This is a genomic window from Alteromonas sp. 38 (assembly GCF_902506055.1).
Lineage (GTDB): Bacteria > Pseudomonadota > Gammaproteobacteria > Enterobacterales > Alteromonadaceae > Alteromonas > Alteromonas lipotrueae.
In genome coordinates this window covers 3,286,722-3,344,392 of the sequence record NZ_LR733300.1, presented here as the reverse complement: position 1 = coordinate 3,344,392, position 57,671 = coordinate 3,286,722, and the positions used below count along the sequence as shown (strand labels likewise).

At 43.6% G+C, this 57,671-nt stretch carries 47 protein-coding genes and 1 pseudogene (2 of these 48 cut by a window edge); 32 read left to right on the top strand and 16 right to left on the bottom strand.

The window, feature by feature from the left end:
• The 9 genes from gtfA to FLAVO9R_RS14510 form a co-directional block, all read left to right on the top strand.
• Positions 1-936, top strand: the 3' portion of a protein-coding gene (gene gtfA / locus FLAVO9R_RS14550; RefSeq protein WP_159532439.1) for a sucrose phosphorylase. The gene continues 546 nt to the left of window position 1, outside the view; 936 of the gene's 1,482 nt are visible here — the last part of the coding sequence; its start codon lies off the left edge, out of view; it ends in the stop codon at positions 934-936.
• A gap of 284 nt (positions 937-1,220) precedes the next feature.
• Positions 1,221-2,036 (top strand): hypothetical protein, encoded by an 816-nt coding sequence (locus FLAVO9R_RS14545; protein ID WP_159532437.1) that lies wholly within the window; start codon positions 1,221-1,223, stop codon positions 2,034-2,036.
• On the top strand, positions 2,036-2,326 hold the full coding sequence (locus FLAVO9R_RS14540) for a hypothetical protein (RefSeq protein WP_159532435.1): 291 nt from the start codon (positions 2,036-2,038) through the stop codon (positions 2,324-2,326). Before FLAVO9R_RS14545 ends, FLAVO9R_RS14540 begins: the two co-directional genes overlap by 1 nt.
• A gap of 17 nt (positions 2,327-2,343) precedes the next feature.
• Complete coding sequence (locus tag FLAVO9R_RS14535) at positions 2,344-2,694, top strand: hypothetical protein (RefSeq protein ID WP_159532433.1); 351 nt, start codon at positions 2,344-2,346, stop codon at positions 2,692-2,694.
• Positions 2,695-2,696: 2 nt separating this feature from the next.
• Positions 2,697-4,349 carry a peptidoglycan-binding domain-containing protein gene (locus tag FLAVO9R_RS14530; RefSeq protein ID WP_159532431.1) on the top strand — a complete coding sequence of 551 codons (1,653 nt, stop codon included), beginning with the start codon at positions 2,697-2,699 and terminating at the stop codon, positions 4,347-4,349.
• A 212-nt stretch (positions 4,350-4,561) separates the two neighbouring features.
• Positions 4,562-5,620: a YHYH protein gene (locus tag FLAVO9R_RS14525; RefSeq protein ID WP_159532429.1), complete on the top strand. Its 1,059-nt coding sequence runs from the start codon at positions 4,562-4,564 to the stop codon at positions 5,618-5,620.
• A 15-nt stretch (positions 5,621-5,635) separates the two neighbouring features.
• The gene (locus FLAVO9R_RS14520; RefSeq protein ID WP_159532427.1) at positions 5,636-6,130 is read left to right on the top strand and encodes a hypothetical protein; all 495 of its coding nucleotides are present in this window, start codon (positions 5,636-5,638) and stop codon (positions 6,128-6,130) included.
• Positions 6,131-6,343: 213 nt separating this feature from the next.
• Positions 6,344-7,237, top strand: coding sequence for a hypothetical protein (locus FLAVO9R_RS14515; protein ID WP_159532425.1), 894 nt, complete (start codon positions 6,344-6,346; stop codon positions 7,235-7,237).
• Positions 7,238-7,606: 369 nt separating this feature from the next.
• The gene (locus tag FLAVO9R_RS14510) at positions 7,607-9,406 is read left to right on the top strand and encodes a vanadium-dependent haloperoxidase (RefSeq protein ID WP_159532423.1); all 1,800 of its coding nucleotides are present in this window, start codon (positions 7,607-7,609) and stop codon (positions 9,404-9,406) included.
• A 79-nt stretch (positions 9,407-9,485) separates the two neighbouring features.
• Here FLAVO9R_RS14510 and FLAVO9R_RS14505 read toward each other — a convergent pair whose 3' ends face one another.
• Positions 9,486-10,244, bottom strand: a complete 759-nt coding sequence (locus FLAVO9R_RS14505; protein WP_159532421.1) for a glutathione S-transferase — start codon at positions 10,242-10,244, stop codon at positions 9,486-9,488.
• A 123-nt stretch (positions 10,245-10,367) separates the two neighbouring features.
• Between FLAVO9R_RS14505 and FLAVO9R_RS14500 the strand changes: the two genes are divergently transcribed.
• On the top strand, positions 10,368-12,728 hold the full coding sequence (locus FLAVO9R_RS14500) for a peptidase U32 family protein (RefSeq protein WP_159532419.1): 2,361 nt from the start codon (positions 10,368-10,370) through the stop codon (positions 12,726-12,728).
• Between the two features lie 72 nt (positions 12,729-12,800).
• Here the strand turns inward: FLAVO9R_RS14500 and FLAVO9R_RS14495 are convergent, their stop codons facing one another.
• The 3 genes and pseudogenes from FLAVO9R_RS14495 to FLAVO9R_RS14485 form a co-directional block, all read right to left on the bottom strand.
• On the bottom strand, positions 12,801-13,373 hold the full coding sequence (locus FLAVO9R_RS14495; RefSeq protein ID WP_159532417.1) for an acyl-CoA thioesterase: 573 nt from the start codon (positions 13,371-13,373) through the stop codon (positions 12,801-12,803).
• Positions 13,374-13,509: 136 nt separating this feature from the next.
• A pseudogene (locus FLAVO9R_RS14490) lies at positions 13,510-14,013 on the bottom strand (cupin domain-containing protein); the annotation flags it as partial.
• 291 nt (positions 14,014-14,304) lie between these two features.
• Complete coding sequence (locus FLAVO9R_RS14485) at positions 14,305-16,278, bottom strand: class I adenylate cyclase (protein ID WP_159532413.1); 1,974 nt, start codon at positions 16,276-16,278, stop codon at positions 14,305-14,307.
• A gap of 221 nt (positions 16,279-16,499) precedes the next feature.
• Between FLAVO9R_RS14485 and FLAVO9R_RS14480 the strand changes: the two genes are divergently transcribed.
• Positions 16,500-17,156 carry an NAD(P)H-dependent oxidoreductase gene (locus tag FLAVO9R_RS14480; RefSeq protein ID WP_159532411.1) on the top strand — a complete coding sequence of 219 codons (657 nt, stop codon included), beginning with the start codon at positions 16,500-16,502 and terminating at the stop codon, positions 17,154-17,156.
• A 5-nt stretch (positions 17,157-17,161) separates the two neighbouring features.
• Here FLAVO9R_RS14480 and FLAVO9R_RS14475 read toward each other — a convergent pair whose 3' ends face one another.
• Positions 17,162-19,420 (bottom strand): tetratricopeptide repeat-containing diguanylate cyclase, encoded by a 2,259-nt coding sequence (locus FLAVO9R_RS14475; protein WP_232370660.1) that lies wholly within the window; start codon positions 19,418-19,420, stop codon positions 17,162-17,164.
• Between the two features lie 278 nt (positions 19,421-19,698).
• Here FLAVO9R_RS14475 and gloA point away from each other — a divergent pair, with 278 nt between their 5' ends.
• Positions 19,699-20,247: a lactoylglutathione lyase gene (gloA, locus tag FLAVO9R_RS14470; RefSeq protein ID WP_159532407.1), complete on the top strand. Its 549-nt coding sequence runs from the start codon at positions 19,699-19,701 to the stop codon at positions 20,245-20,247.
• Positions 20,248-20,279: 32 nt separating this feature from the next.
• On the opposite strand, the gene FLAVO9R_RS14465 is transcribed toward gloA, so the two are convergent.
• The 3 genes from FLAVO9R_RS14465 to FLAVO9R_RS14455 all read right to left on the bottom strand — a co-directional run bounded on the left by FLAVO9R_RS14465 (position 20,280) and on the right by FLAVO9R_RS14455 (position 22,224).
• Complete coding sequence (locus tag FLAVO9R_RS14465; protein WP_159534647.1) at positions 20,280-20,867, bottom strand: hypothetical protein; 588 nt, start codon at positions 20,865-20,867, stop codon at positions 20,280-20,282.
• 115 nt (positions 20,868-20,982) lie between these two features.
• A complete protein-coding gene (locus FLAVO9R_RS14460; protein WP_159532405.1) occupies positions 20,983-21,546 on the bottom strand; it encodes a DUF1439 domain-containing protein in 564 nt (187 codons plus the stop codon).
• A 108-nt stretch (positions 21,547-21,654) separates the two neighbouring features.
• Positions 21,655-22,224: a DUF4136 domain-containing protein gene (locus tag FLAVO9R_RS14455; RefSeq protein WP_159532403.1), complete on the bottom strand. Its 570-nt coding sequence runs from the start codon at positions 22,222-22,224 to the stop codon at positions 21,655-21,657.
• Between the two features lie 202 nt (positions 22,225-22,426).
• Here FLAVO9R_RS14455 and FLAVO9R_RS14450 point away from each other — a divergent pair, with 202 nt between their 5' ends.
• The 3 genes from FLAVO9R_RS14450 (at position 22,427) to FLAVO9R_RS14440 (ending at position 24,954) form a co-directional block, all read left to right on the top strand.
• Positions 22,427-23,038, top strand: a complete 612-nt coding sequence (locus FLAVO9R_RS14450; protein WP_159532401.1) for a DUF1456 family protein — start codon at positions 22,427-22,429, stop codon at positions 23,036-23,038.
• 117 nt (positions 23,039-23,155) lie between these two features.
• Entirely contained in the window at positions 23,156-24,364 is a 1,209-nt protein-coding gene (gene zapE / locus FLAVO9R_RS14445; RefSeq protein WP_159532399.1) for a cell division protein ZapE, read from the top strand.
• Positions 24,365-24,609: 245 nt separating this feature from the next.
• Positions 24,610-24,954 (top strand): DUF3718 domain-containing protein, encoded by a 345-nt coding sequence (locus FLAVO9R_RS14440; RefSeq protein WP_159532397.1) that lies wholly within the window; start codon positions 24,610-24,612, stop codon positions 24,952-24,954.
• Positions 24,955-25,158: 204 nt separating this feature from the next.
• Here FLAVO9R_RS14440 and FLAVO9R_RS14435 read toward each other — a convergent pair whose 3' ends face one another.
• On the bottom strand, positions 25,159-25,806 hold the full coding sequence (locus FLAVO9R_RS14435) for a peroxiredoxin-like family protein (RefSeq protein WP_159532395.1): 648 nt from the start codon (positions 25,804-25,806) through the stop codon (positions 25,159-25,161).
• A 288-nt stretch (positions 25,807-26,094) separates the two neighbouring features.
• Here FLAVO9R_RS14435 and FLAVO9R_RS14430 point away from each other — a divergent pair, with 288 nt between their 5' ends.
• The gene (locus FLAVO9R_RS14430) at positions 26,095-27,060 is read left to right on the top strand and encodes a dienelactone hydrolase family protein (protein WP_159532393.1); all 966 of its coding nucleotides are present in this window, start codon (positions 26,095-26,097) and stop codon (positions 27,058-27,060) included.
• 116 nt (positions 27,061-27,176) lie between these two features.
• Here FLAVO9R_RS14430 and FLAVO9R_RS14425 read toward each other — a convergent pair whose 3' ends face one another.
• Positions 27,177-27,788 (bottom strand): hypothetical protein, encoded by a 612-nt coding sequence (locus FLAVO9R_RS14425; protein WP_159532391.1) that lies wholly within the window; start codon positions 27,786-27,788, stop codon positions 27,177-27,179.
• Between the two features lie 463 nt (positions 27,789-28,251).
• On the opposite strand from FLAVO9R_RS14425, the gene FLAVO9R_RS14420 reads away from it, so the two are divergent.
• The 3 genes from FLAVO9R_RS14420 to FLAVO9R_RS14410 all read left to right on the top strand — a co-directional run bounded on the left by FLAVO9R_RS14420 (position 28,252) and on the right by FLAVO9R_RS14410 (position 32,508).
• Positions 28,252-30,603, top strand: coding sequence for a TonB-dependent receptor (locus tag FLAVO9R_RS14420; protein ID WP_159532389.1), 2,352 nt, complete (start codon positions 28,252-28,254; stop codon positions 30,601-30,603).
• Position 30,604: 1 nt separating this feature from the next.
• On the top strand, positions 30,605-31,876 hold the full coding sequence (locus FLAVO9R_RS14415; protein WP_159532387.1) for a dipeptidase: 1,272 nt from the start codon (positions 30,605-30,607) through the stop codon (positions 31,874-31,876).
• Positions 31,877-31,956: 80 nt separating this feature from the next.
• A complete protein-coding gene (locus FLAVO9R_RS14410) occupies positions 31,957-32,508 on the top strand; it encodes a DsrE family protein (RefSeq protein ID WP_232370659.1) in 552 nt (183 codons plus the stop codon).
• Here the strand turns inward: FLAVO9R_RS14410 and FLAVO9R_RS14405 are convergent.
• Positions 32,505-34,193 (bottom strand): isovaleryl-CoA dehydrogenase, encoded by a 1,689-nt coding sequence (locus FLAVO9R_RS14405; protein WP_159532385.1) that lies wholly within the window; start codon positions 34,191-34,193, stop codon positions 32,505-32,507. The two genes, FLAVO9R_RS14410 and FLAVO9R_RS14405, sit on opposite strands and share 4 nt — an antisense overlap.
• Before the next feature lie 256 nt (positions 34,194-34,449).
• On the opposite strand from FLAVO9R_RS14405, the gene FLAVO9R_RS14400 reads away from it, so the two are divergent.
• From FLAVO9R_RS14400 to FLAVO9R_RS14375, 6 genes are all read left to right on the top strand, one after another.
• The gene (locus tag FLAVO9R_RS14400; RefSeq protein ID WP_159532383.1) at positions 34,450-35,256 is read left to right on the top strand and encodes a PaaX family transcriptional regulator; all 807 of its coding nucleotides are present in this window, start codon (positions 34,450-34,452) and stop codon (positions 35,254-35,256) included.
• A 133-nt stretch (positions 35,257-35,389) separates the two neighbouring features.
• Positions 35,390-36,502 carry a hypothetical protein gene (locus tag FLAVO9R_RS14395; protein ID WP_159532381.1) on the top strand — a complete coding sequence of 371 codons (1,113 nt, stop codon included), beginning with the start codon at positions 35,390-35,392 and terminating at the stop codon, positions 36,500-36,502.
• Between the two features lie 444 nt (positions 36,503-36,946).
• Positions 36,947-37,411, top strand: coding sequence for a DUF3718 domain-containing protein (locus tag FLAVO9R_RS14390; protein ID WP_159532379.1), 465 nt, complete (start codon positions 36,947-36,949; stop codon positions 37,409-37,411).
• Positions 37,412-37,800: 389 nt separating this feature from the next.
• Positions 37,801-38,679, top strand: coding sequence for a YHYH protein (locus FLAVO9R_RS14385; protein WP_159532377.1), 879 nt, complete (start codon positions 37,801-37,803; stop codon positions 38,677-38,679).
• Entirely contained in the window at positions 38,666-39,286 is a 621-nt protein-coding gene (locus tag FLAVO9R_RS14380) for a toxin-antitoxin system YwqK family antitoxin (protein WP_159532375.1), read from the top strand. The genes FLAVO9R_RS14385 and FLAVO9R_RS14380 overlap by 14 nt, the downstream gene beginning before the upstream one ends.
• Complete coding sequence (locus FLAVO9R_RS14375; RefSeq protein ID WP_159532373.1) at positions 39,234-39,929, top strand: SCO family protein; 696 nt, start codon at positions 39,234-39,236, stop codon at positions 39,927-39,929. The genes FLAVO9R_RS14380 and FLAVO9R_RS14375 overlap by 53 nt, the downstream gene beginning before the upstream one ends.
• A 76-nt stretch (positions 39,930-40,005) precedes the next feature.
• Here the strand turns inward: FLAVO9R_RS14375 and FLAVO9R_RS14370 are convergent, their stop codons facing one another.
• Positions 40,006-41,331 (bottom strand): M24 family metallopeptidase, encoded by a 1,326-nt coding sequence (locus FLAVO9R_RS14370; RefSeq protein ID WP_159532371.1) that lies wholly within the window; start codon positions 41,329-41,331, stop codon positions 40,006-40,008.
• Positions 41,332-41,709: 378 nt separating this feature from the next.
• Here FLAVO9R_RS14370 and glgC point away from each other — a divergent pair, with 378 nt between their 5' ends.
• Entirely contained in the window at positions 41,710-43,086 is a 1,377-nt protein-coding gene (gene glgC, locus FLAVO9R_RS14365; RefSeq protein WP_159532369.1) for a glucose-1-phosphate adenylyltransferase, read from the top strand.
• A gap of 138 nt (positions 43,087-43,224) precedes the next feature.
• On the opposite strand, the gene FLAVO9R_RS14360 is transcribed toward glgC, so the two are convergent.
• From FLAVO9R_RS14360 to FLAVO9R_RS14350, 3 genes are read right to left on the bottom strand one after another with little or no spacing between them, the layout of a single operon-like run.
• On the bottom strand, positions 43,225-45,879 hold the full coding sequence (locus FLAVO9R_RS14360; protein WP_159532367.1) for a M14 family metallopeptidase: 2,655 nt from the start codon (positions 45,877-45,879) through the stop codon (positions 43,225-43,227).
• A 13-nt stretch (positions 45,880-45,892) separates the two neighbouring features.
• Entirely contained in the window at positions 45,893-47,359 is a 1,467-nt protein-coding gene (locus FLAVO9R_RS14355) for an ATP-grasp domain-containing protein (protein WP_159532365.1), read from the bottom strand.
• 13 nt (positions 47,360-47,372) lie between these two features.
• Positions 47,373-48,317, bottom strand: coding sequence for an ATP-grasp domain-containing protein (locus tag FLAVO9R_RS14350; RefSeq protein ID WP_159532363.1), 945 nt, complete (start codon positions 48,315-48,317; stop codon positions 47,373-47,375).
• Positions 48,318-48,668: 351 nt separating this feature from the next.
• On the opposite strand from FLAVO9R_RS14350, the gene FLAVO9R_RS14345 reads away from it, so the two are divergent.
• From FLAVO9R_RS14345 to FLAVO9R_RS14330, 4 genes are all read left to right on the top strand, one after another.
• Positions 48,669-49,772 (top strand): M20 family metallopeptidase, encoded by a 1,104-nt coding sequence (locus FLAVO9R_RS14345; RefSeq protein WP_159532361.1) that lies wholly within the window; start codon positions 48,669-48,671, stop codon positions 49,770-49,772.
• A 313-nt stretch (positions 49,773-50,085) separates the two neighbouring features.
• The gene (locus FLAVO9R_RS14340) at positions 50,086-51,279 is read left to right on the top strand and encodes an efflux RND transporter periplasmic adaptor subunit (protein ID WP_159532359.1); all 1,194 of its coding nucleotides are present in this window, start codon (positions 50,086-50,088) and stop codon (positions 51,277-51,279) included.
• Positions 51,280-51,282: 3 nt separating this feature from the next.
• The gene (locus tag FLAVO9R_RS14335) at positions 51,283-54,513 is read left to right on the top strand and encodes an efflux RND transporter permease subunit (RefSeq protein WP_232370658.1); all 3,231 of its coding nucleotides are present in this window, start codon (positions 51,283-51,285) and stop codon (positions 54,511-54,513) included.
• Positions 54,506-55,951 carry an efflux transporter outer membrane subunit gene (locus FLAVO9R_RS14330; protein ID WP_159532357.1) on the top strand — a complete coding sequence of 482 codons (1,446 nt, stop codon included), beginning with the start codon at positions 54,506-54,508 and terminating at the stop codon, positions 55,949-55,951. The genes FLAVO9R_RS14335 and FLAVO9R_RS14330 overlap by 8 nt, the downstream gene beginning before the upstream one ends.
• A 65-nt stretch (positions 55,952-56,016) precedes the next feature.
• On the opposite strand, the gene FLAVO9R_RS14325 is transcribed toward FLAVO9R_RS14330, so the two are convergent.
• The gene (locus FLAVO9R_RS14325; protein WP_159532355.1) at positions 56,017-56,430 is read right to left on the bottom strand and encodes a VOC family protein; all 414 of its coding nucleotides are present in this window, start codon (positions 56,428-56,430) and stop codon (positions 56,017-56,019) included.
• Positions 56,431-56,532: 102 nt separating this feature from the next.
• Here FLAVO9R_RS14325 and soxR point away from each other — a divergent pair, with 102 nt between their 5' ends.
• Together soxR and rlmF are read left to right on the top strand one after the other, a co-directional pair.
• The gene (soxR, locus tag FLAVO9R_RS14320; protein ID WP_041452735.1) at positions 56,533-56,985 is read left to right on the top strand and encodes a redox-sensitive transcriptional activator SoxR; all 453 of its coding nucleotides are present in this window, start codon (positions 56,533-56,535) and stop codon (positions 56,983-56,985) included.
• A 70-nt stretch (positions 56,986-57,055) separates the two neighbouring features.
• Positions 57,056-57,671 carry the 5' portion of a 23S rRNA (adenine(1618)-N(6))-methyltransferase RlmF gene (gene rlmF / locus FLAVO9R_RS14315; RefSeq protein WP_159534643.1) on the top strand. Its footprint extends 350 nt past the window's final position, so 616 of the gene's 966 nt are visible here — the first part of the coding sequence; its start codon is at positions 57,056-57,058; its stop codon lies off the right edge, out of view.

Below are 57,671 nucleotides of genomic sequence, written 5' to 3'. Positions count from 1 at the left end.
CTAGAAGCTTTTACACAAAGTAATGTCGATTTAATTCGTTTAGATGCCGCAGGTTATGCCATTAAACGCGCTGGCACCAACTGTTTCATGTTAGAAGAAACCTTTGAATTTATTGAAGCATTAAGCAAGCGGGCACACACTATGGGCATTCAAAGCTTGGTTGAAATTCACAGCCATTTTGAAACTCAAATTGCTATTGCGTCTCGTTGTGACAGTGTTTACGACTTTGCGCTTCCACCATTGGTATTGCACACCCTATTTAGCAAAGACGCATCCGCCTTGGCGCATTGGTTGTCTATTTCCCCTCGCAACTGCTTCACCGTACTAGATACCCATGATGGAATCGGTATTGTTGATGTGGGAGCAAGCGGTGACAAGCCTGGGCTTTTGACTAACTCGCAAATCGACAATTTGGTAGAAACCATTCATGTTAACTCGAATGGCGAGTCGAGAAAGGCCACTGGCGAAGCTGCGAGTAATGTCGACCTGTATCAAATTAACTGCACTTATTATGATGCGTTAGGAAAGGACGATTATAATTACTTGCTCGCGCGTGCGATACAGTTCTTCAGCCCAGGAGTACCACAAGTGTATTATGCTGGGATGTTAGGGGCGACTAACGACATGGAGCTGCTAGCGAAAACTAATGTGGGTCGTGATATCAATCGCCCTTATTTAAGCGAACGCGATATTGATGAAGCTCTCGCTAAGCCAGTGGTAAAAGGCCTAATTGAATTAATTCATATTCGTAACGATACGAATGCGTTTAACGGCGATTTCTCTGTTACTGAAGATGCAGGTACTTTGTTATTAGTCTGGACATTAGGTGAAGAACGCGCCGAATTACGGATAGAAATGAGCACGCTTGATGCAAATATCACATTGCTAGAAGGGGGGCTAAAATCAACCCTTTCTTTAGCGAAACTCACGGCATAGTCTCTGTTCTAGCCCGAACAAAAACAAAAAAACGCGGTAGTGGCTTCATTTATTCAGTCGGGGTCACTACCGATTATTCATCATTAAATTCAGCCTGTTACCCTCATAAAAAAGCGCAAAGCCTTGCTCTTTGATTGATACGTTTACCATTTCCTCCAGATAACACGCAAAGCTGAAACTGAATTGGTTGTATTTTGTGCAAATAGTGTTAAGTTAATATTCAATAAGTTTAAATAATAACCATCGAAATGAAGTATGTTTCAAGGTTGCATGGACACAGCCCAATGCACTTCACCACTTCAGAGCGACTAAAACGAATTCAACAACACTTGGGTGTTTCACCTGATGGTGTGCTTGGCGGAGAAACGCTTTCAGCCCTTGAAAAGCGGTTACTTCCCATCGAAGAGCGCCTGACCCAAGTTACCTCAACAATAACGCCTGCCAACTCAAATGAAATAAGCCTTACGCTTTCACAAAAGGGGATAAACCTTATTGTGCAGCATGAGATCAGTTCAAAGCAATATTATGAAAAACGGCTTACCCATCCCACGTGGCCTAAAGGTGAATCGGGGATCACTATCGGTATCGGTTACGATTTAGGTTACGCGAGTAAAAGCCAATTTCAATCAGACTGGCAGTCGCTCCTTAGTACCTTTGATATGGTGAAGCTTACCCGGGTTTGTGGCCTGAAGGGGCAAGCCGCTAAAATACATGTCTCTTCTTTACGTTCTGTTACGGTGCCCTTCGATGCCGCGAAACATGTATTTGTTCACTCATCACTGCCTAAATATGCACAAAAAACAACATCTACGTACCCAGGTGTCGAGTACTTGAATGCTGATGCTCAGACTGCATTGGTCTCGTTAGTGTATAACCGTGGAGGTAGCCTGAAAGGGGATTCACGACGAGAAATGGCTGCCATAAAACCTTTGGTTTTAAGCAAAGATTACGTTGGCATTGCGCTGCAAATTACCAAGATGAAACGATTGTGGCAGGGCAGAGGGCTCGATGGATTGTTACACCGGCGAGACGATGAAGCTAATTTAGTCAGGCATTCAGATAGAAGGTATTTAGCTGGCGACTTAGTGAGGGTGGCGTAATGAAAACGATTCAGCACGATTTACATTTACGATACGAAGCTTACACCCGAGCACATCAGCGCTTCGCCGAAAGGGGGGAGTTCCGGGTTGAAATATACCAAGGCAGATTGGAAATCGACAATCAGCACGACATCAAGCATTTGGCTACCTCTTCATTTTCTCAGGAAATGGTAGAAGAAAGTGCAGTTATACCAGCATCTATACCAGCAGTTCAGGACACCGCTTTGCCCTTGTTTAAAGCGCTGTTTAATACAAACTTTGTTAAGGCAATAAAGCTGCTTTTTTATTAATTTATAGAAGGAATTTTATGATGGGAAAGTTCAAAGACGCAATGCAAACTATGGCAGACGGTATTGGCGATTTGTCTAAACTTGATGTCGTGACATTTCAAGGCTCAGTCACACTGAACGCAACGGATACCGCGCCGTTAAAATTTGATGACGTGATGTCCTCTGCCATGGGTAATACCACGGTGGCAGTTAAGGTGCTGGCCAGCACTCAAACCAGTATCGATGGCGACATTGTTGCTTTTTACGATAAGGATATCACCGAAGAACAGCGACTTGCTCATGCTGACTTGGTGCTCGCAGGCGCTGAATCTCGAGCAGCATCTATCGAGTTTGTGAGATCTATTGTTGGGGAAATTGCGGATTTGTAGTGATGGACGACAAATTTGGCACAGTCGATAAGTTGGGGAGGGGGCTTGATGCTTCGGTATCTAAGCATTATTTGCCCAACGCAACGTTAGCTTCAGATAACCCAAATGAAATAGATTCTTCTGCCTATATTCGCGCCATTAGATCCCGTTTAATTGAGCTAGGTTACTTAGGTGAAGGGCATAAATTCACGAATCGTCATAACCCTCAGATTGACCGCATACTGATTAAAAAAATAAAGCAGTTTCAACATGATGCTGGTATTACCCAAGACGGTTGGGCCGGAAAGCTAACATGGCAGGCATTGGAGTGCTTAGTAAGCTTTGAAAACCAGCAAAGTCCTGCATTCTGGGGCAATGTTTGGCGAAATGCTTCTAGCGAGGAATGGAGAAGTTCATGGCAGCAATCAACGCCAGAAAATCAACCCCAATTATGGCTATTTAAAGATGGGGTTTTACAAAACAAAGCAGTGATGCGAGCGGTGTATTGTCGTTTGTATACACTCGGCTTTTTTACCGATTGGGATAAACATCGCATTCACACCAAAACTATCATCAACCCTAGCGAAAATGCCGACTTTCAAAATGCGATTGACCAGTTTTGTGTGTTTGCCAAGCAGCTGAGACTAGTGAGAAATTCGTGCTCTGGATTGAATATGGATTTACTCAACGCCATATTTGAATACGACAATATCGTTTCTAGGTTAAGCGACAATGCACACTTTGAACCCGCAATTACGACGTACCCTAAAACTATAGAAGCGATCGCCAGAGTAGAGCTTTGGTTGCTCGGTTATGATATTTCACCGGGGAAAGATCAAACGATTAGAAGAGCTACAAGAAGATTCAAAAAAAGAACGTTTATCAGCGTATCCAAAACTCAACTCGCGATTAAAAAATTTTATTCTGACTACCCCGTGGCGCTCGAACGTGATGAAATAAGTGATAAGGGACACCCAATAAACGCAGCTTTAATGGCGGCATTCTCTGCGCTATCCACCGACATAGAAGTGGACGAAAGTGACAGTGAAAAATTGAACGCTTCGGTAAGTCAACTATGGCAAAGTAAAAGTAAGCAAAGTGCGTTAAGAGCACAATTTAACAGGCTAGCCAATGGTATTTTCGACGGATTAAAGCGAATGGTAAGTTGGCTATTTGGCGCAGTAAAACGCGTGCTTGAAAAAACAAAGGAAGTGATTGCGAATATCGCACGTTACATTAGCAAAAAAGCACGCAAGAATTATTTGAGTGTCGTGAAAGCGTTCGATATTGTTTATTCAGGCATGTCGTATTTAAAAGGTAATGCGTTTCACTATGGTACGCCCTCTAAAGCTTGTTTCGCCCATGACAATGATTTTGATCAGTTTTGCTGCATAGACCCAAAAGCGCTAAACGAGCAGCTTAGTTTTGATAGAACCCAGTATGCTTTTCAAGCCAAACTTTATGTAGCAGGATTAACTATTGTTGGTCATTTATTGCGTATAGCGCAACGAGTCGTACGAACAGTTTCTTCACCTGTAGGTTGGCTTTTAGCTCTACTTTCGTTGGCAAATCTTGCTAACTCTATAAAGGCAATAAGCAAGCAAATCACCCTTGTTCAGAAGTATGAACTTGACGTTACACATCAAAAGTCGTTGTTTAAAACACGAATTTCTTAATGTCAGACTGTGTCTTTACCGCGTATTTTTAACTTCCACTTTTTCTCCACATTGTTTCCCGTACTTATTTAGTAAGGTCGTTGTTCGGTAATTATTTTTTTCCTGAGTATGGCTGTGTGCTGGCTAAGTACTTGTTTACCCAGCTTTGCTCGGGGTTATAGATAGGCGGCGGTAAATTGAATCTGTGCCTTATATTTTACAAAGGAAACAACGTGAATAACGATCTGCTCAAAATTGCTTTTATTTCACTATTTTTGTTTTTAACTGCCTGTGGCGGTTCAAGTGATTCAAGTACTGAAGTAACCGACAGTAGTGCAATCGATGGCTCTGACGATACTTCTGATAATGATGATACCAATGATAGTTCTGATGACGACGCGCAAAATGATGAGGCGGGAATAGATGTCGATGCGACTTTGTTTCTTACCGGAGAAAACGTCAGCATTGATACTGTATCCTGTACCTTGATGAATGGTACGCAAACATTGTGCTACGAAATAACATCAAAACACACCGCAGAAGAGCACGATATGGGCCCTTGGTGCCCCGAAACAATTTACGATACTGCCGAAGAGGGGGGGCTTTGGTTTGACAAAGGTGAAATAAATGATCTAGATGGCGCTTTCATTGAAAACTTGGCCACCTATTATGATGACCCCGGCTTTAAGATGTACGAGGACGACGGTACCGTTCGCAGAATGGAAACCGCAGAGGAGTGCGCAGAGGGTGCAGATCCCAATATTGAAGACAAATACACAAACATGTGTGCTCAATGCTTGCCCGAGTGGGTAAGTACACAAGTGACCTATCTCATCCCTATTACACCCATTAAGCAAGACGAACCGGTTGAGCTGAGCGATGGCCCCACGTTAGAAGTAGCAGGGGTAGATTATGGACCTTCAGTAAGAGGCTTGGCATTCAATGGTGTTAGGTTCGATCATCCAGCCGACATCGATATTATTCTAGCTGGGTATCAAATTGCGCCGGTAGATGATGCAGGTGGGCACGTAAACAACAGCTTAGGTTATCACTATCATGGCGACACCGGCATGACAACTCGTATTGAGCAATCGGATAGTCATGCGGCAATGATTGGCTATGCCCTTGATGGTTTTGGTTTGTACGCAAAGTTAGATGACAACGGTAACGAAGCAGAAGATTTGGATGAATGTAGAGGGCACAGCGACGACACTCGTGGCTACCATTATCATGTACTGTCGTTAGAGAGCAACGAGTTCTTAGATTGCTTTTATGGCGCGTGGGCAGAGTAATCCAGCGGGTATATTATGAATGTAGTTAAACAGTCGGTGTTAATTGTGACCTTGTTATGGTGGTCTATTAGCGTTCATGCCCACGGATTCGATTATTCTGTTGTCAGGTTAACGGAAACAGAAAACCATATGTGGCGCTTAGCCGTAACCTCATCATTAGATGCTTTTAGAAAAGAAGTGCGTTTGCACTTCTCCAAGACCCCTTATACTACTCCTGAGGAATTTAACGAGCAGCTTCTTAACCATATTAGCGCAACGTTGAGTATCAACGCAGAAAATGAATCTGTTTCACTTGGTGAAGGTACGGTATCTCTTGGGCATGAAACATCGGTTGTTTATACCCAAATCAAGCTTCCCAAAAGCGCGCAAAAAATGGTGCTTACTAACGGCGCAGTAAAAGACATCTACCGTCACACCACTAAGCTAATCGTTACGCCGTGGGCAGCAGATAAACAGTCATTTATTTTAAATAAGTCGAACAACTTTACTGCAACTATTTTGCTTCTCTAACTTGACGGTAGCGACGCTACCATTCTTCGGCATACCTTTTTGTTAAAATTCGTTACCATGGCCTTATAGCATTAGTTTTAGCAATCTGTTTGTTGCACTGTTTATATTGCACCTTCCATATTGCACCTTGCAGATTCCGTTTCTGCGGGTTGTAAAAAGTAGTGATATTTGATTGTGTGAAATTCGGGATTGTTTAAAAGAAAGGATACTTAAATGAGTAAAAACACAAAGCTTGCTGTGGGCGTTTTGGTTGCACTTGGCGTTTGTTATGTAGGAGGAAACGTTTATGCTTCCTCAAAAGCCAAAGACGCAGTAGATGAAATGATCGCTGAACTCCCTGCTACCACTCAGGTTTCTTACCGCGATGTAAGTGCGACTATTTTTGGTGATGTATCTATCGACGACATTCGCATTGGTGATGACAGACAAGGGCATATCGTGGTTAAAAACATTGCCCTTTCAGGTTTCGAAGAAGCATTAGAGAATTCTACTGAAGGAGAGGTGCACTTTTCTGGTGTCTCGTTTTCTGAATATAAAGGTCAAGGTGTTGATGATACGCCAGATGATATTCAAGAAATTTTGGTTCACATGCTGATGAACGAAGGGAAAACCCTCGATCAACGTTTTGCTTTTGAAGTAAATGAAGATGACAACGAATACCGTATTAAAGAGCTGACTTTCGATGTGGAAGACGCTGGCCGTATTTCACTTTCAACAGACCTTTTCACAAAAGCCCCAATTTCAACGGCCCCTGAGCTTATTGCGCAGCACTTAATGGCTGCGATAGAAATTGGTGAGTTTACCCTTTCGTTAGAAGAAGATGGGCTGGTTGATAGGTTATTTGCTTCACAAGTTACCGCCGAGAAAAGCCTTGATGATTTACGCGATGAAGCAATCGATGGTTTGAAAAACGCAATGAAGCAGGCTGAGCCGCAAAGAAAAATGCTTTTAGAAGGAACAATTGCGTTACTTGAAGGAGGGGAAGTTACGCTTTACCGTGAAAGCGATGAACCTTTTTCGATAGTGCCTATGACGATAATGTCAGGCCCTAATGGCGCGCTGGCGACTTTCATACGAGATGGCAAGTTTCAAATAGAGGTAGATTAGGCGTATTCAATTTACCACCTGATTTGGCTGCTCATCACTGGAAGAGCAGCCCTGTTGTCCCCAGTACCTGAATGGTATGCAGTTATTTTTATTCACGCTTGCATTCACCTTAATTTCAGGCAAATCCTTGCGCTTATTCCGCCTTCCTATCTATGCATTACTAGTTCTGCAAAAACCATCTAGCGCTTCACTCATTTGCGTTCGAAGCACATACCTTCCTATAAAATCTTAAAATGAACAAAAAACCTCAATGTTTGCTGCGAGCTTTTCGAGCTTCACCGCACATAAACCTATGGTTGCCTAGATGTCGAAGGCTGTAGACGGGGCACCCATTCATTTGACTTAAAAAATACTTAAGGAAAAAGCACCATGGCCCTTCCAGAAAGACGTTCAGAACAAGAGCAACGCATCATTGATAGCGAGAAAGTTCGAAAAGAAGCTGCCCAAGTGGCTCGGCAAAGAATAGAGTCCGAATACGAAGCGCTCTCGCCTACCGAGACTATCCATAAAACGAACAATGATGAGATGCTTACTTCAAAATCCATGAGTTTTACCAAAGGATTACAGCACAATGAAATCACTGGTTTATTGTATAACGAAGACGACTTTGTGAAATTTGTGAAAGGCATTAATACTGGTGATCCACAAGATATCTTAGACACCCCTATTGGTACGACTGTTAACTATAAATGGCGGGGCTGGGAAAGTTCTGCAGCTGGCCTTACTTATGATTTACAGGGGCCAGATAGTCACTCGGTCACTATGCCAGCCCCTCCAGGTTTGGAAAACAAAGATGAACTTAGTGCTGAGATTGGTGAAGTTTATGCGCAGGCATTGCTTAGAGACGCACATTTTGCTGCTTTCTCAATGAATGAAAATGTTTATAAGGAGTTTGTTGGGCAAGAATGGGGGAGTAAGCGGGTTAGCACAAAATACGCTCACGTTGAATCGGTGGTCGAATGCCTTAACAGAATACCTTTTTTTTCATCTGACAATGTTCGCGGCCCCTTTACGCCAGTGAATGCATTTCGTGGTATTTCAAAGGGGGATTTAGATGGCCCTTATCTATCACAATTCCTACTGACGGGTGATAATGGCCTAAACAATAAGAACGATGGATCACCTGAACATGATGCTAGTGATGGCATAATTTCTTACGGGGCTCAAACCATCAATCAAAAGGTGAGGTTTGCACGTTCAGATGACTACTTGACTGACTGGAGTGAGTGGTTAGATATTCAAAATGGCGGCGATGCTCGCGGTTGTGAAAAATACGTTGGTGACCAAAGACGCTTTATAACCACCCCTAGAGATTTAGCGACATACGTACACTATGATGCGCTATATCAAGCGTATTTGAATGCGTGTTTATTGCTGTTAAATGTAGGAGCCCCCCTTGGAGAAAGGATCCCCTACGCTAAAAAAGAGGGGGAAACAGATACAACTTATAAACAACAGGGCTTCGCGCTGTATGGTGGGCCACATATTCTGTCATTGGTGACAGAGGTTGCCACTAGAGCTCTTAAAGCGGTGCGCTATCAAAAATTTAACCTGCACCGACGTCTGCGCCCAGAAGCACTGGCTGCGAGATTAGACAAATGCCAAGCGTATCCTGCTAGCTTCGAGCCTCAATTTGCAGAGATACGCGAAGTGATAGAAACATCGGGTTTGGCAGATAAGCTTGATAACAATCTGCTATTGCCAATGGCGTTTGCCGAGGGGTCGCCAATGCACCCATCTTATGGCGCTGGACACGCAACGGTTGCAGGTGCATGCGTGACCATTTTAAAAGCGTTTTTTGATGCGAGTTGTTTTTTACATATCACCAATGATGGTGAAAACTTTTCGGTAGATAGGCACTGTCGCCAGCATGATAACGCATTTATTCCTTCGTCGGATGGCCGCCGTCTACGAGTAGTCAAAGTAAGTCAGTCATTGAGTCTTGAGGGGGAGTTGAATAAGCTGGCGGCTAACATTTCTATCGGGCGAGATTGGGCTGGTGTACATTACTATTCCGACTATGAGCAATCTCTCTTAATGGGGGAGAAAATAGCTATTTCTATGTTGCAAGAGCAAACAATAGGACACAATCCGTTAGAAAGTCTCGCGTTTACGCTTCACCGGTTTGACGGCAGTGAAGTGGTTATTACAGAGGGGCAAGTGCGTTAGCACTGCTTTTTAGGGGGAGATCAAAAGGGGGATTAAGGGAGAGATGACATCTCCCTATGATTCCCTCCCTAAGGGCAATCTATGTAGGCTTCCACAGTTCATACTGCGTCATCACTTTATTAAACATAACGCTTTGTATGTAACCGTTTAGCCACTGCTTTAGGTTAGGGTAGGGCGATTCTCGATACCATTTTCGTTCAACTTTAGAAAATTGGCGAATAAAGGGCAGCAAGGCGATATCTGCTAGGCTTTCTTTTGTGCCAAAGATAAATCGGTCCGCTTGCTCATCTTCCATGCCTCCTCTAGTGCTATCAGCACCTAAACGCGCTTCTAAATCTTGCAAGTAAACTTCACAGGCTTGCCTGCACTCGGTGATGTTATTTTCGTGATAGCGTTTGGCTGCCTTGTAAGCATTTAATTGGGTTTTGAATTCATCATCGAATGTTTTAATTAACGCCAGCATGGCAGGCAGTGCATTGGGGTCTTGCTGATGCAATAGGTCTTCTGGATCGTTTTGATGCAGTGCCCACAACATCACATCCAAACTTTCATCTATCACGGTATTAGTGCCGTCTTGATTGAGCAATACGAGGGTGGGCACCGTACCTTTGGCAGACGCTTTAATCATGGCGTCTGGCTTATTGCTTAATACCACTTCACGCACTTCAACGTCCTGCGCCGCTTTAAACAAACCAATTCTTCCACGCATGGCATAAGGGCAATTGCGCAACGAATAGAGTATGGGGCACTGACCACGCTGAGGTTCATATTTTGGGGTAATTGCGGGTGCGCTTTTTTGCTCTTGTTGTGGCTTAGCATGTGGTTTTGAAGGTGGCATTGGGGGTTTTATCTCCATTTACCGCGATTAATCTGCCGTTATGATATTCATTGAGCAAATATGCAGGTAAAATCCTCGGCATAAAATTTCCCACAATATAGCATCTACATGAACAGTACTCACATGAATCCGAAAATTGAATTATTAGCCCCAGGTGGCGATGTTGATGCGATTAAAGCCGCCATTATCGCGGGAGCCAATGCGGTGTACTGTGGGTTAGACAATTTTAACGCACGAAATCGTGCGTCTAATATTTCATTTGATGCGCTGGTGGGCGTTATTCGCTTGGCGCACCAATACGACTGCGAAATCTTTTTAACGTTGAATATCGTTATTCTTGAAAAAGAATTTCCCACCCTTGCAAAGCTATTAAGTAAGTTGGTGAATACCACACTTGATGGCGTGATTGTGCAAGATATTGGCATGTTCAATCTTATCAAAAAGCATTTTCCTACGCTTGATATTCATGCTTCTACCCAAATGACCACGCACAACATCGGTCAAATCCCTTTCCTTAAAAAACTCGGGGCATCACGGGTTAATTTGTCGAGAGAATTAAACCTGCGGGAAATTACTGCCATTACCAAAGTGAGCCGCGAACACGACGTGCTAACCGAGGTGTTTGTGCATGGGTCTTTATGTGTGGCGTTCTCAGGGTTATGTTATTCAACCTCTGCGAGTGCCGGAAACTCGGGTAACCGAGGGCGCTGCAGTCAGGCTTGCCGCGAGGAATATGAAACCACCGAATCGGGGCATAACTTTCCGCTAAATATTAAAGATAACTCAGCCTTTTTCGACCTGCCGGCATTGATAGAAGCTGGCGTGTATTCGTTTAAAGTAGAAGGACGGATAAAAGGCGCAAGTTACGTTCATACGGTCATCGACAGTTTTAGAAAGCAGATAGATGGCTTTTTAGAAACTGGCGAATTGTTAGAAGACGGCGAACGCCTTTATAAGGTTTTCAACCGAGATTTTTCTAACGCGTTTTTACGTGGCGATTTGAACCAATCGATGTTTATTGATAACCCACGAGATAACTCAAAAAACCATGCTATCGAAAAAGCGGCACAAACAGAAAGCGTAAGCGATGCGTCTGCGAAAGACGTCAACCGTATTTCAGTGGTGCAGATACAAGAAGTGAAGCAAACCCTTTATCAAGAAAAGAACGAACTACACGACTTAGTAAGAGAGAAAATTCAGTATTTATCTATTGATAAAATACCTACTACGCTGGCTTTTTCAGGTGAAGAGGGAAGTTGTTTAACCCTAACTATTAAAACACATGGCTTAGCCGCGGGTCAGTCGTCTATAACTGAAGATGGCTCTGTTAAAGACAATATCAATTCAATCGCCCCTAAAACTATTATATTACGTTCTGAAGGCGTGTTATCGAAAAGCGAGAAAAATGCACTAGACGAAGTCTTGTTAGAGAAGCGTTTTAGGAATTTAGGCACCGGCGAATACTGCATTGCCGATCTTGATGTTACACAACTAGGTAAGGGCCTTAGTTTGCCGTTTCGCGATGTTACTGCGCTTAAAAATGAAGCCATGAAACAGCTTAATGGTGAACAGTCGCTAATTCCTGAAGTGGTATTACCAAAGCTGACAAGTTACCCCAAAAGCGAAGCCGATAAGCAGCCAGCGCTTTCGTTGTTAATTTGTGATGAAGCAGACGTGCAGTTAGTCGATGAAACGGATGCTGACATTTACTTTAAGTTGCCAGATGCCTATAAGCGCAATTGCACTAAGTATGTGGGTTTCTTAAAAGATAACCCGCGTTTAATTCCGTGGTTCCCCGCGGTGCTGATTGGCAAAGATTACGATGTGGCAGTGAATATACTTGAACAAGTCATGCCGCCATTAATTGTAACCAATAATACCGGTATTGCTTATAAGGCAAATGAATTAGGCATAAAGTGGATTGCAGGGCCGTTCTTAAATACCACCAACTCGTATGCTTTAATGGCGATGAAAGAAGACTTCGATTGTTACGGTGCGTTTATTTCAAACGAGCTTAATCGAATGCAAATGAAGAATATTGCACGGCCTCAAAACTTCAAACTGTTTTACAGTATTTATCATCCTATATTATTGATGACCAGCAGGCAGTGCTTCTTCCAACAAAGTGTGGGTTGCGAGAAACCGCGTATCGATAACGGGTGTATGCTTTCGTGCGACAAATCAACCAGCATTACCAATGTGAAAGGCATGTCGTTCGCCATCGATAAACAAAAGGCCGGATATCCGAGTATTTACAACGAAGATCAGTTTTTAAATATGGAAGTGATGAACGATTTGTCTGACTTGTTCGATGGCTTCATGATCGACTTAACCAACATTGGCGCGGGAGGTAAAGTATCACCCGACAAGGTAGCGCTAATTCGCCAATTCGAACAGCTATTAGCCGGTGATAAACACGTAGAAGGCACACTAAATAATATGGTGCCAGCTTCAACGGTAAGCCAGTACCACGCTGGTTTATAAGCTAACGCACACAAGTGTAAGCATCAATAAAAGCCCTTGGTTGTTGAATAACACCAAGGGCTTTTTTGCATTCTACTCTTGGGTATAAGAGGCATCTTTATCGAAAGTAATGGTGCAGCGTTGGTTATCAAGCAATACAAAATCTGCTTTTGGGATAAAGTCATCGTGCTCTTTTTGTATTCTTGCCTGAGCTTCACGTTTCACTTTGTTACGCTTAATCGTCGTGACAAAATGGCGCATTTCGTGAGGGTTACTGAGTTCAAGCTCGGGCACTTTTACTGGCACACCGTTGTCGTCTTTAGCCACCATCGTGAAAAAGCTGTTATTGGTATGCTTCACTTTATTGGTCTTGATGTTCTCAGACGTGACTTTAATACCCACCACCAATGAAGTGTTTCCGACATAATGCACAGTAGCGTCTAGCGATAATAGCTCGCCCACTTCCACAGGCTGTAAAAACTCAACGCCATCAACCGTAACCGTTACGCAATAGGCGCCGGCATGTTTACTGGCACAGGCGTAGGCAACTTTATCCATTAAAGACAAGATAATACCGCCATGGACTTTTCCGCCAAAGTTGGCAAAAGAAGGAACCATTAGTTCAGTTAAGCGTGTTCTTGAAAATGCGACAGTACGTGGGCTCATAGTTAACCTTTATATTGTTATAGTCGATGTAGTTGTAGGGTAGATAGCTTTTTTAAGGTACAAGTGCCAAAGGATACAAGTGTTTTTAACATAAGTGCGCTTAGTTTTTATCTTTGAGCAATGCGAGCGACTTCTTTTATCGCGTTAATGATGTAATGATTCCACTGTGCTGAGGGAATTGGTGAACTAGCTCGGCTCGTTCGCCCAACTTCATATCAATATATTCGAAACCTGGGGCTACCGCTTCTCCTATTAGGCCGTAGCCATACGGGCCTGTAGTCAGTATTTTTGATGCCTTCCATGTACCGCCTTTTACCACCATTTGCATCTTATGACCTTGCGTAGGGTCGGGCCCTAATATATGAGTTTCAAGGCTGCCATCTTGGTTAATTAGATAATACGTGATGGGGTCGCCCATATGGAAGTAATGCATGATGTCAGAACGGTTCATATGAAAATGCCCGATAGGGGATTTGGCACTTAGCAGGTAATAAATAGAGGTCATATTTACTCTATCGCCATTTTCTGTACTTATTAGCGGCCTGTGATCTGCTTTGAACGTTTGGCGAAAAAAGCCCCCTTCAACGTGACCGGTTAAATCAAGTGACTCAATGAGTTGTTCGGCGGTGAGCTTTTTATCGAGTGACTTTGCAGATTGAGTAGCGGTAGTAACGTTAGTACAGGCACTTAGCAGGGTACACAGTAAGGTTACTAACATAGCAAAGGAAAGAAGGGAGCCTTTAATTTTTAGCATAATAGCGCCAATATTTAATACGTAGATTTACTTTCTAGCATACCTAGATAAACAAAAGATTATTAGTTTTTTTGCGCCCCAGAGAATTAACCACATGTTATGGCGAGTGTGGGCACAGTGTCGGCCTTGCGAAAAAGAAAAGCACGGAATAGTTAGGCTAGAAAAGAGAAGCTGTGTTTAGTGAATAAGTGAAAAATTCACACCTGTTGATTCTAAAAATTCACCTTGAATGCGAGATTGTTGATTTCCACGGGGCACCATGACGTAGCAGGGCGGAGCAGGATCAGTTTCTTGAAGCTCAAACCACAGTGTATCCAGCACATCTCTCCCGTGGAGCAAAAAGGTTTCGCCCCAAGATGTGGTATACAACACCGAGATTTCTTCAACGCTCGCTTTTTGCCTGAGCGTGTTGAAATTCACAATAGCTAGGCAAGTTGTTACGCGGGCGGCGGTGAGCAGATAATCCCTTTGTAGAGAAGAGACTTTAATCGGCGGAAAGTAGCGGCAGATATGTTTCAATAAGTCATTCAAATCCAGCTCGCTCACTTCACCGGTATTGTAATCAAGATAGATGGTGGTTTTTGCGTCGATAATACGATTTGCAACGCACCATACAATTGATTCAACTGCTGAGTATGTTTGCGTTATTTTCTGACTTTGCGCTATTTTTCCCGATTTACTGAGTGAGTCTGTGGCATAGACAGTCCATACATCTTGCCCCGATTTATTTTGCTTTAATGAAACGGTTACCGTTTCACAGTAGAGGTTTTCATCAAATGCGCGGCGTAGAAACTCGATTTTATTAGGCTTTTTGCCATAAAATGTACTGAGACGACGACCTAGCACGGTCATGTCTTTTTTACTCATGGTTTGTTGTTCAGCCCCAAGCTGACTTGAAATACGTCGATAGCATTTCAAAAGAAATCGATGAATTCGTCGGCTTAATTGAACCCGCTCGTGAAATGTCCATTCGTGCTGATTATCCAAATGATAAAGGTCTTGTTTTGTCCATCCCCACTTTTTAGCATAGGCCGCTATAATCTTGCGTTTAAACGTAGAGGTTTCGCCACGTTGCGGTGGTTGGCTGAGCTTGCAATTGCATTTGAGGTATAGACACTGCTGAAGCAACAACATGTCTTCAGGCTGCCCCTCTTTTTCATAATGCTCAATAAGTTGGTCGAACATCAGTGCATAAGGGTCTATTACCGCGACGTGTCCAGGTGCTTCGGCACCACGGTGAACATGCTTTTTAAGCAAGCTACACAAGGGCTGGCCGTGCTCAATATGAGCAAGATAAACTTCTAACTTTGCTATTTTGAGTACCGACTTAAATGGCGAGTCCATGGCTTTGCTTAACTGCCATATTGCGGCACCAAACAATTCGCTGGCGTCGAGTCTTTCGAGGTTTCCAAGATCCATAAACCAGCTTAAATCTGGAGAGCCACCGTCTTCTAGGTGGTTTTTTAATGCTGCATATTGCTGATCATTAGTTTTTTCAGGGGTTAACCACCAAAAAGGTGCCTTTCCAGCCACTACAATATTAGTGGTGTAAAACTCAGCTTTAAGAAACAGGGCTTGAGCAGAGCCAGCGCTTTCCCCATCGGCAATGCCAAAGTCGTTGCGTCGCACATTGTCAATTTCAGATAGGAAAAAGTGCACTTCTATACCGAATTTGCTGTCCGCCCAACTTTCAATGGCAGTTAATTTTTCTTGTAGTTTATTAAGCGATGCTTCTGAGAGTTGTTTGCCATCGACACACACCCAATAGTCGAAATCAGACGAGTCTGTTTGTGCAATGGTACCAATGCTTCCCATAAGGACTAAGGCTTCAATTGCCCGCTGACGGGGCCACAGAGGCTTGATATCAGAGAGTAAATCACGCTTATCAGGGAAGCACTGCAAGAGTGCATTTTCAACAACGTCTCGGAATGAGTAGTTATGGATACCAAAGGGAATATCTTCACCTTCAATATAACCTGGAAGCTCAGGATGATTTACGTGCAGTAAAAACGGCAGAACATGGAACAACGGCTTGTGCTCAGCAGGCATAAGCATAAGTGCACGTTCTACCCTAGCCTTGTTGTACCTAAGTACACGTAACAGGCGTATTGTTAGATTCTTTTTAATTGATAGAGACTGTTGCTCTGTCATTACTGCTCTTTTGTATCGATAGTTATTTCAAAAATAGCGCGATTTTCCATTGTCTGCCTCCTATTTCTATTATGGCAGTGAAAAGTAGACGTTTAGCCTGCGCTTCCATTATCAAAAATTTGTTTAAACTCATTCAACCATTACTGGGCTTATCGTCTTTAGTATAACTCGTTAAACTTCGCAGCATCTAAAGTATTCGCATTAAATATTAGGAATTAGTTATGTCTAATCAAATTATCAGTGATTTAAACCAGCGTTATACCGTTAAAAAGTACGACAGTAGCAAACGTATTTCTTCAGAGGACTTAACCACTATATTGGAAGCATTAAGGTTATCAGCTTCTTCTATAAATTCTCAGCCTTGGAAGTTTGTCGTGGTTGAAAGTGACAGCGCAAAACAGCGTCTACACGACACTTTTGCGAATAAGCACCAGTTCAACCAATTGCATGCAAAAGAAGCATCGCACACGATCTTATTCGCTTACGATCCTAAGTTTACCAAAGAAAAGTTTGTTAAGCGTGTTGATGCTGAAGTGGCGTCTGGTCACTTGCCAGAAGCAATGCGTGACTCATTTATGGGGGCTTACGCTTTTGCAGAAGCTAATACTGACGAGAACGGCTACAACGGCGCATGGACAAAAGCACAGGTTTATCTAGCATTTGGAAACTTGCTTCACACATTAGCCCGTCTTGGTATTGCCTCAACGCCGATGGAAGGCGTGGACGCTGACTTGATTGGTGAATTGTTTAGCGAAGAATTAGACGGACACATTTGTGAAGTGGCGCTAGCACTTGGCTATGCAGACGAAGAACAAGATTGGAACCACGGTTTACCGAAGGCACGTTTGCCAATGGAAGATGTGATCACCGTTGTATAAATACGTTAGTCTTGCACTCTAGCAAGAGCGTCGCTCCATAAGGTTACCTGATTACGACCCAACGATTTCGACTTAAATAACGCGAGATCGGCTTGATCGATAAGTTCAGAAGGCGTTGTCGCATTAAAGCGAATAGAGGTTACGCCCAAGCTACAGGTAATCGCGATATCATCAAAGCGACAAACTTGAATGGTTTCTCGCATGTTTTCAGCTATACGCATGGCTTGGTGAGAGGAGGTATCTGGCAATACAATGCAGAACTCCTCCCCACCAAACCTCGCTACTACATCGTTTTGACGGACGCAGCTCTGCAAGGTATTGGCAACGCCACGAAGCACTGAATCACCCACGGTGTGCCCGTAACTATCATTGATAGATTTGAAATAGTCGATGTCTATCATAATCACACAATAGTCTTCAGACTGTGGGTTTCTTGCAAAATCCCGCTTCATCAAATCAAACAAAACACGGCGATTAAAACAGTTTGTTAATGGGTCTCGTGTGGCTAAATAGCCAAGTTCTTGGTTGCGCTGTTTCGACACAATAAAGCGACGATAAATAAGCAGTATCAGTATTAAGCAGACAGCTAATAACAGTGCCAAAGCGACACTGGCATATCTGTTTTTAGTTAGTTCCAATTCTGAAATGGTGGTGGCTTGCTGGGCTATCTCAATTTCATTGTTCTTTCTGGCCAGTTCGAGTTTGTCGAGTTTGTTTTTTTCTCGCAGAGTTTCTAATTCTATTTCCAGTCTTAAGGAGTGTAGCTTGGCTTTCTCAAGCGCGAGTTCGTTATTGTTAATGTCTTCTTGAATAACTTTGCTTAAGGCGATTTCTTGTTCAGCATATTGTAAGGATACCGCTAAATTACCTTTAGTTTTCTCTGCTAGTCTTAAGTAACGATAACTTTCTAACGTATAGGCTTTGTGGCCATTTTCACGTGCTAATGTCAGGGCGCTTTTAAGCAGCCTTACGGCCTCCTCCATGTTAGTATCAATAAGCATAGCTGCTAATGGAATGAGAGTTTTAATTTGATAAACATCACTTTCGATTTCTGTGGCTAAAGCCAGTGATTCTCTATAGTAATTGAGCGCGCTGGAAACGTTATTTTCGTCTCGTTTGATGTTCGCCAATATTCGCTGAGTTTTTGATTGTTTTGCCTTGTCATTACTGTCTCGGTAGATATCATCCGCTTTTTTCGCTAACAATGTTGCCGAAGCATAGTTACCCTTGTTCCAATCGATAATCGCGCTTTCTCTTAGCGCGGTAGCAAGGGTTTTAGGCTCAACCTTTTCCTCCGGCAAACTAATTGACAGCATGTAAAACGAACGAGCTTGGTCGAATTGTTGCAGCCTAAAATATATATGACCTATCTGATTCGACGTTTTAGCTATGCCCGTTGCATTATTGACCTTCTTATAATACTTATGAGCTTGATGCACATGTTTTAAGGACTGTTCATAGCGGCCTATGTGGCGGTAAATAATCCCTGCTCCCATCAACGCTTTAGCGCGGCCTTCAGCATCATCTATTTGGCCGTGAAGGGCTAAACTTTGTAATGCGTAGTCTAGCGCAAGTACTAAATTACCGAGATATCGTTGTGCTTCAGCCAGTGTATTAAAGGTACGCGCCATAGACTTTATTTCATTTAAGTCGGTATATATAGCTAGTGCTTTTTCATAATACTCAGCGGTTTCTTCTCGGTTCTCTAATCGCTTGTAGGCCTCAGCAATTCTGACGAGGGTTCTTGCCTTTCGGTTTTTAATGTCGCTTTCGGGGGCGGTGAGATATTCAATGGCCATCAAATATTGTACGACCGCGATAGAGTGCTGGGACAGTGCGAAATGATAATCACCCTTGGCGATTAACGTTGAGGCAATAGGAAAGTCTTCACCGTATTGAAAAGCCAGTGGAACCAGTATCGAAATCGCTTCATCGGCTTGGTTAAGTTGCTTATCTTTCACCAATGCATTGATATAACCCGCATACGACAAGATGTAATTTTCCGTGTCGCTGAGTCTTTCGAATATAGCCGACGCGGTTAAAAAGTGGTGTCGTGAACTTTTGTTTTGACGGGCTTGCCTTGTTAATTTTCCAAGTAGAAAATGCGCCTGTGCAGTCGTGCTAATATCATCTATTTCTTTCGATATTTTCAAGGCTTGATTAGCCCGTTCAATACTGCGCTTTAGTGAGGAATCTTGTGCTAATTGTGCCTGTGAAAGTAGCGTCTCAGCGCGCTGAATTGAAGCTTCATCCCGGGAAGGCAAGGGGCTAACCTGCTGCGAATGGGCAGAAGTAAAAACATTCAGTAACAGGATAAAAGCAAAAAAACGCATTTACTATGAGTTCGGGTTACGACAATAGAGTAAATAAAGTATAAATGCTCACGCTTTGTACTAACAGAGTGAATGTGGTGCTATCAAAGGTCAAATAGTCTAAGTCGTTGTACAATAAAGCATCTATTACTGCTTTCATTGTTGCTTATTGCTTTGATTGCCCCCATTTGAAACACTGACGAAGTCACTTAATTAAGGATACTATTTCAATGAGCCGACATTTTGATAACGCCGAAGGATTGTGTGAAGACAAGGATAAAGCGACAGAAGGTTTTGTTTTCAACCAGACCATGTTACGTATTGCCGACCCCGCACGTTCACTTGATTTTTACACGCGAGTGATGGGCATGACATTGTTAAAACGTCTTGATTTTGAAGAAATGAAATTTAGTCTTTATTTCTTAGCGGCGGGTGATGATTTTTCTGATATTAGCAAAGACGACAGTGAGCGCACCGCCCAAACCTTTGGTCGTCCTGCGATGTTAGAACTCACTCACAATTGGGGTGATACCGCAGACACGGCTCATTATCATAATGGGAATAGTGAGCCAAAAGGCTTTGGTCATATTGGCTTTCACGTACCGAATTTGGAAGCTGCATGCGACAGATTTGAAGCGCTAGATGTCCCTTTCCAAAAACGACCTAATGACGGTTCGATGAAAGGCATTGCATTTATTAAAGATCCAGATGATTACTGGATTGAAATATTCGATGCTAAGCAAACGGCCAAGGTATGCGCCCCGCACTTAATCAAGTAATGCAAGGCGACCCTTTCTCATGGTTATCAATACTATTTAGCGTAGCCCCATGGTGCTGCAGGTACGGGTATAGGTTGGGTTAAATCAAAATCAACCCGGAATTCTCTGCCTTCTCTAATCAATCGGTAGGTAAAGGTTTCCGGGTAAATAAACATTTGCCAAATATTGGAGCTTGATTGGGGGATGCCACTTTTAGCAAACAAAGCTTTAGAGTAGGCGTCAGCGGGGAAAGATTGAACCTGTGGCCAGCCAGCATCAAGCGTATGACCGCCGTACATGGTTGACTCCGAATAGCTACCATCTTCATGGCGATGATCATGTTTGAGCGACAAACCGGAGCCAGTTTTTGTAATGATCCACGTTCGAGATGCATCTTCTCCCACGTGAAAGGGAATATGTAACACGTCGTCTTTACAGCGCCTGACATGCATAACCAAAGGTTTATCAGCCATGCTGCTGGTGGGCTGATTATCAACTGTTATTTTACCTGCAAACGCTTTCCCGCATAGCGCGCGTATACTCTCAAAAAAGCTATCGTGGCTGGCAATAGACACTAAAGGGGCGGGCTGAATGATAGGGTCTGCTGCCATCTCTTCTGTGCTAAAAGCCGTCGCGGGCATTAGTATTGGCGTCATTATTAGCGCTACGGTGCCCAGCGCGACTATTCGGGGTGCTATTTGAAGCAGTTTTAAGCTAATTTTCATGCGTTACCTTAATTATTATTTTTATTATGGCCTAGTTATTCCAGTTTCTTGGTACTAATTGAACGGCACCTTCAACCACGTTCATGTCGAGCGGTACTTTACTCAATAGTGCCACTTTAGGGTTCTTCATATCTAATTTATAAACAGGGTTAACGGCCAGAAAAGCGTTGAGTAAGTTCATCACTTCGTTGTTTAATGGCTTTAGGTTTCCCTTATAGCCTCCTGCTTCTACGCTTGAGTCGAGTAAGTTAAGGTTGCGGAGAAACACCGCTTTTTGCTCACTATCATAGTAGGGGCTACCTTCAATCTTAAAGGTTAAACGTACAGGGTATTTAAACGCGAAAGCATTAATTTCTGCACCTGTGTCTAAGCCAAGGGATATAACATCGCGGCTATCAGGGCCGATGTCTACACTAACGTCGTTCACATTAAGCTTCACGGGTAAGCCCATTAAGTTTACGTTTTCAGTTAAATTCGGTAGTTGTTTATTAAGCAATGACTGGACTTCAGCATTTGAAAAAGAGAAAACCGCTATGCCATTAGTGCTTGCACATCCGGTGAGGAAAAGTGTGATAGCAAAGAGTATAACTTTCATAAAAAACCTTCTGTATAGAGTTTATAGCCTACGATGAAAACAAGAGAGTGTTCTATAACAAGCAAGCTAACCATTCTCATTATGTCATGTGCCTAACATAAGTGACTTTTATTTTGCTGGAAAGGCTTCAAGTAAACTGGTCACTAACTCGCCAAGTTTATTTTGGATAGTGACTGAATCGGTAGATTCTACTTCTACACTTCCCACCGCACTGTAAATAAACGTATCGCCTCTTACCACATCGATTTGCAGGTTTTGATATTGCGTTACGCGCTCACCAATGGGCACGCTGAATATACTGCCAAGAGAGATGCCACCAGAACGGCCAAATACACCCGTACCTAACCCAAGGTTTAACCGAGTGTCATTTTCTTCACTGGCGGTTGAAGGAAGGAAACCTACCAGCACATCTGCACCTTCTTCTGGTGAGGGCTTGAGCCCCTTTGCGATAAGTGCTCTGCTAATCGCCGATGTAAGTTGGCTCTCTATTTCAGGGTTTAAGCTATTCAGTGGTGGTCGAACAAAAAACGTATTAATTTCGGCAAAATTTTGGCTTTCATCAATGTTAATTTGCGGGCCTTTGCTGGCACAGCCAGCTAAGAAGCTTAACGCCAAAAAGGCAAAAAGCACGTAAAAAGGCTTTCTTGCTGTATGTTTACTTTTATTTGTTAGTGTCATAGGTACGCCGAATAAAGGACTGCTGTAATGGTTTAAAGATGAAAACAACCAATTAGGATCGATTTAGTACTGCAAATAACGCAAATTGAACATTAAGCCCCATCAATTCACGCAAACCCGTGGTTTTAATTCGCGGTCTATTAGCCATTGCGATAAACTACGCCATAATAAATGAGCCACTTCTAGATTAAGACTAAAAAACATGATCCACAATGATGTTCTACGACGCCTACGTTTTGCTTTGGCAATTAACGATACCGCCGCTATTGGTATTTTCAAGTTAGTAGACTACGACATGGATGTAGATTACCTTCATTCAATTATGAAAAAAGAAGGGGAAGAAGGGTATTTACCTTGCAGAGACAAAATCATCTCTTTGTTCTTAGACGGCTTAATCGTTAAAAGACGTGGCAAGCAAGAAGGTGTTGAGCCTGTTATTTTAAAAGCCGGTGAGCGTTTGAGTAACAACGAAGTGCTTCGAAAAATCCGTATTGCTATGAGCTACAAAGACGAAGACATGATTAACGCGCTTCAAATGGCTGATTTCAGATTAAGCAAAAACGAACTGTCTGCTTTTTTCAGAAAACCCGATCACAGAAACTATAAAGTGGCTGGCGACCAAGTTGTGCGTAACTTATTACAGGGCATGGTGAAGAAGTATCGCCCTGATGCGAAAAAAACAGCACATACCAAAGAGCAAGTTCGCCAGAAAGTAAAAGCGGATATGCAGGCCCAAAAAGTCAAAGGGCAAGTGAAAGAGCAAGCCAGAAATAAGGCGACTAAGCCAAGTTCTGTGTGGGGCAAAACCTCATAATCGTGAGCTGATAACTATCGGGCGTTACGCTTTGCACTGTATCTAAAGTGCAAAATTTTGAAGATTCAAACATACGCGTAGCGCTATCTTCTTTGGCAATAAACCGTATAAATCTGCATGCTACCATCCTCCCCGCTTACCAAATATCAAGCATTAGTCGATTCGGGAAAAATTCACAAAGACCCATCCCAACAACACGCCATTGCATTGCTTCAGCAGCTGTATCGTTCATTTCAGAGTGCTAACGGTGACGCTTTTTATAAAAGCCCGCATCCACACAGTAAAGGCATTTATTTGTGGGGCAAAGTAGGGCGGGGCAAAACCTTTCTGATGGACTTGTTAGACGCGAGCTTACCTAGCACGTTTTGCAAACGACAGCACTTTCATCATTTTATGCTGGACGTTCATAAACGGCTAACTGAACTGTCCGGAAAGGCAGAGCCGCTGCGCCATATTGCGAGGCAACTAAGTAAGCAGTACAAAGTGCTGTGTTTTGATGAGTTCTTTGTGTCTGATATTGGCGATGCAATGTTGTTAGGCAATTTACTGCAATACATGTTTGCACTGAATATGGTAGTGGTGTGTACCAGCAACTGTGCGCCGAACGAGCTTTATCGAAATGGATTGCAGCGGGAACGCTTTTTACCGGCAATCGCTGCAATTGAAACGCATTTAAATGTGCTGCACCTGAATGGCGAACAAGACCATAGAAAGCGTGCACTTAATTACATTCAACGTTATTTCGAACTACCCGAGTCGTTACAAGATCAAGCAACATTGCATCAAACCCTTCTTAGTCAGTTTGGCTTAACACTTAATAGTGCGACTTCAAGCATAACAGTGCTGGGACGAACTATTGAAATCGTCGCCCAACGTGAATTTGATGCACGTAATTCAGAGATGAGTCATAAGGCTGCCTGTTTCAATTTTTCGGCATTGTGTGAAGGGCCGCGAAGCCACTTTGATTATGTAGAATTGGCCAAGCTGTACAAAACAATATTATTGTTCAATGTACCGCCCATGAGCGGGCAAGCGTACGAGCGCATTAAGGCACGGGGCACAGAGGATAATGGGTCGAATATTAACATTGCCTCTGCTGAGACCGGAGAGCGTGAGGTGGTTTTAGCACCCATGGATGATGCATTACGCCGGTTTATTGCATTGGTAGATGAATGTTACGACAGTAAAACTAACTTGGTAATGACCTCTTACGTGCCTCAAAATGAGATTTATACTAGTGGCGCGCTTATGTTCGAATTTGAGCGGGCTAGAAGCCGATTGATAGAGATGGCATCAGAAGAGTATTTACAATTAGTGTCGGGCTGATGATGTACACAAATTAGCTAAATTACTGTTTTAGTTGGTTAGGAAGGGAGCAATTATTGACACACGATCATGCAATTTTACAAAGGACTAAAATTTAGTGAAAATGACGATTCAATAGTGTTAATGAGAATGGTTAAAATCTGACATTTACGTGATTTTGATTTAAGTTTTTGATTTAAATGAATTAAAAATGTTGGCATTTAGGTTGCAAAATTAACTTTGACTTAACCTAAAGGATGACAACAATGAACACTTTCACTAAAACACTGGCTACAATTACGCTTTCTTTATCTACTATCGGTATGGCGAGCGCGGCAGATTCATTATTTGCAGCAGACGATTCGGTTACTTCTAAATTATGTGTTGTTGCAGCACAAGGCAGCAAAATTCAACTGCACAAATCGATTAAAGACTCTGGTTTGAGCAAGCGCTATATTGCTGAAAACGTAACCTGTAATGATCAAAACATCTTAGCCTTTGTGCAAGATTATGCAGAAGACCCAGATAAAATGAATAACGTACTAACTAACGGTAAATTTAATACCAACGTTGAAATTATCGATTTGGCTGTAGCGAATACAAAAAAGTAATAATTTGGTAAAATGAAGCCTGAGTATGTAGTTTTACATTTACATTGTTGTTGCTCAGCACATAATTTAAAAAAGGTGGCCATGGCCACCTTTTTGCTGTTTTAACATACCTACCAAGGCCTACTATCTGACTTTCTAGGCGGCAGGTAAAAAAGCTCGCAAGAATGCTTGTAAAAGTACTTATAAGCGCTTTCGCAAATAAGCTTATAAATTTTTGAGCGCATCAACAATATCTTGAGGCTCTGAACGGGTTCGATAATCGACATCCACATAACGCCAGGTTACGTGGCCTTTTTGATTGAGCACAAAGGTTGCTGGAATGGGGAGAATATTGCCATTACCCTTGTTGATGGTTTCTAGGTCGAGTTGCCTATCGTTTTTCATGTGCTCAATTAGAAACTCGGGCACTTCCCATGCTACCCCGAATTGCGCTGCAACTTTAGCACTTTGATCTGACAATACGATAAAATCCATCTTGCTAATTTCATCTTCGCTGAGCGAATCATCGGGCACCTGCGGGCTTATAGCGACAAGCGTTGCGCCGAGTTGTTTAATATCGGCTAATCGAGACTGAAGGGCTCTAAGCTGTAAATTACAATAGGGGCACCAACTCCCGCGATAAAAAGTTACGACAACAGGCCCTTGGTTTAATAGAAAAGTGAGTGAAACCGTATTCGATTTTGCATCTGGCAGCGTGAACTCAGGTGCTTTATCACCAATTGCCAATGCATCACTGCCTTGCTGAAACGATTTAGCTTTTGCTATTTCTGCGTCTACCCCTTTCATGAAGTCTGGGTTGCCTTTACGGCCAGCTTCAACCTTAGCCTGGGTTAGTTCTTTTAGCGTTGCCATATAAGCCTCGTGGTGAGATACATGTTGTGTATCTGGTGAATTGATTAGGGAATGACGGTAACGCCTTCGAGTTCTTTATAAAACTGCTTTGCACTACTTTTACGATAATCCCTTCTATAGAGGGGGGACAACACAAAAATTTGCTCATTGTACTTATTAGTTCGTGGCGGGATTAGTTTAGACAAAGATCAGCCTGAAAAGAGATTAGTCATCAGAGATTACCTGGACAAGCACACCATAATAGTTATTAACTAAACCAGACTTGTCATTTTTTATTTAAGGGTTGTTATGAGCCATCAGCGGGAAAATAGCCATCAGTGGGATAAGAGCCATCAGCGGGAAAACAGCCCTCAGCTGGAAAGCACAGCCATTCCACAAGAAGCTTTCGACTGGTACGACGCTTATGCCCACGGCGGCATGGACAGACGTACATTCATGACCAAGCTCACAGGGTTGGTCGCCCTCGGTTATTCCATGTCTTTCTTAACCTCGGCATTACTGCCTAATTATGCGCTGGCTGAACAAATATCCTTTAATGATCCTGATATAACCGCGACCTACGAAACTTTCGCTTCACCCAAAGGGCACGGAGAAGGTAAAGGGTATTTAGTCGTACCGAATGCATTAACACAAAACGAAACCACACAAAAGAAAGCGCCGGTGGTATTGGTAATACACGAAAGCCGAGGGCTAAACCCTTACGTTAAAGATGTGGCCAGAAGACTTGCGAAGGCAGGGTTTATTGCGTTTGCTCCCGATGCCTTGTTTCCAATAGGAGGCTACCCTGGCAACGATGATGAAGGCCGCGCTATGCAGCGAACCCTCGACCGCTTGAAAATAGAACATGATTTTGTGGCCGCCGCTGAATTTATTAAAGCGCATGAATTATCTAGTGGAAAACTGGGCGCTGTAGGTTTTTGCTTTGGTGGTTATATGGTGAATTACCTAGCGGCCATTGATAGCGACCTTATCGATGCAGGTGTGCCTTTTTACGGTACCCCAGCAGCCAAAGAATTACGCAAAAATATAAAGGCACCATTACTTATTCAACTTGGTGAATTAGATGCGCGAGTAAATGCCACTTGGCCAGAATACGAAGAAGATTTGAAAGCGTATGATGTCTCTTACGAAATGCACATGTACAAGAATGCGAATCATGGTTTTCATAATGACTCTACGGGGCGGTTTGACAAAGACAATGCTGAGCTTGCATGGTCTAGAACCATTGCATTTTTTAACGCTAAGTTGGCGTGAGTTACGTACTTCAAAGGGGTTGTCAACGTCTAATGCTTAAGCTAATAACTCATTAAGAATGCAAGGTCTTCAACATAAAGCGCTTTTAGCAAGGTTTTTGGGAGTGGGGGTCTTGCTTATACAATTTGCCTTTTTCCCCTCCATATTGTGCTTTTATGATACGGCACATCGTGTTCGATGGCTTTTTGTCTAATGAAGTTTTCTACCATTGTCCGACTACACTGGAATTTTTGTATATCAATATAGATACGTTTTTCTCTGTTATTTGAATCAAAAGATACGCTGGTATGATATCTGGTTCGGGAGTACTCGATGGACGTAATATCCACCCATACTAATCTGACATCTTGCCCTTTTAAGCAATAAAGCACGCCATCTTCATTTAATATGAAGTGATCCTGAGCGTGAATTTTCCACTTTTTCTTGTAATACCAATATAAAAAAGGGGAAGCGGGTAGCAATAAAGCGCCAACTATATGCCTAAAATCATCTTCGCTTTCTTTAAATAGCATCCAGGCGCATACCGCACCAATTACCGAACTAAATAAAAATAGTATGAGGCTAATATCTTTGTAGTCTCCACGAATAGATGCGCTAGTGCTGTTCTGAGTTAGTGTAGCTAATCTAGCTTTAATGCTATCGACTCGCTCGGGGTATGCGTGACGGTCAATAGTTTCTAATGCTTCTAGTAACTCAGTGTGGGAGTAAAGGGCGTAATTCGGTTCCATGAATTTTAATTTAGTTGGTTACTGCCATTGTTTAAGCAATATAAAAATTGCAAAGGCAATTAGCAAGCTAAGCGCAGTTTTTACACTTATAATGTCTTTCAAAAATAGCGTGTTTACCACTACAGAATTTATGTCTTAGTTATTGAAAATTAAAGAGTGTTTTAATTTTTTAAGGCAAGTAATTCACTGTTGTGGTGCACCTTTCATTACCAGCGGCGATCTCTTGGTGCATTGCCAAAGCGTAAAGGTGGTTAATGTGAATGGTTATCTTCCAAAACGATTGAGAATGAACTCATCAGATGAGTTGCTTAGGCTAGGTGACTGCTCGCCTGATTTAAATAACGCCTGTATCTATACTTAAGTCTAACGTGATTGGTATGTTTATTGTGATGTGTTGATTGAGCTCCCACTTGGTTTTCCTCCGAGTTGGTAAGTAGTTGCAGTCATAGCAGGAAACACACTCATGATAAAAACAAATAAACCGTTCCGTCCCACATTGTTAAGTGTCTCTATTGCGGCATTGTTTGCCGTCAGCCCTGCGTATGCACAAGAAAGTGAAATCGCCAGTGCTGAAGCTGAAGAAGAAAAGATTCAAGTTGTAGGTCGTCGTATCTCTACTACCGAGGTGGCAATTGGTACTGGTGAAGTGACCAATACCCTAGCCGTCACACGGGAAGCGTTATTGTCGGCCCCAGGCGGTATATCTGGGCTCAAAATGTTAGAGAGTTTACCTGGTTTTAATGTGCAAACGGACGGTGCATTAGGGTTATATGAGTTTGGAAACTCTGTGAATGTGCGTGCATTCAACTTAAGCCAAATGGGGTTTGTATTAAACGGCGTGCCCATGGGGCGTTCAGATGCCTTCGGCGGTAGCCCTATTTTTAGATATGTCGATAACGAGAACTTAGCGTCTGTAGTGGCATCTCCAGGTGCAGGCGATGTTTCCGCACCAAGTTATTCTACCCTAGGGCCTATAGCCTCTTACTATTCGGTAGACCCGTCTGACGAAGCCGGTGGCATGATGTCATACACCATTGGCGATGATGATTTAAATCGCTCTTTCGTTAAATTGGAGACCGGAGATATTAATGGTTTCAAGGCTTATGTGAGCCGTTCGAAAACCGATAGCGATTTATGGCGCGGGCCAGGTACTATCGACAGAGAGCACATTGAGGGTAAAGCAATTTATGCCTTTAGTGACGAGACTACATTTACCGTTAGCTATGTGGCGAATGACTTTTTTGACTACGACTCACCCTCCGGTACCGAAGCGACTTTTGATGATAACTATTATTACAGCTACCTAGACGCCATTCCTGAAGGATGTATTGCCCCATTAACGGGTGTTTACGATTTCAACCAAGATGGTGTTGCGGATGAAAGCGATTTTACCCCTGTGTTTACCGGTAGTAATTGTACAAGTTACTACGAAGACCGCGTAAACGTTCGTGACGATAAGCTTTATTCTGCTCAGCTTGAAACCTACTTGTTAGATAACTTGTTATTTACCGGTACTTATTATTTTGAAGATAAAGATGGTTATGGTGTTTCTCCCGATTCTTATAGTAACACCTTAAGTATTTATGAAGATCAGGCTGCAGCAGGGCTAGATGTAGTGCATCCACGTGGCGTGCAATATGGCTTATCGTCTGTAGGGGGTGATAGAAAAGGCTTTGTTGCTGATTTTAGCTTAACACTCGATGCCCATGATATTCAATTTGGTGGCTGGCAAGAAAAAGACACTTACCATCGTACGCAACAGCGTTTAAATAAAACGGGCGGTAGTGCTGATGGTGACGTGATTTGGGATGAGGTGGCATATTATCGTCGAGATTACACCTCGGTACGTGAAACTACGCAGTTGTACGTGAAAGATACCATTAGCTTAATGGACGATAACTTAAAACTTGAATTGGGTATAAAGTCATTAAGTGTGGATTATTCACTAGACGGGTATCGTGATTACGATGATTACGATGATTACGAAATTGATGGTGAAGCAGGTTACGGCCCTCAGTCTGTGGGCGGCAAATTTAGCAACCATTTCTTACCTTCAATAGGTGCGGTATATACCCTAAATGACACCGACCAAGTTTTTGCGTCTTACTCGAAAAACTACGCGCTACCTAATGGTACAGATGACATTTATGACAATGCGGTTAGCTTTGAACCCGATACTCCCGAAGGTGAAGAAGCCGATAATATTGAATTAGGCTACCGTACCAACAAAGAAAACTTTAACGCGGCATTAGCGCTATTCTATACCCGCTTTGATAATCGTTTGTTTGCCAGTAACGTATTAAACCCCGCCACCGGGCAGCCAGAGAGCTTCTATATTAATGGCGGTGCTTCAGAAGTCTACGGCTTTGAATTATCGGGTGTTTATCAGCCTGACGTATTCAAAAAACAGTTATACATGAATGCCAATATCTCGTACAAAAATGCCAGCTTAGTAGATGGCTTTGGTAGTAATCCTGAAGGCAGCGCCTTGGCTGATAGCCCAGACTGGGTGATGACAGGTGGCATTACCTACGAGCCAACAGAATGGCTAGTAGCGAATGTATCGGCAAAATATACCAGCAGTCGTTATACCGATTACGCCGAAACCTATGAAATGGATAGCTACACCACGGTAAGTGCCTATGTGGATTTAGGCGGTGTGAACCCCTTCGGTATGCCTGAAAATGTGAGCTTACGGTTAAACGTAGATAACCTTTTCGATAAAGAAGTGTTGTCGTTTGCGTTTGTAGGATCGGCTTTCTATCGCCCTTTAAGCCCTCGTAACGTGCAAGCATCATTAACGGTAGCTTTCTAACATGACAACTAAAACAAATAAAAAACTGAATCAGTTAAACAAAACAATGATTGGGGTAGTGGTAGCCTTAGGTCTTGGAACCACGATGGCGAGTTCTGTAACACAGGCAGCTGATACCGTATCTCTAGAAGAGGCTGAAGCTATTCAGCGTAAACTAGTGACCTTGGACACCCACCTAGATACGCCCGCGCATTTGGTTAGGCCCGGGTTTGATATTATGGAACGGCATACCTATGGCCACGACTTTTCGCAAGTTGATGTACCGCGTATGCAAGAAGGAGCGTTAGACGGTGGCTTTTGGGTGCTCTACACCCCGCAAGGGCCGCTAACGACAGAAGGTTATCAACAAAGCCGTGATACCGCTTTACTACGGGCGCTTGCTGTTCGCACCATGGTTACCGAGCATCCCGAAACCTTTGCATTAGCACTAGAGCCCGATGACGCTAGTGAGATCAAAAAAGCCGGCAAATATATTGTCTATATGAGTATGGAAAATTCCTATCCCCTCGGGACGGATATGAGCCTACTTGAAACATTTTTTAAGTTTGGGCTACGCATGGCGGGGCCGGTACATTTCAAAAACAATCAGCTTGGTGATAGCTCTACCGATCCCGAAGGGGTAAAGTGGGGGGGGCTTTCGCCGTTAGGTGAAACCTTTGTGAGTGAAGCAAATAGATTGGGGATTGTGCTGGACGGCTCACATGCTCATGATGAAACGGTGAAAGACATGATTAAATTGTCCAAAACACCGATTATTTTGTCGCATACTGGCGTGAAAGCAATTTACGATCATCCGCGAAACATTGACGACGACTTGCTCAAACAGCTTGCCGAGTCGGGCGGTGTCATTCAAATGAATGCTTACAGCGACTACCTTACTGCATTGCCCGAAAACCCTGAGCGCAAAGAAGCTTACAAGGGGTTGATGGCAATGGTTAAACAAGGTGCTGACCATGAAAGTTTATTAGAGAAGCGTAGGGAAATAGAGCATGAGCATCCCGCGGTTAAAGCGTCGTTTGATGTGTACATGAAACACTTCTTACATGCGTTAGAAATTGTGGGGCCCAAGCATGTAGGTATTGGCGCTGACTGGGATGGCGGCGGCGGTGTAGACGACATGATGGATGTGGTTAATTTGCCCATGATTACACAACGTTTGTTAGAAGAGGGCTATACCGAAGAAGACTTAGCAGATATTTGGAGTGGTAATGCGCTGCGGTTACTTAAACAAGCCCAAGACTATGCTGCCAGTTTGAAATCAGCGAGTAAATAGTTACACTGAATTGAAAACGCGCCCTATTCATTTGGTGAGTAGGGCGTTTTTTTATCTTAAAATAACAACGTGGAGCATGCATGAAATCGTTACCCCTTTTAGCGTCAACAGTCGCCGTTGTATCAGCTTTATCCACTCCTTTGTTTGCCCATGCGGGCAGTGATGATTTTGCAGCAGGCCCCGTATTTGATAACTATGGCAAGCATGCGCCTGTGCCAGGCGTGAGTGTGTCGCCTCAGCAACAATTTAAAGTCGCCTTCGACGTGGCTAAAGGAGCAGATGCGGGCAAGGTAAACCGCAAATTTGATTCACTTGCTCGTTTTATTAATATGCATGTCGCCAACGGCGCTAAGCTTGAAAATGTTCAACTAGCGTTAGTGGTGCACGGATCAGCTACCCTAGATGTTATTAATAACGCGGCCTATCAAAAGCGAAAAGGTGAAGATAACGGTAATTTAAGTTTATTGCGTGAACTTATGGATAAAGGCGTGCGAGTAATTGTGTGCGGCCAATCTTCGGCAGCTAATGATGTGCAAAGTGAGATGTTAATAGAGGGCGTTGAAATGGACTTATCTGCAATGACAGCCCATGCCCGCTTGAGTGAACAGGGTTTCAGTACCAACCCGTTTTAATCTTTAGCACAGCTGAGCACTCCTTTTTTAATAATATCTAGAAAAGGCGTGTTAGCAGGTAGCGTTCCATAAGCTAAACCTTGCTGATTGCCTAACCTTGCTTCACAAAAAGTGTTCGCCATTACGCTATCGGTACCATTTATTAACAAGGCGGCTTGCATGGCAAGGGCGGTTTGCTCTGTAATTAATCGGCTGCGAATTTCTAGGTTGGTAACATCCTCGAATGAATCTAAAAGACGTTGAAAGTGCGTGTCGTAGAAAGCATTTTTCCCTTTTGCACTATGCAATAAATTAAAAAGCGCCGCTTTAGATTCTGGCTCTTTGTGCAAGGCGCGAAGCACATCTAAGCATTGTACATTACCACTACCTTCCCAAATTGAATTAAGCGGGGCTTGGCGATATAACCTAGGCAAAATATTTTCTTCCACATAACCAACTCCCCCCAAGCATTCCTGGGCTTCGTTAATAAATGCAGGCGTGCGCTTACATATCCAGTATTTACCAATCGCCGTAGCGATACGTGCCAGTGCGGCTTCTTTCGGATTGGTTTTACTTGCATCAACGGCGCGGGCCACCCGCATGGTAAGTGCCAGTGATGCGGCACATTCAAGCGTAAGGTCGGCGATGACATTTTGCATTAACGGCTGGTCAATAAGTGTTGCACCAAAAGCTTCTCGGTGACTAACATGATGATAGGCTTGCACTAACGCTTGCCTCATAGAGGCCGAAGAGCCAATCATACAATCGAGGCGAGTAAGCGACACCATGTCTATGATTACGCGCACACCACGACCTTCATCACCTATTAAGTAAGCAGTAGCTCCCTGAAACTCAACTTCTGATGAGGCATTGCTCCAGTCCCCCAGTTTGTCTTTCAAACGTTGTATACGTACTTCGTTTAAGGTGCCATTAGGCATAACTCTAGGTAATAAAAAGCACCCTAGGCCGGCGTCAGTTTGCGCTAGTATTAGGTGCCCATCACACATAGGGGCAGAAAAGAAGAACTTGTGCCCCACAATGCGGTAGCTGCCATCTTGTTGCTTTGTGGCAGTGGTCGTGTTGCGACGAACATCGGAGCCCCCTTGTTTTTCGGTCATCCCCATACCGATAGACAGTCCATTCTTGTGCTCTGCTGGTAAGGTGCGCTCATCGTAGTGGCCATGCACGACCTTATTTACCCAATAATCTGGTAAGCCTTTAGCCTGCCGTAGAGCAGGAATAGCAGCATGGGTCATAGTTAGGGGGCAGGTTGTGCCGGCATCGGCCTGGGAGTGCATGAAAATTAACGCTGCTCTTACGACATGCGCGCCTTGCTGACCTTCATGCTGCCACGAATAATTGTGTACGTTACCCTGCATGGCCGCGTTCATAAGCGCGTGGTAGCTTGGATGAAACGCCACATCATCAATTCTGCGACCATAACGGTCGAAAGGATGAAACTCGGGTCTACTTTTATTGGCAAGTTCGCCGTGCTCCATTAGTCGAAAACCTGCGACTTGCCCAAAGGCACTTAGCTGAGTTTCTATTTCATCGTATGGTTGATGGTTTAGGTTAGTGTTTGGCGACGTTACATTAGCCATTACAGCGTGCTTAAGCAGGGTGTCATTCTGCCACAAGTTATACGCGGGCAAAGGGGGTGGTTGATTCTCAACAACATGGGTATTGAACAACGTAGGTGCAGACATAGTAAACTCGCCTTGAAATTTTATTAAACATTACTCTTTTCATCTTTTTGTGTCAAACGGTGTAATTTTGATCGGGTAGTTATATTGAAGAATTTGTTTGAGCGGCTTTATTTAATACGTGTTATTTAAGTGCGTATGTTCAGGTACATATGGCCAAGTAAGAGGGCGGAAAAAGGATATACTTTGTAAATGCAGGGCATTTAGGTAAAGTGCTCACTTGATGTCGTTTTAATTACTAATAGATTGGTAAAGCAATATGTTACCCGAAAAACCTACCGATAAACCCGTAGCCCGCCACTTGCTGATGAAGCTACTTGGTTCACGCCCCGGTATAAAAATGGATGCAGCCAGCGCCGTGCGGGTAGGAGCCTTGTTTGGTATTTCGGAAAATAACATTCGAGTTACCCTTACTCGTCTGCAATCGGCAAAGTTGCTTAAGCTGGTGGAGCGTGGCTATTACCAATTAGGCAAAGAAGGCGAGCAATTTGCTGGGGAGATCAGTAACTGGCATACCGCAGAGTCTAGATTATGTGAATGGCGTGGAGACTGGCTTACCGTGCTGACTACCGCATTAGCAAAAAGTGATCGCAAGGCTACACGGGCACAAGACAGGGCACTTAAACTAATGGGTTTAAAAAAGCTCTCAGCGGACTTTTATGTTAGGCCGAATAATCTTAACGACACGGTAGGTACGACACGAGAGCGTTTGTACCGATTGGGGTTAGATAAAAGCGCTGTGGTGTTTAACGCATCAGACTTCGCAGAGGCGACAGAAAAAAAGGCTGCAGGGTTATGGCAAACCAAAAGCCTTGAAGCTAGCTATGAAGAAGGGTTAATTGAACTCGCGAGGTCGCGTAAGCGTATAGAAGGCCTGACACTAGATGATGCAGCAAAGGAATATTATCTCGTTGGCGATAATGCCCTAAAACGATTGGTCTTCGACCCACTGCTGCCAGCGCCTTTGGTAAATGTTGACCTTCGTAAAGCATTCCGCGCAAAAGTCGAAGAGTACGATAAAGCTGGCGCTGAAGTCTGGTATGCATTTTTAAATATAAATAAGTGAGGAAAGAGGTATGAGCACGGAGGTGCTTGCCTGAAGCTATCTTTGTGGCACACTGTCATTGGAAATACCGAAAAACGGTTGCATAGATACGCACAGATTTTCCAACTTAAATACGTGACATGGAATAAGTAGTATGACGTCAAACCGCCCCCTGTTTAAACATATTCGGAACCACACCGCGCTTTTCAGTGAATTGTCGCGTTATCGTAACATCGCGGTGCAGGGCTTAGGCCTTTCTCAGTTCGAATTTCACAAGACCCCCAAGTTTGTCGCAGAAGATGGAAGCCGGCTTACCATTGAGCCGGAGCGAAGTATTGTATTACCTAATGTAGAGCAACTTAAGGGCGTAAAGAGTAAACTTGAAAAAGCCATACCTACACTCACGATGGTTGAACATAGCGAGATTGGTTATCGCTATCCTACCGCAGCCTTAGCAGGGTTAGACGCCCCATTTATCAAGCGAATGCGCTCTGAGTATTTTCATAAAGTTGATGAAGATCGCAGTATTTGCCGGCCTGTAAACTTATCGTACGGTATTAAAAGCCGTGGGAAAGCAGATAATCGCCAAGAGTATGAAGTGTGGATGCCTGATGAGGCACCAGAACAAAATCCTTTACCACTATTAATTGATCTCTATGGTGAAGACTTGCCCAACGATGTGCGTCACTTTGTAGAACAACCTTCGAAAGTGCACGGCTGGATGGGGGTAAAGCGGGCGGCATTTGAAGCCTTGTATCAAAATAAAGCACTATGTGGCGATCTTGTGATTTGTGTTGCCATGAGCGTAGACGCATACAATATTGGTGCGCGCCCTGACTTGTCGTTTTCGCCAGAAGCAGAGAGCAGTATAGCGGCCAGTAACGCCGAACTAGAGTGGGAAATAGAGGGCTACTATGCGCCACGTGACTGGGAGTTCGATCACGACATGGTGTGGTCGGCAATTAACCACACACTCGCCGCTATTAATGCACCTTTAACTGATTTATACGGTAGTATCATTTTGCCTGTTGTAGAAAGCAAAACAGAACGTATTTTGTCTACGCTTAAAAGCTTAGGCGTTCAACAGGACGAGATTGATGATATGAACCTACAACCTTGGGAGTTTATGCTTAATGAAAGTTCCCATAGGGTTAAATCTCACGATCCATCCAGGCCCGTCAATCTTTTAGGAAGGCTAAACCGTTTGTTCTACCAGCAAGACCGAAAACTTCCTTCTCTAAATTGGATGCACGATTTAATTACGTAGTAGTGAAAGTATAAAAGCCGTTTCGGCTATTTACTTAATCATTGATGCCTACCGCACAGTCGGTGGGCAATGTTGTCGCAAAACCCCCATTACTTTTCTGACGCAAATTTGTAAATACATACCCACCCTCGCACCACATAGATTAGCTCGTTTGATCGCTTAAGCACTTTAATAACTTCAAATATCTATCTTTAACCTGCTGAATATAGCCGTATCCAATATTAGATAACAATAATGTACGTTACATATATTCGCATTTTGTAACAACGATTGTTAAAAAGGTTAATTTTTGTAAAAAAATTACAGAATTGGTGTGAAAAGTACGGTTTTTTGGTCTTTTATGTAATTAAATTACGAAATAAGCTTTCTTTTACGTAATTTTTGGTCATAATATACGCGTTGCTTAAGAAAACTCTAATTTTGTTACACAATAGGAATTACATTATGAAACTGTCAACTTTCGCCATTGCTTTAATCTCTTCAGTAGCGTCTTTAAATGCTTTTGCTCAAGACGTTCGTTTAAACCCAGTTAATCAAAACATTGAAACGCAAGCTTGCTACACAGCTGCGACAGAAGGCTATAGAGCAGCAAAGCGCTTAATTCGTGACAACGGATTAAATGTTGCGTCTTTCAGTGCATCATTGCTTTGTAATGACGTAAGCTTAAGAAAGTTTGCTGATTTATACAGCAATAAAACTACCAGTGAAACTAAAGGTATCGCGCTTGTTGCTAAGAACGAAGATATCGCTTCAAAAGCATGTCTAGATGCCGTTTCAATCGGTACAGAAAAAGCACTAGCTAAGTATGGCTTAGAAGGCGAAACCATTATTTGTAACCACAAAGAAATGTCAGCCTTTGCTCGTGCATACAGCACAGAATCAGTAGTTGTACGTCCATTCTCTGAATAGGACAGCCACACTGATTTAACGTTTGTTCACAGTTTCATGGCCCACTCGGCAACTGGGTGGGCCAGTAACTTATTTTAATCACTGCGCCTTCTGGTGTGAAATAATACCTCTCAAAAGCCCTCTTCTCTTAAACACTAAACCAAACAACCCATTCATTACTGATTAAAAAACGACAACGCTAACTTTCCACAAATGGGTACTAGCCTCAACGGTTTAACTTTTACTTTCTTTTATCTATTCATTTTTCCATCAACAATCTCCATTGAATATGCACATTGTGCACCCAAGCCCCGTGCTATTTTACTGACTATTCACGTTCCTTACGTTTGTTTGCAATATGCGTAAACGTTCGAGTACCGCTGCAGTAAATACCAATAGAGAGAATCATTATGTCGAAAAGTCACTACGCACTAGCTGCATTATTTTGTGTAAGCATTCTGTCGGTATTAGCAGGGTGCGGAGGGGGATCACCTACCGATGAAACCGTAAGCAGCGACACCAGTGTGGATACGGGCACTGGCACAGACTCGGGTAGCGACGGTGATTCGAGTGCAACCACATGCGACTCACCCATGACCGAGCTTTCAAGTGCTTATCTTGAATTTGTTGCGGCGCCTAATGTCACCATTGTGTTGTCTGAAGATGGATGTACGGTCTCGCTAGAGTCGGCAGGCAAACCCGATCACACTTCGTCATACTGGGATTCAGGCAATGCCAGCGGCTTATATGTTGAGCCTGAAGATGAGACCTTATTCAATCAAAAGCGCTCACCGGGTGACATTGAAGATTACATTAACGATTTTGATTTAACTGTACCGGTATCGCCAGAGCTTGCTGCGACGTCATCAGCCACGCCGTTAGGTGCTATTGGCATAGCGCTCAGCGGGGCACCGATTTTCAATGATTCAGAGGGGACGGGAGATGTATCGCTGGGCGTAATACAAGGTTTCGATAGAAATGGTGCGCACACGGGGCCGCAAACCTACCACTATCATCTAGAGCCACAAGCTATCTCTTATGATGATGATTCGCTTGTAGGTATTATGGCAGACGGGTTTTTCATTTTTGGAAGACGCTGCTATTCAACCGTAGGCTACCCCACCGACTTGGATGAGTCCAACGGCCACACGTCAATTACCCTTTATACCGGTGGTTCAGAAGAAGATGCTGAATATCACTATCACGTATCGACTGAACAATACCTAAACGGTGAGTACTACCTTATTTTCCCGGGTAACTTTCAAGGTACGCCGAGTGATATTAACTAAATCAATAACCTGTAAGTTGTTGATGTTCTGTGCACTTTGGCTAGCAACAACTTACGCGTCGGTAGCCTACAGTTCTAGACCACCATTAGTGGTGTATCAAAGTGACATATCTTTGAATAAGCAAGGTGTTCGGATTTACAAGAGTACGCCTTTCACCGGTAAAGTGGTGAGTTATCACCCCACAGGAAAACTGGCTACAGAAGACGAATTTATAGAAGGACGCCGAGCTGGAGTCGCCAGAAAGTGGTTTTCCAACGGCATTTTAGGCTACGAGTCGTTTTATACATCTGGTGCGCGAGATGGACGTACACAAACCTGGTGGGTTAACGGTAATCTTCGCTCGGCATTCGTGTATGAAAACGGCAAAGTCGAAGGGGAGGGATGGCGTTGGTACAGAAATGGCGCCAAGTTTAAGAAATTTAACTACCACGAAGGGCAACCAACAGGCTTGCAGCAAGCGTGGCGTAAAAACGGCACCTTATACTCTAATTTTGAATACAAAAATGGGCGGATTTATGGGCTTAGAAAAGCGAACAATTGTGTGGGGCTTGAGGATGAAGTTATCTCTGTTGACTACTACCAAAATCAAGCAAATCTTAGTTTGTAGCACTTTGCTTTTATTGGGTAATGCGTTTGCTTCATTTGCATATGGCACCGCCGAGTTACCCTATTACAACAGTAAAGAATTTACACCGCACTGGATTGAAAGCGGTAGTGAAGCGCTTAATGGTTTTCACCAAATACCGCCGTTTAGTTTTACTAATCAAGACGGTGAAGAGGTCAGCGAAAAAGATTTCGATAATAAAATTTACGTGGCTGGTTTTTTCTTTAGCACTTGCCCTGGTATTTGCCCCATGATCCGCTCTAAGTTAGCGAAGGTACAAGAAGCATTTATTGATGACGATAACGTAAAAATTCTTCAGCACTCGATTAGGCCGCATACCGATACGGTAGAATTGCTAAAAGCTTATGCGGATAAAAATGGGATTGTGAGCGGTAAGTGGTATTTGGCGACAGGAGAGCGAGATGCTATTTATTCATTAGCAAAAAGCGCGTACTTCGCTAGCGACGATCTGGGAAATTTGCAAAATACAGAAGATTTTTTGCATACGGAAAGCCTGCTATTGATAGATCAGAATCGCCATATTCGCGGCATATACAACGGGCTTAATAGTGCTTCTGTCGATTATTTGATAGCGGATATTAAGGTGCTGAACGCTCAGTTAACGTTTAGCATTCCGACTGAATAATAGGCCTAATTATCAGGTTTAGCGCGTTTATCGGTGGAAAGATAACGGTAAATAAACGCGCCGTTAGCACTTGCGGCTACTCCCCTGGTGAAATGAGATGCAGTACCTTTTGTCTGCCGTCGAGATACTTAACTTTTTCGCCATCAAAAAATGCATCTTCCTCCAACATGATGCGAATGTCCTTCCCCCATTCTGGAATATAGGTTGCGGCATTGAGCTCAATGGAATAAACCGTGTTTGGATACATGGGATAGTCGCCCTGTATGGGAACACCTTCTTGGGCATCCCACATCCCAATAGTTGGTCCTGCTGCATGGCCATGGAAGCCAAGGGGATGAGTATAAATGGAGGGTGTAAGCCCTTCTTCAATGGCTTGTTCTCGAGACATTTGCAAAATCTCGTTGCCAGTACGTCCCACTTTAAAATTGCTAGTAAGAATATCTTGCAAACGGTTACCTGCAGCAAAGGCCTTCATTATGCTTTCAGGAGGGGCGGTTTCGCCAGCTTTTAACACATAGGCGTGTTGCTGTTGATCGGTATTTAAACGCAAGTAAGTAATGCCAAAATCAACATGAATAAGGTCGCCAGGCTGAATTATGTTTTCACCCGAGCGCTTACTAAATGCTTTTATTTGATCAAATTTTTCTTTGTCAGCACGTTGGATAGACACTGAGGGATGAAACCAGTTTTCTAACCCCAATGCTTTGCTTTGGTCTCGCAGCCACCAAATAACATCGTCAGTGGTGGTGGTTCCAGGGGTAATGACGTCGTTTGAAAAAGCCGTACCAATAAGCTTGTGGCCAATTTGAGTCAGGGTTGGGTAGTGTTGCATTTCAAGCTTACTACGGGTTTCTAGCCAAGCAATGGCAAGTTTTTCACCTGATACCACACGGTCTTTAAATGTAGGAGAGAGGGCGGCCAAGAACTTGCGGTTTTCAGTGCTACTCATACCATCAGCAAGCGCAAATGCATCTGAAACATTCACTGCAATTCGTTTAGGGTTGCGCGCCTCTATAACGTCGGCAAGTGCTTTGTACTGATTAGGCTGAGCTTCTTTGTCCCATGCTTTTTCGAATAAATCGGCCACTGCATACCGCGCTATGGCCAAACGTTCGAGAGGCTTTCCTTCGCCAGGGTTATAAATGACTAACATGGTATGCCTGCGGGCCGACAACCATGTTGATGGCAGCATGGTTTTAATCACGGGATCTTCATTGTATTCCCGCGACATAATTACCCACATATCAATATTGGTACGCTGCATAAGGCTGGGTAAAACCTGCTCGAATCGTTGCACTAGTATTTCATCGACCAGCGCGCTCCTAGCCTGCATATCCATGACATCTTTGGCCATACATTGCACACTCACCAACAACAAAACAAGCGTATAAACTGGTCTCATTCCCTTTCCTTATTTGTTTGAATTATAAGCATGTAATCATTAAAACTATCATAAGCTGTTTAGCTTAAGCAACGATGGCTACAATGAAGAAGAGGAAAGAATAGCGTGACTCGCTGTAGCGATCATAGGTCTGCTAGAAGCTACATATAGGCTGGGTTTATAGTGAGTATAAGCGGCTCGATAGGCGCGCATCTCCACTGGTATTGATACGGATCAATACATTAAACTGAAATTCCTTGTTTACTTTACATTAACACGTTGGGCATGTTGTAGAATTTTTTGAATTCAATGTCGGCAATTTTCCTTTAATAGATAAATTAAATTGTGATTGCAGTTTAATCATCATCGATTTAGGTATCACCCTAGCCGGAGACAGTTATGAATGCAGAGATTGATTTGCAGCAAATAATAGAAAATACCATGGTGTTAGTGCTAGCTGGAGGGCAAGGCTCTCGATTAAAAGCGCTTACAGAAACACGGGCTAAACCGGTACTAGAGTTTGGCAGTCACTGTCGGATCATCGATTTTCCCCTTTCAAACTGTGTTAATTCCGGCCTAAATCGAATTGCGGTACTCACCCAATATAAGTCTCAATGTTTAATTCGCCATTTGATGCAACATTGGGGCACGTTGAACAACAGTTTTGGGGGGCGATTAGATATTCTTCCTGCCTCCCAGCAACAGTCTGAAAGCTGGTACCAAGGTACTGCAGATGCGTGTTTTCAGAATATTGACTATATCAAATCCAGAGCGCCTAAATATGTGATGATCTTATCGGGGGATCACGTATATCAAATGGATTATCGCAAACTGCTGGCAGAACATGTGAAAAATGGCGCTGAAATGACAGTATCTTGTATAGAAGTGCCTACTAAGAATGCGGCAAATCAGCTGGGAGTGTTAAGTGCTGATAGCAAAGGTCAGGTAACCGCTTTCGACGAAAAACCAAGTAAACCTCATCCATTGTTAGATGCTCCTGAGTATTGTTTGGCCTCAATGGGCAATTATGTAGTGAATGCTGAGGTGCTCTATCGGCTACTTAAAGCAGATGCTAAAACATTGGGATCAGATCACGATTTCGGTAAAAACGTGATCCCCAATATTATTGAACACCACAAAGTGTTTGCGCATCGATTCAGAGGCGCTGATGGTTGCCAAATTCCCTATTGGCGCGATGTAGGTACCATTGATAGTTACTGGCGGGCTCATATGGATTTGCTGAACAACAGCGATGTGTTGAATTTAGCCGACCCCTCTTGGCCCATATGGGGAAGTACCTTGTCTAGCGCGCCAACTCAAATCCGGGGTGGGGCGCAAAAAGGCCAGTGCGATCTCAATCAGATTTTGATTGGCACCGGTTGCCAATTAACTAATTGCCGTATCCATCACACTGTTTTGTCATCCAATTGCGCAATCGGTGATGGCGCCTCACTTCAAGGGTGTGTATTGCTGCCTGATGTGACTATCGAGGCCGGAGCCAAATTAAAAAACGTTATCGTCGATAAAGGCGTGACAATCCCTGCTAATTTGTCTATTGATGATACTAATATTGCCAAGCACTTCGGCTTTTCAGTAAGCGAGAAGGGAGTGACGTTAATCACTCAGCAAGTCATTGATAGTTTTGCCGACGTGGAAATATATTTTGACGTACCGCAAAAATCGACGAGTGTAAGCCCAATTAGACCAATACATTCAGAGCTGTCGACTCGAAACATCGCCCGTACTCATGTTTCCACCGCGCTGAACGACCGTTAATATAAAAGCATACTTAACGAGCAAAAAATAGGCGCTTAGTGCGCCTATTTTCATTATAACGTGTGCTTGTCTCAGCGTTTTTACCGTTGATTGTGCATAGCGTGAACTACAAGCTAAAAAGATAAGGCCAGTAGAGGCTTAATCAATTAGCGGCTCATCGTCATCTTCCTCTTCCTGCTTCTCGTATTTCTCTTCCTCTACCGGTATCACTTCCTCAGAAGAATAATAAACGCTGACAGGTGCAGAATAGTTTGGCACGTCGTCGTAGGCAAATACCGAGTAATACTTCTCAACATTCGGGTTACCGAAGTTGTCATAGGTATACTCATCTGAGCCTGCATAAAGCTTCACGCCATCAAGAGGAGAGCGCGGCGAGTGGAAGCGGTTTCTAACCACAAACGCGCCCACTAAATCGGCATGCTTCGGGTTGCTCCAACTTAGCTTAACCTGACGATTTTCTAAGGTTACGCTTAAGTTAGCTGGTGCCGGTAGAGGTTCTTTACGACGCTCTATGTACTTAATCACCAATTTACACACTTGATTACTGTGTAAGTCATGCCAATTGACCAGCATGTTCTTTTCAGCGCTTGAAGATGTTGAACGAACCACGAAATGAAAAGGCGCATGTTTCGCATGCATTTCTTCTAATGCTTCTCGGCAGTAGCTGTCAAAAATAAAGTTGTGCGAGTTTTTGTCTTTAAGTTGAGCGTTACTCACTTCATAACCAATAAACTCTTTTTTCTCTCTATTTTTCACGCTTTGGTAGTCAAGATCTTCAAGACCCGCTAATTCAATGGTGAAACGAATATCTTGAGATGTAGGCAAGGCATTGTCGTTGCTCATCGTTAAGTAGGCTTCGGTGATCACGGTTTTCTTAGGATCAGGCAAGTTTTCGGTTAAGAAGGTCATTTGCCCGTACACCACATCGCCGTTTTCATCAAAACCAGACTGCAGTTCATTTTGATTCACTTGTGCTTTCGATACCGTGCTAAGTGATGATGGGGTTAGCTCTACCTGTTTGCTTGGAAGCGTATAAATAACTTCCAAGTTAGGGCGGTAATGAATACCTGAACCAAACTTTCCGTACCCAATATCAAACTGCATCATTTGCGAGTCTGCGCCAAGAGGCAGTTTTCTAGGACCTTCAACGCGAAGCAACAAGGTACCGTTCTTAATAGATTTGCGAATAATGCGACGCTCAGCCACATTTAAATCCCAATGAGACCAAATACCTTGAGTTAGTTTATCTGAGCGAATCTCATCGCCAAGCGTTTGAATAGGCTTAGCTTGGTGAATTTGATTGAAATCGGTGATGTCAGATATTTCTGATGGGTCGAGAATTGACACTGTCCATTCGCCAAAATTTTCTACTTTGGCGTTAACGCGGTTCATCGGGTACAAAGAGAAACTCGCATTCTTAATACGGGCTTCTTCAGGTAAGTTTTCCATATTAAATGCAATTACCCCGTAACAGATACCACGGCGTTTATTCACACCTACAAACAAGGAGTTGTAGCCGAAATGGTCGCGGTTTTTCTCGAGAGTATATTGGCCTACATAACCAATACCGCGCTTCGATGGGAATAAACCTCTGAAATATTCATCTTCAGATAATTGGGTCTTAAGCTTAATTTCAGGGCTAAACGGCGATTTGGTATCAGTGACCTTATTAACTGCACGTATATTGTAGAAATATTTCTGACCACTTTTAAGCTGTACGTCGGTGAACGAGTGTTTGCCAATAATCGCGATAAGGTTATCTTCACGGCAAGGGCTTTTCACTGTTTCAGAGCGATACAGTTCAAAATAAATATCATCAGATTCTGGATAATCCCAGCATAGAGTCGCTTCGTAAACGCCCACTGATTCAATAGTGAAATTATCTACCCGAGCGGGTGCTTCATTAGAGTAGTTTTTCGCTTCTGATAAGGCGTAAAGCACGGCAGGTACATTCTCGTCTACACTTTGCGACATATTCGTCATGTAATCTGGAATGTTGCGAGTGCCCACTTCTACCACAGCTGAGATAATACCTAACGAGTAGTAATATTCTCGGCCACTACCGTTAATCAAGTTTGTAGGTGGCTTGCCACGGTGAATACCGTATTGGCGACCCGTTACCTTATGGATTTCACGGTTCATATTGGCGCACAATACGTTTAAGTCGGTACCTTCAATTTCAGACTCGTGATTAAACTTATGGGCAGGGAAAAACACATTACCTTGGGAGTGGTAATCTAGGGCAATAGTTATGTTTTTATGATCCAGCACGAAATCGCGAATGGCAGCAGTTTCTGGTTCAGAGAACGCGGCTGGGCCTGAGTAGGTGTTTACCGTAGTATCAGCAGAGCGCTTAAAGCGAACACCAAAGTTACGGTTCAAATCAACACCAAAAGTGCCATCGCCATTATCTCTTCTATTCTTTCGCCAGAAAGAAAAGTGGGTGCGTGAATATTCAAAACCGTCAGGGTTCAAACACGGCACCATGTAAAGCGTATTTCGGCCTAATGCTTGTTGAATAGATGGGTTATGGTCAATGTTGGTTAGCACATAATCAATAAATTTTATGGCTAACTCGTTACCAATCCATTCTCGAGCGTGGATAGTGCCGGTAAATAATAGCGCGGGTTTGCTGTCTGCGGTTTCAATGTTAGCAGATACGGTAGCCATCATAATTGGTCTACCTTCCCATGTGGTTCCGATACTATGCACTCGAATAAGCTCGGGGTATTTTTCCTGAGCCTGTTCCAAAAACGCCATTGTTTCTTGATACGAGGTATATTGTTTTTTCATTGTTTCTTCTTAGCTAAGAGAAATCAGTGGTTACCAGCGTAGTCTTGAAATTATCCCAATGCGCGATAATTGCATCGACTTTCTTTTGCTGAATGTTTTTAACCGTCAGAAACACGCTTGGATCAGCATAAATCGCTTTTGACGTGCCTTCTTCACCCAGAGTACTGATTATCACCTCTGTAAGCTTAGGGCCTATACCTTTTACGCCAGCAAAGAAGCTTTCTAGCTCTGACGTAGTTAAAATGAGTTCGTCTGCATCTGCTTCAACACCGTCTTCAAACTCATCATTGCTATCATTTAAAACACGCTCTAGTCCATCACCAATAACGTCATCTAGGCCATCGTCTTCACTTACATCTTGGTTTTCTAAATGTAAGTCGGTAAAGATTTGCGCTTTGCTTTTTGGGGTGTAATTATCTTGAAAATTCCAAGATTCACTTGGCCATTCTTCGTCAAGCTGCAATTCAACAGGTAGTAAAGGATATAATTCACGATTCGTTACGGCTGCTGCATCGGCGCTGTCATAACTTGGTGTGTATTCACCAAAGGTAATGTTTCTCATGGTGCGTAACAATGGCGTGCGAATTTTACCCAGTTCCTCCCAGTTATACAAAGGAATGTGCGGTTTCTTAAAGCGCTCTGAACACAAGGTCCACATTATGTACTGGCCGATCCAGTCACGAATATAAGGGAACGCAGCAAAAGCGGTAGCGCATTCTAGAATGCGGAATTTACCGTCAACGCCTAACGCGATATCCGACGCCCAGTATTCAGCTTTAGCGGCCTTTGAAGCGTTAACCGCAATTTGTAGCGCTTCTTTAGGTACATTAGCGTAGTCCATAGAGCCGCCTTGGCTAGTATTAGTCAGCCATTCACCTTCCGGCGGACGACGCCAAAATGCGCAAACCGGCTTATGACCTATTAGCATAACGCGTATGTCTGCCTTCATAGGTACAAATTCTTGCACGTATACCGGATGATATTTCTTTTTCTTAAGCAACTCGGCCGCTTCTTTAAAGCTATCTACCTTGTGAACGAAGTAGCCGCCATAATTAGACGGGCCGTAAGATTTCTTAATAATCTTCGGGTAGCTAGCGCTACGCAAAAACGCCATCGCCTCATCTTTTTCATAGAAAATGTCAGTCTTGGGAATAGGAAGGTTGTGCTTTTCACAAAAATGCGTGACGTTTTCTTTCGACTTGTTGGCAAACTGCGTGTCCATTGTTGGCAAAAAGCGAACGTTCGGTAGCTCACGAGCAATTTCTCGAAACGTTTCGTACGCTGTGGCTGGAATGTTGCCAATAAGAATATCAATATTTTTGCTTTTTACTTCACGTACAAAGCGGGCCTTGTCGTTACCCCAGTGGTAACACACAGTTTCAATTTTGTCTGGCCAACCCTTAAAATTCGATTTATCGAAGAAGCGCAGAACGTGGTCTAAGTAGAGTAGGCCAATGGTAGGTAGTTTAGTTGTAGACATTTTACTTTCTCGTTTAAAGTTGAGAGGTTAGCGCAGCCTGCATGCTTGCGCGCTTTTCAGTTGCTTTTCGCTCAATCAAATTAACGATCCGCTCTATTTTTCCATCATTGAAGGTTAACCCTGCGGCCTCTTGTTCAGGGGTCGCGAATGCTGGAATTCCGTTTACTTCTAGTACTACATATTCTTCATGTTCTTGGTCGTAAATTACGTCCACTCCCGCGATATCCAGCCCCGTTACTTTTGCGGCTTTAATCGCTAACGCGACCAATTCGTCATTCGGTTCACGGCGTATAACTGAACCACCGCTTGTTACGTTCGTTTTCCAATCATCTTTAGGCGCTTTACGTCCATAGCACCCTACGAATTCACCATCAACGATGTCAATTCGATAGTCTGTCATGTCGTAATTAATAAAACGTTCAACGTAGAAGTGAGGAATGTTGGTCTGATCCAAAAATGGAATAAGCATATCTAAAGAGCGCTCATCTTCTACCTTTACAATACCCATACCGCCCCAGCCATCGGTCGGTTTATACACTAAGCGCCCGCCCCACTCGCGAATAGTGTTTTTAAGCATCGGCTTGTCTTTGGTGTTACAAAGTCGGTAATCGGGCGTGCGTATACCTGCACGAGATAAACGGTGGGAAGTACGAAGTTTATCTTCTGACAACGAGAATGATTCAAAACTGTTAAGGCACGGAATCGATTCGTTTAATACTTGATAAAGAAAAACTTGATAGGGCGTTTGTTGCCCCGCATTGTATGAAAAAAACGCATCTAACTCTTCCATATTTACGTTGTGACACGTGATGGTTCCGTTATGCGCGTTTGCATGGCCTAAGTTAAGATCGGTAATTGCTTCGATATCGCGATCTCGTAATTGATTGACGATTTTAGCCTGTATGGCAGTACCACCGCTGTTGCTGTACATCCACATCCCGACTGTATACTTTGGCACGACTTTTAACCCTATTTTTTAAACCTAAGAATTGACATTCTTTTTGGTTTGCGTAAGAAGACATTTCAACTAAAAGATTTGCACCAAAATGGGTGGTAAATAACTATTTTAGATGAGAAATATGACATATATTAGACTTCAGGGTACGTCTTGGTACGAGGAGTCCCTCCCAAAAGCGGCGCCATTAAACGGCTAAATTGCGAACTATTCAAGTTTATTTTTTGTGCAAATGAAATTAATTTTGAATTTTTTGAGAGTAACGTTTAAAGCGTGTGTTTTGTGTGTGAATAAACCTTGATAATCAAGGGTTTCAGCGTGGTTTGGTTTTAATCAATACTTGGAATAAATATCATGAATAGTAGTCTGGACTTTACCGAACTTGCCACGATTATATCGCTCAACTCTTACACTAAAAATAAAGCGGGTGTAGATCGTAATGCTGACATCTTTAATATGTGGATGGAGCAGCTTGGTTTCTCTGTTGAGACCCATCGCCGAGATGTAATCGGTAATCATGTTCACTATCTGTCTAAAAAGAGTGAAGGGGCAAAATTACTGTTACTTGGTCACCTAGATACCGTATTCCCACCTGATACTTTTACCGAATTTCGTGAAGATGATGAATGGATTTACGGCCCTGGTGTATGTGATATGAAAGGCGGTAATTATATTGCACTCACTGCCCTTAGACACGTATTTGCCGAGCAAGGCCACATTACCAACATAGATATGCTGTTGGTGAGTGACGAAGAAAGTGGCAGCGACGATAGCAAGCTTCTTACCAGTGAAGTAGCCAAAGCCTACGATGCCTGTATGGTTTTTGAAGCGGCAGGGCCTGATCACGACGTGGTCATTTCTCGAAAAGGCATTGCTACCTTTCAGATTGAATTTGAAGGCAAGGGAGCCCACGCAGGTAATCACTATACCGATGGTATCAACGCTAACTTGGCAGCGGCTCATATGTTAATTGCATTGACGAACTTAACCGACCTTGAAAAAGGCACTACGGTTAATGCCGGTAAAATGAAAGGTGGTTTAGGCGCAAACACCATTTCCCCCAGTGCCAGCCTGACGGTAGAAGCACGTTTCACCCAATCAGAAGAGCGGGACAGAGTGTTGGCCGCGTTTGAAGAAGTGGCCCAAAACCCTGCTGTAGAAGGAGTAAAGATAGCTTTGACAGGTGGGTTACAACGAGATGTTATGCAGCCTACAGAAGCACAAGCGCAGTTTATCACTGAGTTAGAAAGTGTTCTGGATGCGCCTTTAAAGCTTGAAAAGCGCGGCGGTGTTAGCGACGCCAATGTAGTATCAGCAGCGGGTGTCCCTACTCTTGATGGTTTTGGACCCTATGGTGATGGCGACCACACCATTCACGAACGTGCCAGTAAAGCCAGCTTTGAACGCCGTATTAATGAGGTGAGTAAAATACTCGCGCATTTTAATGGCGGGAAATAGGGGGCTAGTTCTGGCGAGTGTTTTTTATACGGGCCAGAGATATTTCAAGCATAAATAACTAACTGAAAATATTGATACGAATTATGAAAAGCCTGAAATCTATTCTTCAGGCTTTTTCATATGACCTTGGTCAAACCAGCTTCGAAAAATGCTGTCTATCCGTTTATCTGTTCGTTTACCGCATAAATGCCAAGGGTTAACCCAGCCTTAACCCGTCCTTAAATAGCATGCTCCCATTCTGGATTCGCCGTGCAACTGTGTGAATCTAACCACTTCGGTACTTAACTTAATTAAACGATGGTAGGACTCCTTAATGAAGACGTATGCACTGGTCCCGATTGGCCTCTTAATCATAGTGTCGCTGCTTAGTGGCTGTGAAGAACAATCTAGCACGCCCCCAACTGCGCCTGTTACAGAGGTGTCTTACATTAACGTTACCTCTACCGAGCATAAAATAGATACCAAGCTGCAAGGAAGAGTAACTGCCTCTATGGTGGCCGAGGTACGCCCTCAAGTGAGCGGTATTATTCAAAAGCGCCTATTCACCGAAGGGCAAATGGTAGAGCAAGGACAAACCTTGTATCAGATAGACCCTGAAACCTACGAAGCAGCTTATAACGAAGCAAAAGCTACGTTAAACAGTGCAAAAGCAACAGTGGCGACGGCTAAATTAAAAGATGAGCGGTATGCAAAGTTGTTAAAAATCGAAGGTGTGTCTCAACAAGATGCTGATGATGCCCACGCTGCTCATTTAGAAGCGAAAGCAAATATAGAGATGTACGAAGCCGCATTGGAAACCGCCAGAATCAATCTTGAATATACCAAAGTGCTTGCGCCTATATCGGGGCGTATTGGTATTTCTTCAGTAACCCAAGGCGCGTTAGTGACTGCCCAGCAAGACACTGCATTAGCCACTATTCGAACGTTAGATCCTATTTATGTAGATATGACAAAAAATAGCAAAGCGCTGCTTAAGCTACGCAAACTAATGCGTGAAGATAACATTAAGCAAGGTACAACCGACGTGGCCTTGTCCTTAGAAGATGGAAGCACTTACGACCACCTCGGTGAATTAAAAATGCAAGAAGTGGCAGTTGACGCTTCTACCGGCGCGGTGACGCTACGTGCCCAATTCCCTAACCCTGATGGTTTACTATTACCTGGTATGTTTGTTCGTGCATCGGTCAGCGAAGCGGTTGATGAGAACGCGATTTTGGTGCCTCAACAAGGTATCTACCATGAGGCGACTGGTGAAGCTTACGCTTATGTTATCGACGACAGCAACACGGTAGAAAAACGTATTGTCGAAACCATTAACGCGGTAGGTAACCAATGGCTGCTAGAAAGCGGACTAACTGAAAATGAAAAGTTGTTAGTCGAAGGCGCGGGTAAAGTAGGGCCCGGCAGTGAAGTAAAACCTGTTCAGGTCGAAATGAATAGCAAGGGCACTATGGTGACGGTGACAGATGCTGATAGTTCCACGACATCTTCACTGGGGAGTAAATAGGCCATGTTAGCGCGCTTTTTTATCGACCGCCCCGTTTTTGCGTGGGTAATCTCCATCATCATAATGCTTACAGGTATTGCTTCTATTATGTCACTACCTGTGGCTCAGTACCCTAGTATAGCGCCACCGGTTATTAGTGTAAGTACCACTTATACAGGGGCTGATGCAGAAACCGTAGAAAATAGTGTTACCCAAATATTAGAGCAGCAACTTACCGGCCTTGATGGCTTGTTATACTTTTCATCATCAAGTACTTCAGATGGTGGTGCTTCCGTTAATGTGATCTTCGAGCAAGGTACTGACTCTGATTACGCGCAAGTACAAGTACAAAATAAGGTTGAGCAGGTAAATTCTCGCTTCCCAGAGGCAGTGCAATCTCAGGGTATAACCGTGACGAAATCGAACACTGACTTTTTGTTAGTAACCGCGGTATATGACACCACAGATACAGTATCGGCGTTTGATATCTCAGACTATATCTCTTCAAATATGGAAGACGCTATCGCACGTATAGAAGGGGTAGGTGACACTCGAGTGTTTGGTTCCGAATACGCCATGCGAATTTGGTTAGATCCTACCAAACTGGCTGCTTACGAGCTTATGCCATCTGATATTACAAGTGCACTTGATGCGCAAAATGTGCAAGTACCCGCGGGTAACATTGGTGCTATTCCATCTGCGGGTAGCCAAGAGTTAAATGCCACGGTTACGGCGCAATCAATGATGTCTACACCGGAGCAGTTTCGCAATATTATCGTGAAATATGATTCAACAGGCGCAAATGTATTATTAGGTGATGTAGCGAGAGTAGAAATTGGCAGCGAAAGTTACTCGGCTATTCCTCGTTTGAACGGTCATCCCGCTTCGGGTATTGCGGTGATGTTATCGCCAGGGGCTAACGCACTAGCTACCGCTACGCGGGTGAAGGACAAAGTAGCAGAGCTTGCTGTGAATCTGCCGGACGGCTACGAAGTAACCTTTCCCCGAGATAGTACCGACTTTATCAAAATATCTATCACGGAAGTAGTGCATACCTTGGGTGAAGCGGTAGTGCTGGTGGTGATTGTGATGTGGCTGTTTTTACAAAATTGGCGTGCCACACTTATTCCAGCTATCGCGGTACCTGTAGTGCTATTGGGAACATTTGGGGTGCTCTCGGCATTTGGTTTTTCTATAAATACACTTACGATGTTTGGCATTGTACTGTCTATAGGATTACTGGTGGATGACGCCATCGTGGTGGTAGAAAACGTCGAACGGTTAATGGAAGAAGAAAACCTCTCGCCACGAGATGCCACCATCAAATCAATGTCAGAAATAACTGGCGCGTTAATCGGTATAGCGGTTGTTTTGTCGGCAGTATTTTTACCTATGGCTTTCTTTGGTGGTTCCACAGGCGTTATTTACAAACAGTTTTCGGTAGCCATCGTGTCGTCAATGATCTTGTCGGTAGTGGTAGCACTAACCCTTAGCCCTACGTTGTGCGCAAGCTTACTGAAGCATAAAAAACCTGCGAATAAACAGGCTGCTACATCAGGTAAAGCGCCCCGTAAAAGCTTCTTTCAGTGGTTCAATGCAAAATTTGATGACCTTACCAACAAGTATGCAGGTCGCGTTTCCCGCATGGTTAATCAAAAAGTTCGCTGGATGGTGGTGTACGCGGTGATTATTGGTGTATTGAGTGTGCTGGTGGTAAGAATGCCAACAGGATTCTTACCCCAAGAAGACCAAGGCAGCATTATGTTTCAGGTGAATTTACCCCCTGGAGCATCTATTAAGCGCACCCGTGCAGTAGGCGAGAAAGTCACTGACTATTTAATGACAGAAGAAAAAGATACTGTCGTAAGAGCTTTCTCTATTTCAGGGTTTAACTTCAGTGGAAGTGGTCAAAATGCGGGAATGGGATTTGTATCTTTATCTCCTTGGGACGATCGCACTGAAGATGATGAAAGTGCCGATGCGCTTATTGCCCGCATGAACAAAAATCTATCGACTATTCGCGATGCCAATGTGTTTGCTATGTCGCAACCGGTTATTCAGGGGCTAGGGCAAAGCAACGGATTTACGTTCGAGCTACAAGCCACGACGGGAACCAGCCGTGCTGAGCTAACTCGTTTAAAGAATGAATTGCTCGCTAAGGCCCGTCAAAGTGAGCTACTCAACAGTATTCGTGATGGCGCGTTAAGTGATACGCCTCAGTTAAAAATTGATATTGATAACGGCAAAGCAAGTGCGTTGGGTGTATCGATGTCAGATGTTTCCGCTACCCTGACTTCAGCGTGGGCTGGCTCATACGTGAATGATTTCATTGACAATGGCCGAGTGAAAAAAGTGTACATAGAAGCGGATGCTGAATATCGCTCAAAACCTGAAGATTTAAATGAATGGTATGTTCGAGGCACCAACGCCGATGGTGAAACGACCATGACCTCGTTTGAGGCGTTTAGCTCGTCGTCTTGGTCAAGCGCTCCGCAAAGTTTATCGAGGTTCAACGGTATAGCGTCGTACCAAATTCAAGGTGCAGCCGCTAGTGGCGTGAGTTCGGGTCAAGCTATGGCTGAAATGGAACGTTTAACTCAAGAAGTCGGGCAAGGTAAACTCACTTACGCGTGGAGCGGTTTGTCTTATCAAGAAAAACTATCTAGCGGACAATCGTCTGCCCTGTACGCTATTTCAATATTAGTTGTGTTCTTGGCACTTGCCGCCTTATATGAAAGTTGGGCGGTACCGTTTTCCGTGATTATGGTTATTCCATTAGGGGTTATAGGGGCGGCGTTGGCATCTAGCATGCGAGGGTTAGACAACGATATTTATTTCCAAGTAGCGCTACTTACCACTATTGGTCTAGCGGCTAAAAATGCCATTTTAATTGTTGAATTTGCTGAAGCATCCTACCAAAAAGGCATGTCGTTAATTGAAGCTGCAGTGACTGCTGCAAAGTTAAGATTGCGCCCTATTATCATGACCTCTCTGGCCTTCATGTTAGGTATTTTACCCTTAGCAATATCTACAGGGGCAGGGGCCAATAGCCGTGTTGCCATTGGTACCGGTATTATCGGTGGTACCTTCACTGCCACTGTACTGGGTATATTCCTTGTGCCTATGTTCTTTGTGTTGGTGCGAGGCCTGTTCCCTAAACGTCGAACAGTTTACTCAGATAATGCTAATGAGCATGCAGTTTCATCAGCTGCTCAAACCGATACGCCTAAGCCGTTGGAGAATGGCCATGATTAAGTTTTCTAAATTGCACAAAGGTAGACTCTTGCCTATCGCAGCGGCGTTAGTTTTAGCTGGATGCAGCTCAATGGCGCCAGACTATTCACGCTCTGACGCTACGGTAACCAATGAATGGCAGCTCGAAAAGGTTGAGCTAACACAAGGTTTATCATCGCAACAAGCGTTAGATATTCCGTGGAAAGACTTTATTAAAGACGAACGGCTAGAGAAGATCATCGATTTGGCGTTAAGCAGTAATCGAAGCCTTCGAGAAACGCTAGCCGATGTCGAGTCGGCGCGAGCGACTTACCGCATTCAAAAGTCAGATTTGTTCCCTGATGTTGATGTGAGCTTAAGTGGCGATCGCACCAAGTACTCAACGGGCGAAATTGATACTACATACGAAGCAGAGGTGGGATTCAGTAGCTACGAGCTAGACTTATTTGGTAAAAATCGTAGTTTATCTGAAGCTGAAATGGAAACTTATTTAGCCAGTAGTGAAACCGCGAAAGCGGCAAAAATTTCACTTATTGGTGAAGTTGCCAACGCTTGGCTAACCTTGGCGGCAGATAGTAACTTGCTGACGTTAGCCGAAGAAACGGCCAGTAACGCTAAACAAGCCATGGATATTACGAATAAACGTTTATCTTATGGCATTGATTCGCGAATAGATGTAGCCAGCGCTGAAACTATTTACCATGCCGCCCGCTCTGATATAGCCAGTTATAAAACTCAAGTGGAGCAAGATAAAAATGCGCTTCGTTTATTAGTAGGTGAGAAATTCGATGACAATCTGCTTGCTTATACCTTGCCTACTGACACCTATGGAGGGAGTGACAGCTTGGTAACTGATGTACCGGTAGGTGTCTCATCAGATGTATTGTTAGTGCGACCTGATGTGTTGACTGCCGAGCATGCGCTTAAATCTGCCAATGCGAATATAGGTGCGGCGCGCGCTGCGTTCTTCCCCAGCATATCGCTTACTGCGACGGGCGGGTTGGCCAGTTCAGTGCTATCGGATATTTTTAGCGGCGGTGCCAGTTCAATTTGGAGCATAGCGCCCAGCATTAGCTTGCCCATATTTGATGGGGGAGAAAACAAGGCAAACTTGGCCTACAGTGAAGCACAGCAGCAGAAGTACTTAGCCGCCTATGAATATGCCATTCAAAGTGCGTTTACCGAAGTTGCTGATGCATTGGCAAGGCGAGCCACAATTCAAGATCAGCTTGAGGCTGAAGGTGCCTTGGTTAAAGCATCTGCCCGAAGTTACGAACTCTCTTTCGCTCGTTATGAAAATGGCATTGATAGCTTCCAAACTGCATTAGAATCGCAGCGTACTATGTATAGCGCTAAACAGTCTCTTATTGCTACGCGACAAGCAGACTTAGTTAACCGCATCACTCTATATAAAGTGTTAGGCGGCGGTTTAGCACCTACCGAGGGCGAAGTAGAATAAAAAATAGGGTCAGAGTAAATTTAAATTAACTCTGACCCCTTTTTTCCACTTTTTACCTCAGCTTCTTAGCTGGTATACGACACCACTTCAGCTTCAATACCCTCTCCAAGCATGAAATAAAAACGCCTTCCAGGTTCGTAGTTACCGTGGTTGTATGTATCAAAACCTAAGGCGAATACTTTTTTCTCGATAGTGTCTAAATGCTTTACCACGATACCTAAATGATTAACGTGGGCTAGGGTGGTGTGATCGAATGAGGCTTTGCTTTCACTAGTTGGGTTGCTAAGCGTTGTATTCACTTCTTTCGGGGCGTACAGCGCAAGATAAGCAGAATCTGACCCAACGTGTACGGTGTAGCCATCATCTTTGGCAGGGCCGCTCCAACGAATATGCCAGTCAAATAGTTCACATAATGTGTTAGCGATGGCATCTGGATCCTTGACCGTAATGTTAGCGTGTTCAAGTATAGCTGGTTGCATAGTGTTTCCTTATTGATTAAATGGGGTTATGGATTAATCGTTAGAAACAGCTTAATATCTCAAGCTAACTTTAGATCAAGTATTAAGTTTAACTTTTTTAAAATGGCCCCTGAACCCCTTGTTAGCATTGGCTTTGTCGCAAAGCGAACTGGCAATGCTGTATCGCTTATACGTTACTACGCGAACGAATCTCTCATACCCTCTGTGCGAACATCTGGAGGAAACAGGATGTTTCCTCGTTCGGTTATACGTAGGGTGTCGTTTATATTAATCGCTCAGAAATTGGGTTATGCATTAGAAGATATTCGGCAACTTCTTAATACGCTGCCCGATAAACGCACGCCGAATAAAGAAGACTGGGCTAAGCTTAGTGAAATATTTAATGCACACATAGCAAGGCGTATATCAGAGCTAACAGCGTTACAATCCTCATTAGAGGGATGCATCGGCTGTGGCTGTTTGTCTTTAGACAAATGCAACCTGTACAATAAAAACGATAACATTGCCGAGAATGGAGCGGGAGCCCGATTCCTTTTAGGTGACAGCCCGAAGTAAAATAGACGCTGAATATAGGAACTCACCTTTGGCAATAACAAAACCAGCTAATTCAAACGCTAGTACTAGTATGCACACCCGTAATTTACATAGAAATGGCTACCCGATGGCCGCGCTGTGCCAAGCACATCCTGAATTATCGGGCTATGTGATTAATGCTAAGAGTGGCAAGAAAAGTATCGACTTTGCCAATCAAGACGCCGTTAAAGCGCTAAATGCAGCATTGCTTATTCACTACTATGGACTTAAAACGTGGGACATACCTAATGGGTATTTATGCCCGCCTGTACCTGGTCGAGCTGACTATATTCACGGCATTGCCGATGTATTGGCGCGAGCCAATGGTGGCGTTATCCCTAAAGGCGGTGAGGTAAAAGGGCTGGATGTGGGGATTGGGGCTAATGCCATTTATCCTATCATTGGCAGTCAAAGCTATGGTTGGCAGTTTGTGGGAAGCGACATCGATGCGGTATCAGTGAAATCGGCGAAATCAATTGCTAACAAAAATCCAAAGCTTTCCCCTTTATTGTCGGTACGAAAGCAGCCGAATAAAGCGAAAATCTTTGAGGGCATTATTCAGCCTAACGAGCACTTCACTTTCACCATGTGTAACCCTCCGTTTCACAAATCTGCCGAAGCTGCGGCGCTGGGAAGCGAGCGAAAAGCCATCGGTCTTAAAGGAAATA

What these genes read in the sequence shown, in the direction of transcription:
- FLAVO9R_RS14545 (WP_159532437.1), top strand. Translation starts at nt 1,221, where the DNA reads ATGCACTTCACCACTTCAGAGCGACTAAAACGAATTCAACAACACTTG.
- FLAVO9R_RS14540 (WP_159532435.1), top strand. Translation starts at nt 2,036, where the DNA reads ATGAAAACGATTCAGCACGATTTACATTTACGATACGAAGCTTACACC.
- FLAVO9R_RS14535 (WP_159532433.1), top strand. Translation starts at nt 2,344, where the DNA reads ATGATGGGAAAGTTCAAAGACGCAATGCAAACTATGGCAGACGGTATT.
- FLAVO9R_RS14530 (WP_159532431.1), top strand. Translation starts at nt 2,697, where the DNA reads ATGGACGACAAATTTGGCACAGTCGATAAGTTGGGGAGGGGGCTTGAT.
- FLAVO9R_RS14520 (WP_159532427.1), top strand. Translation starts at nt 5,636, where the DNA reads ATGAATGTAGTTAAACAGTCGGTGTTAATTGTGACCTTGTTATGGTGG.
- FLAVO9R_RS14515 (WP_159532425.1), top strand. Translation starts at nt 6,344, where the DNA reads ATGAGTAAAAACACAAAGCTTGCTGTGGGCGTTTTGGTTGCACTTGGC.
- FLAVO9R_RS14510 (WP_159532423.1), top strand. Translation starts at nt 7,607, where the DNA reads ATGGCCCTTCCAGAAAGACGTTCAGAACAAGAGCAACGCATCATTGAT.
- FLAVO9R_RS14505 (WP_159532421.1), bottom strand. Translation starts at nt 10,244, where the DNA reads ATGCCACCTTCAAAACCACATGCTAAGCCACAACAAGAGCAAAAAAGC.
- FLAVO9R_RS14500 (WP_159532419.1), top strand. Translation starts at nt 10,368, where the DNA reads ATGAATCCGAAAATTGAATTATTAGCCCCAGGTGGCGATGTTGATGCG.
- FLAVO9R_RS14495 (WP_159532417.1), bottom strand. Translation starts at nt 13,373, where the DNA reads ATGAGCCCACGTACTGTCGCATTTTCAAGAACACGCTTAACTGAACTA.
- FLAVO9R_RS14485 (WP_159532413.1), bottom strand. Translation starts at nt 16,278, where the DNA reads ATGACAGAGCAACAGTCTCTATCAATTAAAAAGAATCTAACAATACGC.
- FLAVO9R_RS14480 (WP_159532411.1), top strand. Translation starts at nt 16,500, where the DNA reads ATGTCTAATCAAATTATCAGTGATTTAAACCAGCGTTATACCGTTAAA.
- gloA (WP_159532407.1), top strand. Translation starts at nt 19,699, where the DNA reads ATGAGCCGACATTTTGATAACGCCGAAGGATTGTGTGAAGACAAGGAT.
- FLAVO9R_RS14465 (WP_159534647.1), bottom strand. Translation starts at nt 20,867, where the DNA reads ATGCCCGCGACGGCTTTTAGCACAGAAGAGATGGCAGCAGACCCTATC.
- FLAVO9R_RS14460 (WP_159532405.1), bottom strand. Translation starts at nt 21,546, where the DNA reads ATGAAAGTTATACTCTTTGCTATCACACTTTTCCTCACCGGATGTGCA.
- FLAVO9R_RS14455 (WP_159532403.1), bottom strand. Translation starts at nt 22,224, where the DNA reads ATGACACTAACAAATAAAAGTAAACATACAGCAAGAAAGCCTTTTTAC.
- FLAVO9R_RS14450 (WP_159532401.1), top strand. Translation starts at nt 22,427, where the DNA reads ATGATCCACAATGATGTTCTACGACGCCTACGTTTTGCTTTGGCAATT.
- zapE (WP_159532399.1), top strand. Translation starts at nt 23,156, where the DNA reads ATGCTACCATCCTCCCCGCTTACCAAATATCAAGCATTAGTCGATTCG.
- FLAVO9R_RS14440 (WP_159532397.1), top strand. Translation starts at nt 24,610, where the DNA reads ATGAACACTTTCACTAAAACACTGGCTACAATTACGCTTTCTTTATCT.
- FLAVO9R_RS14435 (WP_159532395.1), bottom strand. Translation starts at nt 25,806, where the DNA reads ATGGCAACGCTAAAAGAACTAACCCAGGCTAAGGTTGAAGCTGGCCGT.
- FLAVO9R_RS14430 (WP_159532393.1), top strand. Translation starts at nt 26,095, where the DNA reads ATGAGCCATCAGCGGGAAAATAGCCATCAGTGGGATAAGAGCCATCAG.
- FLAVO9R_RS14425 (WP_159532391.1), bottom strand. Translation starts at nt 27,788, where the DNA reads ATGGAACCGAATTACGCCCTTTACTCCCACACTGAGTTACTAGAAGCA.
- FLAVO9R_RS14420 (WP_159532389.1), top strand. Translation starts at nt 28,252, where the DNA reads ATGATAAAAACAAATAAACCGTTCCGTCCCACATTGTTAAGTGTCTCT.
- FLAVO9R_RS14415 (WP_159532387.1), top strand. Translation starts at nt 30,605, where the DNA reads ATGACAACTAAAACAAATAAAAAACTGAATCAGTTAAACAAAACAATG.
- FLAVO9R_RS14410 (WP_232370659.1), top strand. Translation starts at nt 31,957, where the DNA reads ATGAAATCGTTACCCCTTTTAGCGTCAACAGTCGCCGTTGTATCAGCT.
- FLAVO9R_RS14405 (WP_159532385.1), bottom strand. Translation starts at nt 34,193, where the DNA reads ATGTCTGCACCTACGTTGTTCAATACCCATGTTGTTGAGAATCAACCA.
- FLAVO9R_RS14400 (WP_159532383.1), top strand. Translation starts at nt 34,450, where the DNA reads ATGTTACCCGAAAAACCTACCGATAAACCCGTAGCCCGCCACTTGCTG.
- FLAVO9R_RS14395 (WP_159532381.1), top strand. Translation starts at nt 35,390, where the DNA reads ATGACGTCAAACCGCCCCCTGTTTAAACATATTCGGAACCACACCGCG.
- FLAVO9R_RS14390 (WP_159532379.1), top strand. Translation starts at nt 36,947, where the DNA reads ATGAAACTGTCAACTTTCGCCATTGCTTTAATCTCTTCAGTAGCGTCT.
- FLAVO9R_RS14385 (WP_159532377.1), top strand. Translation starts at nt 37,801, where the DNA reads ATGTCGAAAAGTCACTACGCACTAGCTGCATTATTTTGTGTAAGCATT.
- FLAVO9R_RS14375 (WP_159532373.1), top strand. Translation starts at nt 39,234, where the DNA reads ATGAAGTTATCTCTGTTGACTACTACCAAAATCAAGCAAATCTTAGTT.
- FLAVO9R_RS14370 (WP_159532371.1), bottom strand. Translation starts at nt 41,331, where the DNA reads ATGAGACCAGTTTATACGCTTGTTTTGTTGTTGGTGAGTGTGCAATGT.
- glgC (WP_159532369.1), top strand. Translation starts at nt 41,710, where the DNA reads ATGAATGCAGAGATTGATTTGCAGCAAATAATAGAAAATACCATGGTG.
- FLAVO9R_RS14360 (WP_159532367.1), bottom strand. Translation starts at nt 45,879, where the DNA reads ATGAAAAAACAATATACCTCGTATCAAGAAACAATGGCGTTTTTGGAA.
- FLAVO9R_RS14355 (WP_159532365.1), bottom strand. Translation starts at nt 47,359, where the DNA reads ATGTCTACAACTAAACTACCTACCATTGGCCTACTCTACTTAGACCAC.
- FLAVO9R_RS14345 (WP_159532361.1), top strand. Translation starts at nt 48,669, where the DNA reads ATGAATAGTAGTCTGGACTTTACCGAACTTGCCACGATTATATCGCTC.
- FLAVO9R_RS14340 (WP_159532359.1), top strand. Translation starts at nt 50,086, where the DNA reads ATGAAGACGTATGCACTGGTCCCGATTGGCCTCTTAATCATAGTGTCG.
- FLAVO9R_RS14335 (WP_232370658.1), top strand. Translation starts at nt 51,283, where the DNA reads ATGTTAGCGCGCTTTTTTATCGACCGCCCCGTTTTTGCGTGGGTAATC.
- FLAVO9R_RS14330 (WP_159532357.1), top strand. Translation starts at nt 54,506, where the DNA reads ATGATTAAGTTTTCTAAATTGCACAAAGGTAGACTCTTGCCTATCGCA.
- FLAVO9R_RS14325 (WP_159532355.1), bottom strand. Translation starts at nt 56,430, where the DNA reads ATGCAACCAGCTATACTTGAACACGCTAACATTACGGTCAAGGATCCA.
- soxR (WP_041452735.1), top strand. Translation starts at nt 56,533, where the DNA reads ATGGCCCCTGAACCCCTTGTTAGCATTGGCTTTGTCGCAAAGCGAACT.